The 46,353-nt window shown below is 37.0% G+C and carries 32 protein-coding genes and 2 rRNA genes (1 of these 34 running past the window's edge); 20 read left to right on the top strand and 14 right to left on the bottom strand.

The genetic code is table 11. The features are described 5' to 3' along the window. Nucleotides 1–1,601, top strand: a 1,601-nt coding sequence (locus tag EHQ47_RS19420) for an energy transducer TonB family protein (protein ID WP_135777918.1), incomplete at its 5' end; no start/stop codon positions are given. Beyond that, the gene (locus EHQ47_RS19415) at nucleotides 1,598–2,338 is read left to right on the top strand and encodes a PrsW family glutamic-type intramembrane protease (protein WP_135777916.1); all 741 of its coding nucleotides are present in this window, start codon (nucleotides 1,598–1,600) and stop codon (nucleotides 2,336–2,338) included. The genes EHQ47_RS19420 and EHQ47_RS19415, both read left to right, overlap by 4 nt. A gap of 118 nt (nucleotides 2,339–2,456) precedes the next feature. Here the strand turns inward: EHQ47_RS19415 and EHQ47_RS19410 are convergent, their stop codons facing one another. After that, nucleotides 2,457–2,921, bottom strand: a complete 465-nt coding sequence (locus EHQ47_RS19410; RefSeq protein ID WP_135749177.1) for a GyrI-like domain-containing protein — start codon at nucleotides 2,919–2,921, stop codon at nucleotides 2,457–2,459. A gap of 91 nt (nucleotides 2,922–3,012) precedes the next feature. On the opposite strand from EHQ47_RS19410, the gene rrf (EHQ47_RS19405) reads away from it, so the two are divergent. Next, a 5S ribosomal RNA gene (gene rrf, locus EHQ47_RS19405) occupies nucleotides 3,013–3,129 on the top strand. A 778-nt stretch (nucleotides 3,130–3,907) separates the two neighbouring features. On the opposite strand, the gene EHQ47_RS19400 is transcribed toward rrf (EHQ47_RS19405), so the two are convergent. The 3 genes from EHQ47_RS19400 to EHQ47_RS19390 are packed head-to-tail and all read right to left on the bottom strand — an operon-like array spanning nucleotide 3,908 to nucleotide 5,652. After that, complete coding sequence (locus EHQ47_RS19400) at nucleotides 3,908–4,537, bottom strand: hypothetical protein (RefSeq protein ID WP_135749954.1); 630 nt, start codon at nucleotides 4,535–4,537, stop codon at nucleotides 3,908–3,910. Next, a complete protein-coding gene (locus tag EHQ47_RS19395) occupies nucleotides 4,538–5,014 on the bottom strand; it encodes a VOC family protein (RefSeq protein ID WP_135777914.1) in 477 nt (158 codons plus the stop codon). 8 nt (nucleotides 5,015–5,022) lie between these two features. After that, entirely contained in the window at nucleotides 5,023–5,652 is a 630-nt protein-coding gene (locus EHQ47_RS19390) for a TetR/AcrR family transcriptional regulator (RefSeq protein WP_135777911.1), read from the bottom strand. Nucleotides 5,653–5,838: 186 nt separating this feature from the next. Between EHQ47_RS19390 and EHQ47_RS19385 the strand changes: the two genes are divergently transcribed. From EHQ47_RS19385 to EHQ47_RS19320, 13 genes are all read left to right on the top strand, one after another. Further along, the gene (locus EHQ47_RS19385; protein ID WP_135777909.1) at nucleotides 5,839–7,371 is read left to right on the top strand and encodes a phytoene desaturase family protein; all 1,533 of its coding nucleotides are present in this window, start codon (nucleotides 5,839–5,841) and stop codon (nucleotides 7,369–7,371) included. Nucleotides 7,372–7,428: 57 nt separating this feature from the next. Further along, complete coding sequence (locus tag EHQ47_RS19380) at nucleotides 7,429–8,613, top strand: FAD-binding oxidoreductase (RefSeq protein ID WP_135777907.1); 1,185 nt, start codon at nucleotides 7,429–7,431, stop codon at nucleotides 8,611–8,613. A 139-nt stretch (nucleotides 8,614–8,752) separates the two neighbouring features. Then, nucleotides 8,753–10,288, top strand: a complete 1,536-nt coding sequence (locus EHQ47_RS19375; protein ID WP_135777906.1) for a hypothetical protein — start codon at nucleotides 8,753–8,755, stop codon at nucleotides 10,286–10,288. Nucleotides 10,289–10,560: 272 nt separating this feature from the next. Continuing rightward, the gene (locus tag EHQ47_RS19365; protein WP_135747797.1) at nucleotides 10,561–11,508 is read left to right on the top strand and encodes a hypothetical protein; all 948 of its coding nucleotides are present in this window, start codon (nucleotides 10,561–10,563) and stop codon (nucleotides 11,506–11,508) included. A gap of 56 nt (nucleotides 11,509–11,564) precedes the next feature. Further along, nucleotides 11,565–11,681 (top strand): 5S ribosomal RNA (gene rrf, locus EHQ47_RS19360). 856 nt (nucleotides 11,682–12,537) lie between these two features. Next, nucleotides 12,538–14,496, top strand: a complete 1,959-nt coding sequence (locus tag EHQ47_RS19355; RefSeq protein ID WP_135749470.1) for a PAS domain-containing hybrid sensor histidine kinase/response regulator — start codon at nucleotides 12,538–12,540, stop codon at nucleotides 14,494–14,496. A gap of 50 nt (nucleotides 14,497–14,546) precedes the next feature. Next, nucleotides 14,547–15,794, top strand: coding sequence for an Nramp family divalent metal transporter (locus tag EHQ47_RS19350; protein WP_135777904.1), 1,248 nt, complete (start codon nucleotides 14,547–14,549; stop codon nucleotides 15,792–15,794). A gap of 27 nt (nucleotides 15,795–15,821) precedes the next feature. After that, nucleotides 15,822–17,174, top strand: a complete 1,353-nt coding sequence (locus tag EHQ47_RS19345) for a Na+/H+ antiporter NhaC family protein (protein ID WP_135777902.1) — start codon at nucleotides 15,822–15,824, stop codon at nucleotides 17,172–17,174. Nucleotides 17,175–17,268: 94 nt separating this feature from the next. Further along, the gene (locus tag EHQ47_RS19340) at nucleotides 17,269–18,087 is read left to right on the top strand and encodes an RNA polymerase subunit sigma-70 (RefSeq protein WP_135749473.1); all 819 of its coding nucleotides are present in this window, start codon (nucleotides 17,269–17,271) and stop codon (nucleotides 18,085–18,087) included. A gap of 63 nt (nucleotides 18,088–18,150) precedes the next feature. Next, a complete protein-coding gene (locus EHQ47_RS19335) occupies nucleotides 18,151–18,492 on the top strand; it encodes an STAS domain-containing protein (RefSeq protein ID WP_002989181.1) in 342 nt (113 codons plus the stop codon). 21 nt (nucleotides 18,493–18,513) lie between these two features. After that, nucleotides 18,514–21,546, top strand: coding sequence for an LIC_11026 family protein (locus EHQ47_RS19330; RefSeq protein WP_135777900.1), 3,033 nt, complete (start codon nucleotides 18,514–18,516; stop codon nucleotides 21,544–21,546). A gap of 7 nt (nucleotides 21,547–21,553) precedes the next feature. After that, nucleotides 21,554–22,141, top strand: a complete 588-nt coding sequence (locus tag EHQ47_RS19325) for a DUF1318 domain-containing protein (RefSeq protein ID WP_135749475.1) — start codon at nucleotides 21,554–21,556, stop codon at nucleotides 22,139–22,141. Nucleotides 22,142–22,227: 86 nt separating this feature from the next. Then, nucleotides 22,228–30,081 (top strand): PD40 domain-containing protein, encoded by a 7,854-nt coding sequence (locus EHQ47_RS19320; RefSeq protein WP_135777898.1) that lies wholly within the window; start codon nucleotides 22,228–22,230, stop codon nucleotides 30,079–30,081. Here the strand turns inward: EHQ47_RS19320 and EHQ47_RS19315 are convergent. Continuing rightward, on the bottom strand, nucleotides 30,078–31,163 hold the full coding sequence (locus EHQ47_RS19315; protein WP_135748404.1) for an aminopeptidase: 1,086 nt from the start codon (nucleotides 31,161–31,163) through the stop codon (nucleotides 30,078–30,080). The two genes, EHQ47_RS19320 and EHQ47_RS19315, sit on opposite strands and share 4 nt — an antisense overlap. A 3-nt stretch (nucleotides 31,164–31,166) precedes the next feature. Here EHQ47_RS19315 and EHQ47_RS19310 point away from each other — a divergent pair, with 3 nt between their 5' ends. From EHQ47_RS19310 to purM, 4 genes are read left to right on the top strand one after another with little or no spacing between them, the layout of a single operon-like run. After that, complete coding sequence (locus EHQ47_RS19310) at nucleotides 31,167–32,294, top strand: S1C family serine protease (protein WP_135748403.1); 1,128 nt, start codon at nucleotides 31,167–31,169, stop codon at nucleotides 32,292–32,294. 5 nt (nucleotides 32,295–32,299) lie between these two features. Continuing rightward, entirely contained in the window at nucleotides 32,300–33,601 is a 1,302-nt protein-coding gene (locus tag EHQ47_RS19305; RefSeq protein ID WP_135748402.1) for a pyridoxal phosphate-dependent aminotransferase, read from the top strand. After that, a complete protein-coding gene (gene murI / locus EHQ47_RS19300) occupies nucleotides 33,602–34,411 on the top strand; it encodes a glutamate racemase (RefSeq protein WP_135692446.1) in 810 nt (269 codons plus the stop codon). Next, the gene (gene purM / locus EHQ47_RS19295; RefSeq protein ID WP_135750014.1) at nucleotides 34,404–35,429 is read left to right on the top strand and encodes a phosphoribosylformylglycinamidine cyclo-ligase; all 1,026 of its coding nucleotides are present in this window, start codon (nucleotides 34,404–34,406) and stop codon (nucleotides 35,427–35,429) included. The genes murI and purM overlap by 8 nt, the downstream gene beginning before the upstream one ends. Here purM and EHQ47_RS19290 read toward each other — a convergent pair. From EHQ47_RS19290 to EHQ47_RS19250, 9 genes are all read right to left on the bottom strand, one after another. Further along, a complete protein-coding gene (locus EHQ47_RS19290) occupies nucleotides 35,422–37,908 on the bottom strand; it encodes a PAS domain-containing sensor histidine kinase (protein WP_167483318.1) in 2,487 nt (828 codons plus the stop codon). The two genes, purM and EHQ47_RS19290, sit on opposite strands and share 8 nt — an antisense overlap. A 2-nt stretch (nucleotides 37,909–37,910) precedes the next feature. Continuing rightward, entirely contained in the window at nucleotides 37,911–38,273 is a 363-nt protein-coding gene (locus EHQ47_RS19285) for a response regulator (RefSeq protein ID WP_135777896.1), read from the bottom strand. Nucleotides 38,274–38,280: 7 nt separating this feature from the next. Continuing rightward, on the bottom strand, nucleotides 38,281–38,640 hold the full coding sequence (locus tag EHQ47_RS19280) for a response regulator (protein ID WP_135749036.1): 360 nt from the start codon (nucleotides 38,638–38,640) through the stop codon (nucleotides 38,281–38,283). Nucleotide 38,641: 1 nt separating this feature from the next. Next, nucleotides 38,642–39,898: a sensor histidine kinase gene (locus tag EHQ47_RS19275; protein WP_135750013.1), complete on the bottom strand. Its 1,257-nt coding sequence runs from the start codon at nucleotides 39,896–39,898 to the stop codon at nucleotides 38,642–38,644. After that, complete coding sequence (locus tag EHQ47_RS19270; protein ID WP_135748655.1) at nucleotides 39,895–40,938, bottom strand: protein-glutamate methylesterase/protein-glutamine glutaminase; 1,044 nt, start codon at nucleotides 40,936–40,938, stop codon at nucleotides 39,895–39,897. The genes EHQ47_RS19275 and EHQ47_RS19270 overlap by 4 nt, the downstream gene beginning before the upstream one ends. Beyond that, the gene (locus EHQ47_RS19265) at nucleotides 40,935–42,815 is read right to left on the bottom strand and encodes a chemotaxis protein CheA (RefSeq protein ID WP_135777894.1); all 1,881 of its coding nucleotides are present in this window, start codon (nucleotides 42,813–42,815) and stop codon (nucleotides 40,935–40,937) included. Before EHQ47_RS19265 ends, EHQ47_RS19270 begins: the two co-directional genes overlap by 4 nt. A gap of 3 nt (nucleotides 42,816–42,818) precedes the next feature. Further along, complete coding sequence (locus EHQ47_RS19260; RefSeq protein WP_135777892.1) at nucleotides 42,819–43,322, bottom strand: chemotaxis protein CheW; 504 nt, start codon at nucleotides 43,320–43,322, stop codon at nucleotides 42,819–42,821. Between the two features lie 7 nt (nucleotides 43,323–43,329). Next, on the bottom strand, nucleotides 43,330–45,078 hold the full coding sequence (locus EHQ47_RS19255; RefSeq protein ID WP_135748658.1) for a methyl-accepting chemotaxis protein: 1,749 nt from the start codon (nucleotides 45,076–45,078) through the stop codon (nucleotides 43,330–43,332). Between the two features lie 100 nt (nucleotides 45,079–45,178). Then, on the bottom strand, nucleotides 45,179–46,353 hold the 3' portion of the coding sequence (locus tag EHQ47_RS19250; RefSeq protein ID WP_135748659.1) for a hypothetical protein. The gene runs 154 nt beyond the window's last position; 1,175 of the gene's 1,329 nt are visible here — the last part of the coding sequence; its start codon lies beyond the right edge, outside the window; the stop codon is at nucleotides 45,179–45,181.

Raw genomic sequence — 46,353 nt, 5'->3', positions numbered from 1 at the left:
TTGTGCACAGGTCGGGACTCGAATGGGAGGCAGTCATCAATGAATTTTTGGCAAAGGATTCTCGGGGCCTCCAGCTAAAGTTTGGATTTGTGGTCATCTGTTTTCTTTTGCTGCTAACAAACTACTTTCATAGCCACAAAAGAAACAAAAAAAGAGAATCCATCCGAACGGCAAGGTTACAAACGGAACATCCTTATGGAAGAATCCGCACTGAGATGCGAATTCGCGATTCCAAGTTTGATACTTTGTTGTTAGTATTGTTTCTTGCCCTTCTTCTCAATTTTGCATTCCAATACCTTTCTGAAAAATTACATCCCAACAAATCACTTTCTCCGTTGGCACCGCTTGTGGATGTATACCAGTTTGTTTTTAATTATTCGATTTCACTTTGTATCCTTTTGTTTAGTTTCAATCGAAACAAAATTCCTTCGTTGATTGCAAAACCTTATCTACGTTATATGGAAGGAATCCGTATCCGCGAAAGGTGGAAAGCAGCCGTTGTCTCACAAGGAAAATTCCCATTCCGATTAGAACTTATCGTCAAAGAAAAAGCAAAATTCCGAGATCATATCCTTCCTGGATTCGGGCATATTTATGTTTATGAGTATTGGCGTGGGTTTCCTATTTTATTTTTAACTTTGTTACTTTTTTTATTTTCTGCCGTTTGGGTGTTTTCCTATTTAAGTCCCATTTTTGGGATTCAGTTTTTGGCAGGGTTTGGATTAAAACCAGGAGTTCCTGATAAAGATTTTTTTATTTCGTCACAAAACATTGCCTATGCGGGGTTTTCTGTATTAGCACTTGTGGGAATTTACTTTTACTCCTCATACTTACTCGAAAAATCGTTTAGTTTAGAAAACTTAGGAGTTAAAGAAGATAAAGTAGGTGAGTCAGAACCCTTTTTCAAACCTGGGCTACGAAAAGGTTTCCGAAATGTTTTGCCACTTTCTTTACTCTTTCATTTGATTTTGATCTCTCTTGTTTTTCTGATCCCGATCACTTTGCAACGTGGTAAAAAGAAAGAACAGTCCTCACAAAAGAATGATCACTTTCGTCCAGAAAAAATGGAGTTCTATTTCATCGATCCCAATGTCCCTGATGATACGAGAGGATTAAATGGGGGAATTGTTACCGGGAATGAAACGGAAAACAAAGAGAAGGGCGAAAAGATTTCCAACGAAAAAGTAGCGGACAATGGCCCGGTCAAAGGTTATATCAAAAAAATTAAAGGTAAAAAAGTTCCGCCAACTTACTCCAATTATATTTCTGCAAAAATGAGAATCCCAGAAAGTTATATGGACTACTGGGCCAAAGCTCCTCATCCATATTCTTCTGTGGTTGCTTATACCATTACCCAAGATGGGGATGTGATTGATGTGGAACTTGTGGAAGCATCTGATTATCCAGATCAGGACTTACGCACTTTACAACTTGTAGAAAGTTTGGGTCCACTAATGCCACCACCAGGAACCAAAAACGACATTCGTGTGACGGAACTTTTTTGGAATGGACCGATTGATCCTGAGTTTGTTCCCACACAATTACAAAAAGAAATGATCAATTTATTTGACGGGCGTTATATGGAAGAGTTACCAGAATGAAAGAAATTGGACCCATTGATTATTTGATTGGATCATTCACGATTCTTCCTTGGGCAATCGTCATTTGGAAGGCATACAAACCTAAAAAAGGTTGGCAGGAAGTATTGGGTATCTTTTTGGCTTTGTTCTTTGGTTGGTTGTCCACAGATTTAATTCTTAGACTACATCCCATCCTTTGGCCAGAAACAGATTTTATGCCAAAGAAAAAAGTAAGTATGTTAACTCAAACTGCTCATTTGGCATTTATCCAAGCAGGGATCACTGAAGAGACATTTAAGATTTTTTTTATTATGGTTTTGTCTTTTGTTTTAGGTTATGATAAAAAAACAAAAACCTTTTCTCCTAATGTGGTTTTGTTTGGATCTTTTGTGGCAATGGGATTTTCTTTTATTGAAAACACTCATTACATTGCAAGAGAGCCGGACGAAAAAAAATTCGACCTCTTCGTTGCACGAACCGTTCATTCTTCCAATATCCATTTGCTGATCAATCTCTGTTTTTCTTTGTTTTTATTGAAGAGCAATTTGAAAATTGATAATGCCAACAAACGTTTGTACATTGCATTGGGATTTGCTTTGGCCGTTATGCAACATGGGGTTGTCGACTTTTTATTAATCCCAGGTTCTATCATTGGCCTTTGGATTGCTACTTCCCTTTTCGTTGGGATTTGGGTTTGGACCGTAAACGATTGGCGGGAACTAGTGGTGGATAGAAAACACCAATCAACTGAAATCTAAACAAATGTTTTTCAGAGCGTAATTCTAATTTCAAAAGACTTGCTATCGAACCACCTAAGCAAATGCGAGTGACGAATATTATTTTTGTGAATTAAAAAAAGTGAGACATCCCTTTTTACTACTTTGTAGATAAAAAAACTCTGATCCCTGCTTCCGAATATTCTTCCCAATCTGTTTGGTAGGTTCTGATTTTGGGAATTTCTGGATGGTTCCAAATCTCTGCCCAAAATTTAGGGACAACTTCTTCTGGTGCTCCCGGTTGGATTTGAAAATAACGACCGTTTTGTGGTCCGACGTGCACTATCTCCATTCCTGGTAATAACTTTGTGTTTGTTTCGACAGCATAACCTAACAAAAAATCATAAGCCCCATTTTCATCTGATGCATAGTTGAAATAAACTGCAAAAAGTGGATCATACTTTCGAAACATCTCCATTTGTTTTGGAATGTCTTCTTTGTAAAACCGAGAGTAGATTGATGGTATTTTGATATCAGCATCACCAGGGGCATTTGAAGTCCGGATTTTGAGGCCCATCACCGTGAAATTTTCAGTTTTTACCAATGGTTCCGTCAATTCAGGCATAAAGAAAAAGTTTCAGTTTCCTAAAAAAACGCAACCTTTTCTTAATGAAAGGTTTGACTAACCGAACCTCTCTGTACACATGGTAATTACTCCTGGTGATTATGGAGAGAAGGCCATACCCGTTCCCATTCCGAACACGGAAGTCAAGCTTCTCATCGCCGATGGTACTATTGGGTTCGCTCAATGGGAGAGTAGGACATTGCCGGGTTAGCAATTATAGTTTATTAAGGCGTTCATGAAAGTGAGCGCCTTTTTTGTTTGTGGGTGTTCTGTTTTTGCCGGCTGCCGTCCGCGACTATTCGCTAGGCAAGCAGAGCTTGCTCCGCGAATGTCGCCTGCTCGTTCCCTACGGGTCACTGCGCAGCATTGCGGGTTAAAATTTTTTTCTGTCTATAAGTATAAATCCTTTTTTATCAATCTACCGCTAGTTACCAATTGTTCGCGAAATGACAGGCTTGCGACCCATAGGGAGCAAGACTCGGACACTCGCCCGCGGAGCGGAACAGCGAGTGGGGCGGGAAGTAGGATATTGCCGGGTTAGCACTCATATACGATAACGAAGCGTGGACTTAGGTTCACGCTTTTTTTATTTGTGGGTGCTCTGTGTGGTCCGGCTAATGTCCGCGACTCGCAGTAGCGGTCGCTGCCTCAAAAATAGAGCAAGGTGTCTTGCTCTATTTTTTCCGGCATGATTGCCGGGTGGATTTATCACAAAACCTTCATGGCTTTCAACGATTAGCTGCTCGTTTCCTACGGGTCACTGCGCAGCATTGCCGGGTAGATTTTTTTTCTATCTATAAATATAAATCCTTTTTTATCAATCTACCATTAGTTACCAATTGTTCGCGAAATGGGTGAGGCTTCGTTAGGAAGCCGAAGCCTGCCAGGATTTTTCGGAAAGAAAAATAGGGGGGCGATAGCATTAGATTGAGCAAGGCGGAATGGACAGTCGTATGGTTTTTTGATATAATAAGAGTTAGATGGTTTTATGCGGCTTCTGACAATTCGATTGTATAATTAATATTTATTTGTGATTTAATTTTGAAATTTATTTTTCTTGAATGGGCAGGATTACATGATTGATCGAAATAAATTAGAATGCGTTTTCTTGGGAGCTCTGTGATTTCGACGTTAGCCATCTTCGGTTGAAATTCAAATTGGTATTTTTCTTCTGGAAATTTTGGATAAATATTTTCTCTCTTCCCGCGAACAAGGACGAATTTGATATAATCATAACGATAAATTATGTATTTGGTAGCTTTACAATCTGGATTATCAATTTCGATTTCGTTTATTTGGTTTAAATCTTCTAATCCATTTTCTGCGAATACTTCGATGATAAATGCGAAGTTGGTTATTTTAATATCTTTGTAAATTTCTTCCAAATTTTTATTAAAGTTTGGGTTTAGTGAAGAGAAGTTATTTATATCAAATAAAGCTAATTCTAAATTTTGGTCGCTAAGTTTAAAAACAGACAATTTGTATTTACTATCGTCAGTTGGATTTTTAGACTCATGGATCCTGACCGATAGATCTGAATTGATGCCAGGTGAAAGTATAAACCGAGTGCAGTTTGAGATGAAAACAAAAAACAAAACAGGATAAATTAGTTTCATTCAGTTCTCTAAAATATCCGTTGCTGTTTGGGTTCCGATTTGTTCGGCAAGCCCAATGAGGATTCCCTCAACTCCACGAATATAACAGAGTTTATATATATTTTCAAATATAACCACATCGCCAACGAGCGTGGCTCCATGTTTTTCTAAGCGAGATAACAATTCGTCTAGGTTGTCCACTCTAAACATAATACGAAGATAACCAAGAGAATTGACTGGAGCTGTTCTGTGGTCAGCGATTGTTTTTGGTGATATAAATTGAGATAGTTCTATGCGAGTGTGTCCGTCTGGGGTCACCATCATTGCAATCTCTACTTCCTGATTCTTAAGTCCTGTGACTTGCCCTGCCCATTCACCTGCAACGACCATTCTTCCTTCCAGTGTTAGTCCAATTTCTTGAAAAAAAGAAATAGCGTTGTCGATTGATTCCACAACGATTCCGACGTTATGCATTTCTAATAATTTACTTTTTGTCATAGTTTTTTTTATCCTAGATCCACTGAGGAACTAACGGTTGCTTTGAATAATTGGATCACATCCATTCCTTCCGGAAGGACTAAGTGTCCATCGATGGCAAGAGAAGCAATTCCATGTACAGTAGCCCAAGCTCCAAGTGCTCTGGCATGAGCTAATTTTTTACTAACTTTTTCATTTGCAAAGGCAGCAAACAACAAACGAAAGGGACGTTGTGAACTCACCCAAATCTCTCTTTCGTGTGGATCTGAACCCATTTTTTTTTCCAAATCAATTTGGCTCATCATCAATCGGTAAAGGTTGGGACTTGCGATTGCAAAATGGATGTATTCCACACCGTAATGATAGGCCATCATTCGACCTTGGACTTTCGGATGTTTTTTTTGGGCCGCAAGCATATTCGCAGCCAGTTCATTATACCCGGATGCGGCTACCGACTGTAGTAATTCTTGTTTCCCTTTAAAGTGAGCATAGGGGGCCATATGTGTGACACCAATGGCAGAAGCGATAGATCGTAAAGAAAGGGCATCGGCCCCTTGGTTTTGCAACAAGCTTCGCGCAGCAGATATAAGGGCAGGGCGAAGGTCACCGTGATGGTAGGAACTGGTAGGTTTGTCTATTTTCACTTTTTTCCCGGCCATTACAACCTAGTAGGGCCCAATGCTTCCGTTGTAAATTCTTTTCAGTAAAGGTTTCAAAAGAGACGTAACGTGAATTTTGATGCGAAGGGGTGGAGATTTAAAAAATCGGGACAAGAAAAAAGGTTGCAATCTTTACAGTGTAAAGATTGGGTGTTCTTCATAAGGATTACCCTGTGGAGAATAAAAATGTCTCATTATGACACTGTTGTAATTGGTGCCGGTAACGCCGGTTTAATGGCCGCTACTCGATTGCAGCGAGAAGGTTCAAAAACTTTGTTACTCGAGAGGCATAACGTCCCTGGTGGTTGTGCAACCTCCTTTGTGAGAGGAGATTTTGAATTTGAAGTGGCCCTCCATCAACTCAGCGGGGTGGGAACAGAATCAAATCCATTTATCATGCGCCGTGTCTTTGAAGAACTTGGTGTTCTGGATAAAATAGTTTTAGTTCAAGAAGAAGAACTCTATCGTATTGTGATACCTGGAAAATTAGATGTTACATTGCCTGCCGATTGGGAAGAATTAAAAAACCATTTAAAGAGTCTTTTTCCAGAAGAAGGGAATTCGATTGATCGTTTTTTTACTCTTAGTGAAGCCGTTGTGAATGAGTATTATTTTATTTTGCCGAGAGTTAGGTTATCCAACGATCAGGAAAAAATTCGAACAAAATGTCCAAATTTCTCATCTTACGGCCTTCGTTCCACAACCGATGTATTAAATGAATTTTTTAAGAATGAAGATCTCATTAGTGTCATCACACCTTATTGGAGTTATGTTGGTATACCTACAACGGACTTGGTTTTTGCTGAATTCATAGGTATGGTATTTTTTTATTGTGTTTATAAACCTTGGCATATCAAAGGCGGTTCCCAAATGCTTTCGAGTGCGCTACTTAATTCTTTTGAAGAAGCAGGTGGGGAAGTTCGTTTTCATTGCGCAGCAGAAAAAATTCTCACAGAGAACGGAGCTGTGCGAGCTGTTCTTCTCGAAACAGGAGAGACTGTCACTTGCGATGCTGTTGTATCGAACGCAAGTCCTCTTATCACTTACCATGAAATGTTAGATTTAGAAACGCCTCCTTCTGTTTTAAAAGATTTCCAATCAAGAAGGATGGGCGTTTCAGCCGTTTGCCTTTATTTGGGTTTGGATTGTCCTCCTGAAGAATTAGGCTTCACAACTGCTTCCACTTTTGTAATGACAACTTCTAATGCAGAGGTCAATGAAGATCGTATGTATACTTTGGATGCTCCTGATTGGGGAATGGTAACTTGTTATAATTTTATTGATTTGGAACTTGCTCCAAAAGGAAAATCGGTAGTCACTCTTGTTGCCTTACAATATGGAGAAGCGTGGAAGGATATACTTCCTGAACAATATATTTCCACAAAATATGAGTTTGGTGATAAACTAATTGATCTTGTTGAAAAGGCATATCCTAAAATTAGAGCACATATTGAAAAGGCAGAAGTTGCCACACCAATGACGATGATGCGTTATCTGAATACACCGGGTGGGGCCATATATGGTTTCAAACAAATGTTACAAGATGGACATTTGTTTCGTGAATCTTTGGATGCAATTGATGGACTTTATTCTGCCAGCAGTTGGACCAGTATGGGTGGGTTCCAACCAACCTATTTGAATGGTTATTATACTGCACGGAAAATTTTAAAACGTTCGAACATCCATCGTAAATCAAAAACAAATGTTACGGCTCCATGAAAAGTAAAGGATTCAACCAAATCGAACAACTCAACTTTAACTGATAGGAAATAAGATATGTTAGATAACAATAAAAAACTAGAAACAAACATTTTGAACTCTGTTGTTGGGTTCCAGGAAGCAGCTTTAAAAAAAGAGGAATTGGAAAATAAGGGTTCTAACTTTAAAGAAGAGAAGGGTCTTGTTCGACAAAAAATAAACAGTCTTCATCCAAAGCGGCTGAAACTTCGTGTAGAAGAAATTCGTGTGGATACAGTTTCAACAAAAACCTTAAAAATGGTTTCTGTTGATGGCAAAAAATTACCTCCCTTCCAGGCGGGACAGTACATCAATTTATTTGTTTCTCTTTCGGGTGTTCAAACAGCGAGACCTTATTCGATTTCTTCCTCACCAAAAGATTTAAATTCGTATGAATTGACCATCAAACGAGCAGAAGGTGGATTTGTGAGTCCATATTTGTTGGATGATGTAAAGGTTGGACAAGAATTTGAATCTAGCGGACCAATGGGTTCGTTCCATCACAATCCCCTTTTTCATGGTTTCGATTTGGTATTCCTTGCTGGTGGATCAGGGATTGCTCCTGCAATGAGTATGTTGAAATCGTTTTTGGCATCGGACAAAGACTTTCGATTCCATATCATTTATTCTAATAGTTATGAAGATGATGTAATTTTTATTGATGAACTTCGGGCATTAGCTTCTGTTCACCAAAACTTTATTTTGACCGAGTTCCTTTCTCGTCAAGTGAGTCCAAATTTTAAGGGATATCGTGGTCGATTGGATTTTAAAACATTACAAACTTTACTTCAAAATGCTCCATCAAAAATGTATTATGTATGTGGCCCCACTCCTTTTAATGAACATGTAGGAAAACTTCTTTCTGAGCTTGGAGTTAAATCGGGACGGATCTTAATCGAAAGTAATGGCCCACCTCCAAGACCCGACACAATGGAAGGTTGGCCTAATTCGCTTCTTCCTACAAAGGAAGTAAAAGTCAAAGTAGGAGATCACCAAACTTTTTTAGCGAAAGTTGGAGAACCTCTTCTGAATAGTTTAGAAAGAAATGGATATTTTACTGAGAATGCTTGTCGATCGGGTGAATGTAGTCTGTGTCGAGTGAAACTAAAATCAGGAAAAGTATTCAGCCCTCCAGAGGCTAAAATTCGAAAGTCTGATAAAAAGTTCGGATGGATTCACTCTTGTGTTGCCTTTCCTGTTACCGATATAGAGATACAACTATAAAAGACTTTTTCAAGAATTGGTGTTCTTTGTTTCATGAAACATCTTGCTTCGTGAAAGATGTTTCATTATTTTCGTAGAATAATGGACTTTTCTTTGTTTCTGGATAGATAGTTCATCTGTTTAGGAAGAAACTGATTCGATGAAGCTAAAATTTTACAAACTCTATTCTCTTCTTGTTTTGTTGTTTCTTCTTTCGAATTCTCTTTTCATCAAACCCGATCGAGATATTTTATTTTATGATGAAACAAATTACCTAGAAGGAGGAAATCAGAAATTTGCTTTTGTTGATTCCGCAGTGTATCGACTTCATTATAAAATTTTATCTAAATTTATAAAAGATCCTATCGATCGTTATTTTATTAATTTCCAACTTTTAGTATTTCTTTTTGGCGTTTGTTTCCTTTTTGTCGCACGATCAAAAAAAGAACTAATTCTGATTGTATCTTTTCTGATTCTTCTCTTTTCCAGTCGATTTTTATCAGACCTTTGGCCCTTTATTACTTTATTATCGAGTATATGGTTGGTGTTGTTATATATATCGTTTCGTGCAAATCATGATTTCCTATCCATTATCTTTTGTTTTCTTCTTGTGTTCACAAGAGTTGAGTTTTTGTGCCTATACTACTTATTGTTTTTTCTAATTTTATATAAGTCATGGGGAGTTAAAAGAAAAAAAGGATCTTTGTTTCTAAAGTTCTTTTTGTATTTATTCGGATTCATAATCATTCTCACTCATAATCCGAGCGATGGTGAAAGATCCTATATTGCATTTTGCCAACATTATGCTTTCTCAAAATTTGTAAGAAATGTATATATGGAAGATCCTTGGACTACCTGTGGTTTGCTCTTAACAAAAGATTTTGGGGATGCAAAAAATCTTTTGGATCTTTGGATGTTGAATCCTAAACATTTTGGCTTTCATCTTTTTTACAATCTGGATTTGTTTCTTAAAAAAATTCAGGAATTGTTTTTAATCCCACCTGTTGTGGGTATTGTGTTCATTTTCTCGTTTTTATTCTTTGAGATAAAAGGGTTCATTCAAATTTGTTTCCTAAGAAAAAAAAGAAAAATTGCAAACCATTTGCTTCTTTATGTTTTACTTGGAATTAGTTTTGTTACGATTTTAGTCATTTTTCCAAGGGAACATTATATCTTACACTTTTTAGTCTCGATCGTTTTGTTATCGATTCAGCAAAAAAACTTTCATAAGATTTTTCGAACTTTGAAATCCAATCCAATTTGGTTGTATTTTGTAGTTCCCATTGTTGTAGTGATTCTTCTAACTTTTTATTTCCAAAAGGCGAAAACTATTCGTTCAGTGGCACTCCGTAATCCATGTAGCAATATATTTACTCTCCAGGTGCTACGAAATTTAGAATTAAAAACTTACAATATTTTGGCATTTGATGGAAGTGTCTGCGCCTATCTTCCCAATGCCAACTGCAAACAATTTCAGATCTCTGATAAGAATGTCAGTTTCGATCAATTTTTAGAACAGAATAGAATCAACGTATTGATCCTATCTGATCACTGGGATCGAGATCAGAAATACATTAAGGATTCCGAATATCACTTTTTTATTTCCCATTCCTATAAAACAAAAACAACTGGCGACCTATTTGAACTGAACCAATTTTCCTTATGCCCCAATCGAAAAATTCTATTAAAAAAATAAACAAAAGTTTGGTTTGGGACTCGGAAAAAGCCCTTCAGAATCCAGGATTAAGTTTAGCACAGGTAATTCCAGATAGAGAGGTTTACCTCGAATCTCAAAATATTACAGAGCATAACAAGATCTTCAAAGAAAACCGCTATACATATGAAATAAGAACCTTTCATTTCGCAATGTATATGCCTTTGGAGTTTTAAGTTTTAGTTTATATTCAGTAAATTTTTCTTGAGTCAACCCTCTGCCAGTTGTTATTGGATCTAGAGGTAATTCAAATAATGAAACGTAGTCTCGTTTTTTTTCTAATGATCATATCCGCATTTACTAGTTCCGTATTTGCTCAAGGAAAAGTAGATGGAAATACATTACGATTAAAAGGTGCTTTATTTCTCGGTAGCCTTCGTCCTGACTTCGAAAAAAGGAATTTTTATAGCGACATTGTTGGTTTGGAATACAACCAAGATTGGCAAAACAATCGCGGGATGACCCTCATCAATGATTTAGGTTTTGATTATTTTCATTCTTTAAATGCAGGGATCTTAAGTAATGTTTTTTTAGGCTTACACCTAAACCGGTTTGGCCGTGGTTATGAATGGAATTCGTATTACGCAACCGGCTTGGGTATCAAAGATGCCGACTATCGTTTGCTCTATTCTGACATTAACATTGGATTTACACTTTCTCCGGTTTCCAATTTTCGAATCCTTCCCAAATATGTATTACGAAGTGTTGGTCAATCATTAGAAGGAAATTACCTCGGTGTAGGAGCTCCCGTTTACTTTGGTCAAGATACAAAAACTGCTACGGGAACCTCTGGACTTCTCGGAGTTGGTTTTGAATTCGATTTAAATGAACGTGCTACTCTCTTTGCTGATTTTCTAATTTATGGACCTTTCCTCTTAAATTCAACCGGTACTTATAATTCTGAACATTTCCGAATTTATAATAATGGCATTGTATATAACTATGCTAGCGGTGGTTACACGTTCTATTCCGAAAAGATCAGTGTTGGTGGAAGTATTGTCGTTGTACCTAAACTTCGTTTGTTTGCAAGCTTTGAAAGTGAAAGGATGACCGCTAAGTCTCAAAGTCCGATTGCCTTCAGTGTCTCTGAAAATGGACTCAGTAGCCTCGGCACTTTAATGGAATTTGTATCGGCAACGGCTGAACACAATATCCTCGTCTCCGGCTTAAAATTTGGTGTGACTTACGATTTAAATTTGTAAATTTTCTTTTAAATAGACTTGCAAATCCAGCACACTTAGAAGTAATGGTAATTACTCCTGGTGATTATGGAGAGAAGGCCATACCCGTTCCCATTCCGAACACGGAAGTCAAGCTTCTCATCGCCGATGGTACTATTGGGTTCGTTCAATGGGAGAGTAGGACATTGCCGGGTTAGCACTCATAACTCAATAAAAAAAGGCCAACCGCAAGGTTGGCTTTTTTTATGTACAAAATAAAATCCATTGAACGAACCCAATAGTACCGCTAGTCACAAATTGTTCGCGAAATGACAGGCTTGCGACCCATAGGGAGCAAGACTCGGACACTCGCCCGCGGAGCGGAACAGCGAGTGGGGGTGGAAGTAGGACATTGCCGGGTTAGCACTCATATACGATAACGAAGCGTGGACTTAGGTTCACGCTTTTTTTATTTCTGGACGCGCTGTTTTTGCCGGCTGCCGTCCGCGACTATTCGCTAGGCAAGCAGAGCTTGCTCCGCGAATGTCGCCTGCTCGTTCCCTATGGGTCACTGCGCAGCATTGCGGGTTAAAATTTTTTTCTGTCTATAAGTATAAATCCTTTTTTATCAATCTACCGCTAGTTACCAATTGTTTGCGAAATGGGTGAGGCTTCGTTAGGAAGCCGAAGCCTGCCAGGATTTTTCGGAAAGAAAAATAGGGGGCGATAGCATTAGATTGGGCAAGGTGCAGAGCTCGCCCGCGGAGCGGAATAGCGAGTGGGGGCGGGAAGTAGGATATTGCCTTAGTTCGTCATTATCGTTTATTGAAGGCGTTCAATTAGTTGAACGCCTTTTTTTATGTACAAAATAAAATCCATCGAGATGGAGGAGAGAATGGAAAGGTCCCTATTGCGCTCATTCAAATAACTTAATTTTCTAAAAAACCAATCAACTAAGGATCTCAACGCAGGGTTGAGATCTCTTTTCAGAAATAGGTAGATATACTCATGTCTACGAATTGTCGGTTATCGCTTGCACTTTTTTCGCAGGCGGTTTTTGTGATTGGAGTAATGGAAAATTTAATTCCGAGCGAGGTGTATTCTTCGCTAATCTTACAATATCTTTATGATGCGGTGATTGTTACGGATATGGAATTCCGAATCATCAATTGGAATTTAGCCGCTGAACGTATTTACGGATTCACTGCAAAAGAAGTGATCGGCCAATACACAGGTTCCATTTTAAAAACAGAACAGAATGAAACCACGAGAGAGGGTCGGATTTTGGAACTCCAAACCAATGGAATTTGGCAGGGAGAGGTATACCAATACAATAAAAATTCACAAAAATTAAAAATTCGATCTGCTGCCAGTTTTTTAAAAGATAAATCAGGACATACAATTGGGCTCATTGCGATCAACCGTGACATTACGGAAGAAAGTAAGTTCCAAGAAGAACTTGCAGATCGCGAAGAACGATTCCGCATGAGTTTTGATAATGCAGGCGTTGGAGTTTGTCTTTTGGATCTAGATGGTCGTTTTATTAGAGTGAATAAAAAACTAGAATCGATGTTAGGTTATGAATCAGACGAACTCATCGGACGAAGGTCTAATGAGTTTGCTTATGAAGAAGACAAACAGGTTTTTGATACATTTCGAGAATTGGCCCTTAGTGGTTCGAAAGAGAATATGATTTATGAAAAACGTTTTTTTTCGAAAGATCAAAATATACTTTGGGTAGAGATTTCAAATACCTTAGTGAAGGATAGGAACGGAATACCTTCCTATTTTGTGGTTCACTTAAACGATATTACAGATCGAAAAAATGCTGAGTTACATCTTCTCAATGCCAAAAAAGAAGCAGAAAGGGCAAACCAAGCAAAATCAGAATTTGTTGCCAATATGAGCCACGAGATTCGGACTCCCTTAAACGGAGTGATTGGATTTAATGAATTATTATTAACGACTCATTTAAATTCGGACCAAAGAGAGTATGTACAAAATGCAATCAGCAGTGCACACGGACTTTTGGGTATCATCAATGATGTTTTGGACTTTTCAAAGATTGAAGCTGGAAAATTGGTTCTGAATGAAGTTACATCCAATTTGGAACAAATCATCAACGATTCGTTAGGTGTTCTCAAATGGAAAGCCAATGAAAAGGGGATTGATCTCAAACTTGAAGTTGGACTCGAATTACCAAAAATTATTTTGGTGGATGCAACTAGACTACGCCAGATACTCATTAATTTGTTAGGGAATGCTGTGAAATTCACAGAAGTTGGTGGAGTGGTATTAAAAGTAAGTGCGACCCAGGCATCACCACAAAAAACAAAATTGGAATTTATCATTACCGATACAGGCATAGGAATTTCGGAAGAACAAAAAACTCATCTATTTCAATCCTTTTGGCAAGGAGAATCCAATTCAACGAGAAGGTATGGCGGGACTGGACTTGGACTACGAATCACAAAATCTTTGTTAGATTTGATGGGCGGAGAAATTGAAGTTCAATCCAAGTTGGGAATTGGAACGGAATTTCGATTTGTAATCGAATGTAGTGCAGGGGGCCAAACTTCAAACCAATCGGTCTCATCAGAAAATGAACTACAAAATGAATTATTTGCGAATATCCATCACCCCGTACTGAATGAAATTTCGCCAAAAATTTTGGTGGTGGAAGACAATGATATGAATCGTGACCTTCTCAAACGTATGATTCTGAAATACATTCCCAAGGCGCAAATTGTAGAAGCCGTAGACGGACTCGAGGGAGTTCGTTTCTTTCGAGAATCAATTCCTGATTTGGTTTTTATGGATGTCCAAATGCCTAATATGGATGGATTAGAAGCCGTCACAGAAATTCGCAAACAACCATCGGGTCAAATTGTTCCCATCATAGCACTCACCGCAGGTGCCTTGTATGAAGAACGAAAAAAATGTTTTGATGTGGGAATGGACCAATTTCTGACCAAACCGATCGATATTTTAGCCCTCAATCAAATTCTATTTCGTTATTTGAATCGATAGACCTTCGATTAGAGTAGCAAAAACTGATCCAACCGGCCAATTTGTCCAAAATGAGACGATTTCCTTTTTTAGCTTATCTTGGTCCTGGCCTTCTGTATGCCGGAGCCGCCGTTGGTGTTTCCCATCTTGTGCAATCGACTCGGGCTGGTGCCGTATATGGATACGGATTACTTTTCGTTGTTCTTTTTGCTAATTTGATCAAATATCCATTTTTTGTCGTCGGGACCAGATATACAATTATCACCGGTAAATCATTGTTAGATGGATACGAATCATTGGGCCGATTACCAGTGTGGATCTTTTTTCTAATTTCGGTTGGAACAATGTGTATCATTGTCGCTACTGTAACACTTGTCACTTCAGGTTTATTTTCCAATCTTCTTGGAATTTCTATGGAACCTTGGTTGCTTTGTTCTATAATTCTAATATTCTGTTTTCTTTTGCTTGCGATTGGTAAATTTGCAGCTCTCGACGGCCTAATGAAATGGATAGTGGTTTTGTTAACCATTTCAACTATTGTTGCCATGATCCTTTCGTTTTACGCACCTATACCCAAATTAGAAACAGCAGGAAAAACTTTTTCAATTTCGGAACTTGGAGATGTTGCCTTCCTAATTGCCCTTATGGGTTGGATGCCGATTCCCATTGAAGCAGCGGTTTGGCAGTCAGATTGGACCCTTGCCAAAAAAACGCCCGATGGCAAACTTCCTCCAATGAAATATGCGATGATCGACTTTAATATCGGTTATATTGGGACTACCTTACTTGCCGTTTGTTTTTTGGCACTGGGTGCAAACATGATGTACAATACAGGAGCAGAATTTTCTTCTCAGGCAGTCAGTTTTGCTTCTGAACTTGTTAAATTGTATACTACCGCCATTGGCTCTTGGTCTTATCCCATTATCTTAATTGCTGCATTTTTTACAATGTTCTCTACAACTCTGACTTGTTTTGATGCTTACCCTAGAGTGGTTTCAAACGCAAGTCGCAGATTGTTCAAATCATTGGAAAAAATTCCTACGGAAAAATTATATTGGTATTGGATCCTTCTTGTGGGTGTGGGTTCCATTTTGATTTTACTTTTTTTTAGAACCAATATGAAGAGTTTGGTGGATTTTGCGACGACAGTATCTTTTTTGAATGCCCCAGTGCTTGCCCTCATTCATCACTTGATTTTATTTGGAAAAGAGATTCCAAAAGACCAAAGACCTAAACCTTGGATGAATTTACTTTCTTGGTTTGGTATTTTGTTTTTATTTGGATTCTCCATCTATTATATCAACATTACTTTTCTTTAGAGTATGAAGAGCGAAAAAACACACTCTATGTTTTTTTCGCTATCACCACTTCTTTATTTAATTCTTTCGATTCTTTTTTTTCGATTTGTATGGATTGTTCCATATCCCCATCCTTTGGCTCTATTGGTTTCTGGCTTTATTGCTTTTTTGCAACGAAGGCATCGGAAGTCCGTATTTTTAAAATCATCCTTTCGTAAAAACTTTTTCTCTGTTTTGCCTGCGATGGAGATTCTTTTTTTTGTTGGGATGCTCATTGCTTCTTGGGCATATTCGGGAGTACTTTTAACAATGATTCAGGCAGGAATTTTGTTTTTGCAGCCTGATTATTTTTTACCATCTTTGGCAGTTGTTGCCGCCATTGCCGCAATGGTTTCTGGTTCTTCTTGGACCACCGCTGGTACGTTAGGTGTTGCGCTTATGGGAGTTGCTGAAGTCATTTCCTTTCCTGAGACAATGGCTGCTGGTGCTATTGTTTCTGGGTGTTATTTTGGAGATAAATTGTCCCCGCTTTCCGATACAACCAATTTGGCATCTAGTTTAACTCATGTTCCTATCTGGAAACATATCCAACATATGCTAAAGACAACTTGCATTAGTTTTGGGATTGCCATCTTAGGTTTTTATATTTTGAACCTTTATGTTTTGAACTCTCATCAGAATGCGGACTTATCTTTAAGACCTGGAGTTATTTTTCCCCTACCTTCCTCAAGTATTTCATGGAGCAAGTTAATCCCTGTGGTTCTTGTTTTTGGATCTTCATTTTTTAAATTGCATATTCGAATATCATTAATACTCGGAATTGTATCAGCCCTTGGATTTAGTGTCAATGAATTGGGTTTCCAGTGGCAGACTTGGAAAACATTGCTATTTGGATTTGAATCACATACCGGAAACGTAGTTTTGGATCGTTTTTTAAGTGGAGGGGGAGTGGTTGCGATTCTTCCTACGGAAATACTGATTCTTTCTGCTGTTTGGTTTGGTGCTGTTGTGGAAGGATATGGTTATTTAAATGAAATATTAATCCAAATCAAAATTTGGGCCAAAGACAAATGGGACATACTTCTTTCGACTATGGGAACATCGTTCCTTTTGAATCTGGTAACTGCAGACCAATACTTATCTCTTGTCATCCCTGCTCGAGCCTTTCGAAGTTTAGCTGAAGAAAACTCCATTCCAGAAAAAGACATCTCACGTTCATTAGAAGATTCTGGAACCATCACATCTCCACTCATTCCTTGGAACAGTTGTGGTGCCTTTATGTCTACTTCTCTTGGAGTTTCTGTGATGTCGTTTTTCCCTTTTGCTTTTTTTAATTTATTTCATGTAATCCTTTCAGTCTCACTTCTGTTAATCGCAAAAAATAAATTTAAAAGTTCGTAGTTGAACAAATCAAGTTCATAAAACGGAATATATACTCAGTTTATATAATATAATAATGTTTCTTTCTTCTCTGGGTGATTTATAAATTCCATCCATGTTACCAAGAATACTAGATGAAAAGATTTTACCTTTGATCGAAGAAGCAAGAGCCAAACATGATCTAAATATTGTAAAAGAACAATTACCTATCTGGATGGTAGACCGACTTGCCAAAAAAAGGAAAATAACGGAAGACGAAAGTTGTGAGATGGTTGTGACGATTTTGGAAGTATTTTCCAAAATGTGGACTTTAAGTCTAAACTACCATATAACTAATGTTCTTGGCTTTTTTGTTACTTATGCCTTCAATCAGTATCGGAACAGGTTCCGCCGGACCGAAATTTCTGAGTCAGGGGAATTATATTTACAATTATGGAACTATGATCTCCCGGCAAATGAGGAGAACCCCATCGACTTTTTGGACATTGAAAACCCTTTAAAAGCGGAATTGGAAAAGTTACCGGCAATAACGGCTCTCGTTTTGTCCTTACAGTTTGATTTGCCAATGAAACAGAATCTAAAACAACTTCTACTTTGGAAGTTACGTGAAACGAATCATGACATTGATACTTTTTATCGGAATCTAGATGAGAAACGGTTTCGACAACGCCAAATTTTATCCCGACTTTCTGGGATGATTACGAGGTACACACGCAAACTCTATGAAGCAACGGATCAGAATCGACGAAAATGGTATCTGAAACAAAAGAAACTCTGGATTTTACGAAGATCAAAAACCATTGATCGCAGTTTTCATTCGGAACGAGAGATTGCAAAGCTCTTAGGAATTTCCAGGAAGGCAGTTCGCAACCATTTGTCACAGGGAAAACATCAACTCCGAAGGGCTGGCAAAGATTTATTGTACTATGCATAAAAATTTGCTTTACATTCAGCAAATTCAAAGGAACTTAATGGCAACACCACCTTCCGAAGGGTTATGAAAATCAAAGTTACTAGTAAAAACGACGTGCACATCATTAAAATTGAAGGTGCCATCAAAGCCGGAAATGAGTTCGAGCTATCTGAAAAGATTGAACAGTACATCAAAAAAGGCCAAGTCCCTAAGTTTATTATAGATTTGAAAAAGGTTCCTTTCATCAACTCAGCTGGTTTAGGAACATTTCTAAATATTTATAAACATATCGACGGCCTGAATGGTAGACTTGTATTTGCGAACTTAAATTCCGATATCGAGAACCTAATGGAAATTACAAAACTTTCTAGCGTTTTCGAGATTTATAAAACTCTGGAAGAGGCTGAAGACTCCTTCGAATATTAATCGCGCGAGGCGATTCTACTAATGAATCCAATCCTGAAGGTAAGTTTAGGAATCGCCAAAACCAAAACCTTTCGTGGACTTTTTGTCCTTTTTCTACTTTATAAATCTCTATTCAATGCCTTTACTGCGGACCTAATCGTTCCCGAACTTGTTTCTCGATTTACCTTGGGAAGGATGGAGGGGAACTTTCGCAGTTTTTCCCTTTTTTTTGGAATTGAGATCGAAGACTTTCGGCTCTATCCAGGCACCCCCTTTGAAAACCTTCCCATGGTGGAGGCAAAACGACTTAGCCTTCGTTACAACCTTCCACTTTTGGTCTTTGGAAAATTGAGGATCTCTGAAATTGGACTCACTGGTGGTAAAATCCAAATAGAAGAAAGTTTGGGACGTTGGAATTTTGTTTCTTTCCTAAAACAAAACAAAGCAGAAACGAAAGAACCAGTTCCGGAACCAAAACCTCCACTCACAGAAATCAAAACCTATCTTCCGTTACAGGCTAGTGTTTACATCAATTTAGATGCAGTCGAATTCCAACTAAAACGAGATACAGGTTCTCTCCATTTTTTTTCTGTCCAAGATCTTTCTTTACAAACGGAATTGGAAACCAATCGATTCACAACCATTCCATTAGATCTTTCCGTCCTCAATCAAATCGATCATATTCTCCTCTCTTTGAATGCTTCCAAACCAATTCCCTTAGATTTGGATTCAACAGAATTACGCTGGAAACAAACCATTCCTCTTTCTTTACGATTTGAATGGGATAGAACTGTATCTCCCGAAATGTTTTTGTTCACCACAGACATTGGTAAGGATGATATTTTACTGGAAGTTCGGAAAAAACCAGTTCAGTTAGGCTTACGTTTGTTATCTGATATCCACTATGATAATCAATTAGATCAAGTTAAATTGAATCAGTTGGATCTAAGAGTCCTTGGTCAATCTTGGCTTAGTTTTTCTGGTTCCATTCTGGATGTTTCGAAGGAAAAACCGAAAGTAAACATCTCGGTTGAAAAATCCAATATGCAACTCACCGTTTTGCAAAGATCGCTGGATCAATTATCTGGGATCATCCCTGAAATGAAATTGTCTGGAGATCTTTCTCTTGAAGGTACGGGCATTCGTGGAGATTGGCAGAACGCAGAAGCAAATTTAAAACTAAAAGCAAATCAGTTATTCTTAAAAATAGGAAAATCAAAAGCACATTCGATTCCTTCTGCATTAATCGACATTGTTTCCCAATTGAACTTCGCTGATACCAAACCTCAAACTGCTGAAAAACCTTTCCCTTATATAAACTCAATCGTTATGGCACCTTCTCATATCAATTATAACGGTGCCTCATTATCTTTCTTTGGCGATTATTCCGAACCAAAAGGGTTAAATTTTCATTTAAGTGTAGATAAACTTCAGTTAGGTGATTATGTTTCTTACTTAGGTGGAAAATTAAAAATGGATGCTGATATTTTAGCAGAATCATTTGTTTCGCTTTCCGTTCAGACAAATGCAAAAATTGATGGTTTTCGTTACCAGTTGGATCGTTCTCGTTCTCCTTCCTCTTTATTGGGCCTTAGTCTAAATGCAGCTTTACTTTTTGATCGACCCTTTGGTTTATCTGAAATCAAAATTTCTGACTTAAAACTCGATCAAAAAACCATTACAGGAAACAAAGCTTTAGAGTTGGACTTAAGAGGAAATGTACAACTGGGTTCCCAACTCTCGGCAACCTTGACTCCGTTAGGTTTGGATGTGTATACATCTAATCTTTTGCTTGTTCTTCCTTTGGTATTAAAAGAAAAAGTTTCTCCACTCCAAAACCTATTAGGAAATCATCCAAAATTAAAACTGAATGCACGTTATTCTGGATCAGGGAACTCAAAACAAATCAAAGCCGACTTAGGTGCGGAGTTACCTGGATTGGAATTGAAAGATTTGAAATTGGTAACTGATCTTTCTCTTTCTGGAAATGATACAAACGAAATTCTTATCAAAACTTTAAAAATTAATGCCTTTGGTGGTATTTTTAATTTAGGTGTTAGTGGAAATTTAAAAAAAACAGGGAAACTAAAACCGCCGTTAGGTCCTTATTTTGGAAACTTAGATTTATCTTTCGGTTTAGTGTCTGCTACCAAAGAATATTTAGCAAAAGGAATTAGTTTCCAAGGAGATTTGGGGCTAAACTTAAAAATTCGTGATTATGATATCACTGGTGAATTTTTTTCTAAAGTCCCTGTGATTGCTTACAATAATCAAAAATGCCCTGGGGAACAATGCCAAGCATACCTTTTGGAAGATATAATCGCAAAAATTCCAATCCAACATAACCTCGCACGTAATGTTGAGGATAGTTTGATCGTTGGTGATAAGTCTATATTCATAAAAAACTATGGAAGAAATCAACCTGCCAACCTAACAATCGGTCATGTTCTCGGAACTCATCCAAGTATACCAAATTTACCATTTGAGTATGTGAAACGCCAAAAAGAAGGTCCCGGTCTTACTGCATCCATTGAATATAAAGAAAATTATGCGAATATTGAATCCTTACGATCCTATTCTTTGGATGGGTTGGTACTTGGAAAAAATATGGTCTTTAACTTGGGAAATCTGGATCCTAAATCAATGGAATTTCGTGGGAATTTTCTAATTAGAGACATTGACTTAAAACAATTGATGGCTCCCAAAGTACGAGATAAAATTGATGATGGAAAATTAAAAGCAGACCTTAACATATCAGTAAGAGATTTGAGTGAACCTGTTGCCAATCTGGATTTGTTTTTTTCCATTTTTCAAATCGGACGTGATTTTGGTAAAAGTGCTTTAAATGTTATTTCTCCGCAAAATTTCATTATTGATCGTATAACTGATAGCTATACGATCAATAAAATTGACGTATCTTTGTCCAAAGGGTTGGTCTACGCGGATGTATATTTTAATCGATCTTTGTTATCTTTATTGGTGAATTTAGAAGATGGCAAAATTTCTCAACAGAGGATGCCTCTAGCAAATTTTTTGAAACGAGCACAAAGCGAAATCCAAACATACCAAGAGTGAGGTATTTATGAAACGTCTTATGATTCTATCCCTTTTGTTGGGATGTAAATCCATTTTAAATCTAAAGGTTCCACCGATCACCATCACCAATGCGCAAACCGCAGCAGAAAAACAAATGGTGGGGGAAGATCGAGAATTAGAAAAAGAAGGTTGGATGATCGCCTCCATTCAATCTTCCTCAAACGGTAGATCGAATCGTGAAAAAATGGCTACCGAAGATTCTGATCCTGAAATCAAAGCTCATCGCATTCGTTTAAATTATTTAATGCCAGAGTTAAAAAGGTACAAAATGCACGGTATGGTTGGAGAAACTCCGGCTGGTCTGGTTAAACTAAATCCATTGGCGAATGGGTTATCGAGTTATGCTCAATATGAGATCCCAGCCAAAAAAAAACGAGTAGAGGACGTGGTTTTATTCTTAAATGAATCTAGAAAAATCATTTGGGAAAAAGAAATTCTTACACAAAAGAAAAAAGGAAAAAAAGAAGAAGAGTTAGTTCAATTCAAACAAACATTGTTAGATGAGTATTATAAATCTGTTTCGGCAGGAGAATACTATGAAACAACAAATGGTAGATGGGAGAAATTCCAATGAAACCAGTTCCAGGGTTTCCTTTTTTTCCCATTTTCCTTTTTTTCATTCTTTATTCAAATTGTATCTTGTTTCAGAAAAATGTTAAAATGACGAATGTCGATTTCGACTATTCTGCCATTTCGAAAAACTATTTTTCACCAACTCAATCAAAACCTTTCCCTCTTACTGTTCAAAGAGGAAACAATCTTTATAGTTCCACAACAAATGATGGAAGATACTTATTTTATGCAACGGACCAAAAAGGAAATTTTGACATTTGGTTTCGCGATTTAAAAAGTTCGGTTGTTGTTCCGGTGACAAATCACCCTTTTTCTGAATCGAAACCTTCCATATCACCTAACGGAAAGTATCTTGTGTTCGTGTCCGAGGAATTTGACTCAGAAGGCGACTTAATTTTATTGCCTATGGACATTGAAGAATGGACCCATGAATTATTAAAAGGTAATCGATTCATTAGTGATGAATTCATTCAACTTACTAATAAACCAAACAAAAATGGCGAATACACCAAAGGAGTCGTTGATACGGATCCTGTTTGGTCCCCCGATGGAAAAACTATCTATTTTATTTCAGATCGTTTTACTCCTGGTTTACCAAATATTTGTGCGATCAAGTTGGAGAATCAGAACCAAATAACGCAGGTTACAACTAAGGGGGCTACTTCTCCTTATGTTTCTGCAGATGGAAATTATATTTATTTTATATCGTATTTTGAAGAACCAAAAGGCGAGGTTTATCGTATCGGTTTGGGAAATTTTGAAATTCAGAGAATCACAAATAACTTGTTTTTAGATTTTTCTCCTACCGTTGATCCTAAATCCAAAAATTTATACTATGCTTCCATTCGAAAGGATACGAATCAAAATGGGAAATTGGATGAACGTGATAATAGTATTCTTGTTATGAAAAATTTGGAAACGGGAGAGGAACGAGTTCTTTCTTCTGGTGAAACATCTAATTTTGATGTTCGTTACTCTAATTTTAATGGAGGTTCTATTCTTTTTTCTGCATCTTATTTCAATGCGATCAATATTTATTTTATTCCAGAAAATGGTGCCATTCCCAAACAAGCGAACATCCGTGAGCAGTATCAATATGCAAAAACCTTTTCTGCGGGACAAAGTTTAGATTCATATTTTTTAGCTTTAGATTCGGTTGAGTTGTTTTACTCTGATGATCCTTTGTTTTCGGTTTATTCTGCAAGAGTAGCAGTCTTAAAATATATTTCTTTGGTACGAGTTGGGAAAAAAGAAGAAGCTCGAATCTTCTTTGAAGCCTATCGTCAAAAATCAGCACTCAGTCAAAATCAATTTGCTCTTTTTTTGTTACATTGGGAGGAATCCAAACAAAATAACAAAAAGTTCGACTTTCTTTACGAAATACAATCGGTTCCAACATCAAAATGGACAAAAGATGCTTTAGCAATGTTATATCATCTATATGTGGATGAATTAGAGAAAGATAAAAAAAACATCCTCGCTTTTGAAAGTTTAAGATTTATTTACGAACGATTTCCTGATTACCACCAAATAGATGAGATCAAGCGAAGGTTAGGTGGATATGAATTCCAGCCTAATTCATTAAAGTTGTCACAGCTATATAAGGATATGATTCAGGGATGGGAACAGGAGAAGACTCGTTATTTATTGAATCCTGCTCTTCCTTTTTCAAACAATCATAAAAGAGATCTACGCTTTCTTTTGGAAGATGTGATACAAAAAATATCAGAAAACAGAAACAGCGAATCAATTCTTTCCTACGTTGATACATTGCTTGTCGATCCAGATACAAATCAAATTCAACAATATTCAATGGCATTAAAATATCTCAAAGCCAAAGCATTGTCGGACATTCGAAAGTTTAACGAGTCAAATGCGGTTTTGGATTCTATTATTCCCATTCCCATTCAAGTGGATTTGGAGCCTCCGGGAAAACCTTCTATTTTTGAAACCCCATCGTTTATTGCTGAATACAAAAGTCCTGTTTTGTTGCGAGCCAACTTATTAAAATACTATAACCAAAAATCAGCCGGAAATACTTCGGATGCATTACGAAACTTAAAAATATACTTAGAGTTTTACGATCCGATCCTTGGTGTAGATTTAGGTGAGGAAGATATTCAAAGTGCCTTTTTCTATTTTGAAAACAAGGCTGTTGAGTTTGAGAGAATTGGTGACTTACTTCAATCTTCTTTTCATTACTTCTTTAATAATCAAAATATGTTTCTTGTAAAAACAAGAAATTTGTATTTGGACTCTTTATACAAAGAGTATGCTATTTATTATCAACGAAAGATGGTGGATACTATCTTCCTATATGGGAAAAAAATACGTGAAGAAGAGGAACGCGCTTTATTAAACCAACTTAATATTTTGAGTAAAGATAAGCTTAATGTAGTCGGTAATATTTCTGGAATTACATCTTTACTTACTGATAATGAATTGCTTCGCGGTGTCGTTGATGTAAAGGATTTTGAGAAAATAGAAGTCCTTTCTGAAAAGGCTCTCAGTTGGACCGAACTATATTACAAACAAGCTGTGCCTCGGGCCAGGCCATATTTAGATCTTGCTACTCTTTATGGATATTCGTATTACCTGATTAATAAATATGTAACTTTTGAGTCTTATTATTATTCTACGGGTACAATGACCGATGCTCGCAAAACAGAAATCTTAGAAAACTTCAAAAGAGCAGAATTAGAACTTCGTTGGATCATTTATGCAGACCCTACGCATTATGATGCTTATCAATTACTCGGTTGGTTATATCAGTATGTTGATTTGATTAAAATGCAAAAGAACCCAAAGTCTGGTGAGGTTGATTCTGATGTTTATGAAACTCTTTATAAAAAATATTTCCCCGATAAAAATTTAGAAGCAAATATTGAACTTTATAATCAAATTTTAGTGTTTTTGGGTGATGAATATGGGGACCGCAAGGTTCTCTCTGATCTTAATTTAAACCTAGGAAACAATTATTTCCTTTTGAGTAATTTTCCAAAAGCAAACGAAAGTTATCGTAAAGTAGAAGATGTATCTGTTTATTTATCTGTTAAAAATCAATTTGAAGGATATAAACAAGAAGCAATCTATCGATTCAATTATGGAAAATCTTTGATTTACCAAGGACAGTATAAAAAAGCTTCTGAACAGTTTTCTAAATCAATAGATATTTATTTTAAAAATGAATACTACCAGTCGGTAAACACATATGCTTCCGAACCGAATTCTTTTTCTTTAGGGAAATTAAATGAAATTCGATCAAAGTTAGCTCTCTTATTTTCATTAAAAGGCCTATCTGAGTTAGAATTTGGAAATTATGAAGAAGCTATCGCTTCCTTTCAAACTGCCATTGCCTACAACAAAGATGTGAAGTTTATTAGTCCAGTGAACTTGGCAAATTATTTGGCGATTGCATTTCAGAAGATCGGTCGTTTTCGTGATTCTTATCAAATGTTAAATTTAGCAGAAGCTGAATATAAAAAAAATCAAGAATCTATCATTACGCGGTTTCGAAAATGGAGTTTCCTAAATGTGATTTTTGGCGATAGTTTCCGGGTGATAGGTGATGGTCGATTTCCGGGTGAGTTCCCGAATGATTTTAAATACCTGTTAACACTGGGAATTCGAATCGAAAATCATATCGAACAAGAAGAATACACGGCGGCCCTTTCGGAAATCCAAACAAGAAACGAATTAATTACCTCTAAGGATTTAGATGAGACAATCATTGGTAAAAATATTCTCGCCAAATCTAGACAAGTAGAAGCACAAATTTACCAAAGAAGTCAGTTACAAGGGGAAGCAGTTGAACATTATAAAGAACTAACTGACATTCTTTTTGAAAACCAATCAAACAAGGGAATCGAAAATTTATTCCAAAATTATGCCCACTCGGTTTTTTCCCTACAGGAATCGTCAGACTTTTCGATAGAGACAAAACGTAACTTGTTAGATCAGTTTCTGAAACAATTAGAACTTTGGAAACAGAGAGAAGTTTCTAATTGTACAGATTCGATTGAGTTTTGCGAAAACCAATTTAGATCAAACAATCCAAAGTTTGACATTGTATACGGAACCAGTTTGTATTATCTTTCTCTTCATTTAGAGAAAGAGGGAAAAGATTTTAATCAAATTTTAGGAAAAGCCGTTGAGGTTTTAGAAAACCCTGGTTTAGTAGACCCTCGGATTATAGGTTTGTCAAACGATCCGATTTCTAGACGGACGAGAGTTCGTGCGCAATTAAATCTTTATTCCATTTATATGAAGCTAGGCGATGTTTTTTTGGCTGAGAAAAAATGGAAAGAAACCTCTGAACTAGCTTATGAATTTAGATTAGATGAAGAGATGTTCTGGGCGAATGCGCAACGATTTAAGTGGGAAAAATTTAATTTAGGATCGGATAAAAAAACTAATCATTTGGTTTATGGAAAGGATGCTTTCCAAACTTACCAGTCCAACTTAAATGTTCGTCTTTTTTCTCCTAAACATCGATTGGTTGATTTTTTAGAAACATATTCTGAAACAGGGCTGGCATCGAATGAAACAAAAGCATTTGTCAATCACTGGGAAAACTTTAGAAGCCTTGAGTTGTTTCGAGATTTAATTTCTGCGCAATTTGAATTTGAAGATTCAAAATTGAATTTATATTACCAAGATTTAGTAAAGTGGGTTAAAGGATATCGTAGACTCAGTAATTCAATATCTGAAAAGGCATTAAAACGCGAATCTGTGGTTGCTTCTTTGAAACAACAAACATCGGAAATTCAGAATTTAGATGTAATTCTTGATAAGATAAAACAAGTTTCACCGGAACGTGCACCTTTTTTAGAACCAAAACGTTCGGCGACGGATTTGTTCCAAAATGGTTGGATTGGATTTTATTCTACGAATGGAACGAATGTTTTTCTTTATTTGTTGGATGGGAAATTAAAAGCAGATATTTGCAATGTACAGGCAGATTTAAGTGTCTGTATTCCCAAAATACAAAACACATACCCAATCATCCAACTCATCGGAACGAAGGCAAACGGAAGTTTGGTGAAATCTGTTTTGAAAGAATACCATAAATCAAATATATACCCAACAATTTACTTCGATAGGAACCACCACGAATTGTTTTCTGAAAGAACTGAACGTCGACTGAAGTGGGTGACTATCTATGGCGAAAGTGAAAAGGGAAAACAGAACCAGAATGTACGGATCCTCCCTTCCGGTAATTTGGGTGTTTATTTGTATGACACCGATTATCTGGTAACAAATCGTCCTCTTAGTAATCAAACAAGTTTGTTTGGTGATGAAAAATCTCAAGTGTTCCCATTACGTGAAATATTCCAAGGAAGTGGATCCGAAATTTCCATGATTGGAATGAATGATACAAGTTTTGACACAGAGAAAGATTGGAATTTAATCAGTAAACTCTTTGAAGTACTACGATCAAAGCGAGTTCAAAATATAGTGTCTATTACGTCCAAAAACGGCGAAGATTTTTCTTCTATGAGGTTAGATGAGTTTGCAAAAGATCCTAATCGATTCTTGCTTGGAAATTGGAAAGAGTTTTCAATTTCTAAAGATGGTTTAGAAAAAAAAGCAAAACAACTGATTGAAGAAGGTTTTTTGAAAGAGAAATCGAAGGAATTTGTAGATGCTTATGAAAATTATTATACCGCATCTACATTATTAGATGATAATGATCCATTTTTACCAAGTTTAGAGTTAAAACTGGCAAAATTAAAAACGGAAATTTTCCCCAATATTTCTAAAAAAACAATCTTTAGGCCTCTTTGGATAAAATATTCTAAATCACCATTCCAAAATCAAATTCGATATGAGTATTTGGTTTCTTGTCTTTCTTCTAAGGATAAAGAGGATTGTAAATACAATTCATCTGATTTTATCGGTGAAGAAAAGGATCTATATTTGGGTGCTTTGGAGTTTTATTTTCAACTCCGTAGTGGGAATGTGAAAGAGATTTCGGTCAAAAATGAACTTCGATCGAAAGTAGAATCAAAAGAGGATCCTTTTTTGCAAGCCTATCGTTTGGGTACGTTATACATCCAAAATTACATGTTTTACGAGGCAGAATCAGAAACAAACAAACTAACTAAACTTGCAAGAACGCCGAAAGAGAAAACTGTCGTCAAAAATCGTATTTTGGAAATATACTTTCACAAAGGATTTTTGTTAGGTGATAAGGATATCTACCTTACGTCTCTTACCTCAACTTCCGCTTATAATTATGGATTTAAAAAGGACTGGAAAAATTTTGATGAAAAAGTTCTTTCACGAGATTTTACAAAATTTGGATATGCAGATTCCATTTATGATTCATATCGATTGAGATTATACACCGCTTGGAAAGAACAACTCCAGACGGGATATTTTGAACCTATGTCCTTAACACCTGAGTATCTGACTAATGGTGAATCGGTGTTAACGAAACTTTCGCATTTAAACCGAACTTTGTTTTATCATTTGCTTTTGACTTCCATTCCATTCCAGAAGAACCAAGAAGTGAATTCGTTGGTTGAGTTACTGCTTGCGGAAGAGGCAAGGGAAGGGCGAAGTTATAGAACACTTTTTTTTCGTTTAGAGTTGGCAAAAGCTTTATTGCTTCGTGGCGACTTTGAAATGGCTTCGTCTATGGTTTCAAAGATTCAGTCCATAGACAAAGAGTTAGGCGAAGGAAACAAGTTTTGGCAAGAAAAATGGAATGATTTGAAATGGAAACTTGATTATCTGAAAAACCAACCTTCGGCGATTCAGCATTCGAATCCATTTTTGAAGTTGTTTCAGTTGGCAAAAACTCAAAAACCTGAAGAATACATTGGTATCTTAAATGAATTTAATCGCAGGAATCGAGGAGAGTTTTTAAGCCCTGAATTGAAAGAGGAATATGAGTTTTTATTCCATTATCTTTTACAACAAAGTTTAGAAAAAAATAGTTCTGAAAGTTTTTTTGACCTAGCAATCGCTCGCGATATGTTTCGATTTACATCTAGTCGTTTTTCTGATGTTGGTTTATATGTAAAACACATCCCAAATTTTGAGATACATTCTGAAAAATTAAAGAAAAAGATGGTCGGCAAACAAGAATTTCACGGGATTTTTGATCATGGCAAAAAAACATATTTATTGAGCTTTGCATCGGGTAAGTCTTTGGGGAGAGAGATGTTTTCTGATAACAAATCAATCTACAGAGAGTCTGTCAGGTATTTCCGATCTGCTGAATCAGGAAACCAAGAAGTAATTTTGCGAGAGTCTTTGGTTGATAAATATAGAACTAGTTTGCGACTCAATAAAACAAGTCGTCACTATATCTACAGTTCAGGTATCCATGCAGTGGTCCCTATGGTTTTACCAGATTTGGAATATTATTCTGTTGCTTCTGTTCCAGATTTTATCGCAAACCAAACAATCAAAATTACTTCTATTTCTCCTAAAAAAACAGATGTATCCGTTGTGGGTTGGAAGTCTTCTTTAGAGAACGAAATTAGTGCTAATCTTTTGTTATGGGAAACCAATGGAAAAAAAGATTCCAATGCTGCATTTAGCGTTGATTTTGCGGAGATCGGTTGGTGTCAGAATAATTATTTGTGTATTGGTGGGACACCGTTGTTTGATACTTCCGGTCGAACTGGAAGTATTACTAAACTATATGCAAACCAAAGAATAGGAACTTCCGCCCAATATACAAATGATTTTAGTGGAGTCGCATACTATCTCGCTCGTGAAAATCCTGGGTTGTTTGTGTTGCACTCCGGAATTCAATCAGGTGTTCATAATTTATTTTTTCTAAAACAATTTTTGCAAGTGAGTGATTTGCCAAAACCATTACATATCCGATTGGTAGAAGGAAAGGAAGCGGCTCGTAATTCTACAATTGACGACCGCTTTTGGATTGGCTATAAGTTATATACTTCGGCCATGATTGAGGATTAAAGAGTTTGATTTAAAAACTTTTTGCGTTCTTCTTCTGATAGATCAAAAAGTTTTTTTACTTCTTCATGAAATTTTTGGAAGTTGTTGTCAGATTTTTGAAACAAAGACTCAAAACTAACCTCACCTGAATGGTAACGAAGTGCACCTAAAAAATCTTCGTTATTCCATTCCCTTGCCAAAAATTCTTTGGATTTTTCTTCGGGTACTAATTTTTTTTGAATCACTTCTTCTTTGAATTGAACCATAATCAAATTTTTTTGAATTCTTTTTTGTTCCGTCTCTATTGGAGAAGCATAAAGTGTTTTTAGTTCTTCAGCATATTTTTTTAAAAGATCTAAGGTGACTGCTCTTCTGGTTTTATCTTTTCGGAATTTTTCAAGATTTGCACTTTTTTCTCCTTCTTTCTTTGTATAATATAACTCGATTCCTTTTTCTTCCACATAACTTGCGTAAGACTCATTGAGTATGGAATCTCCTGGAAGATAGGCCGTTGCATGTGCCATTTCATGAAAGACAAGTCCCACTAATCGATAATCTGGCCATTTGAGTTGGGGAGACAAAACAGGATCTGAAAACCAACCAAGTGTCGAGTATCCTCCGATGGGTCGGATGCGTGTGTCGAAACCCTCGGCTTTTAATTCCTTTTCGAGAGAAACAGCCATTTCTTTTTCAAAGAAACCTTTGTAGGGAACAGTTCCAGCAATGGGAAACCACCACGTATAGGACTTTAATTCTAAGGCTTCTGAAGCACTCACATTCCAGCCAATTTCTTCTCTCTCTAATTTTGTATAATATTCAAATCCACCTTTTTCGTTTAGCGCAAGTTCCCCGATGGCAAAAATTCTTGCTTCTCGGATTAAGTTTAATTTTTGTTTTGTTTGTGAATCCAATCCTTTGTGTTTTAGAATTTCTTCTATTTTTTCACGACCCAAGATGATCGACGATTGTTCCTTGCCCAGATGAAATAAATATGGCAAACACCCGGAAAGAAAAAGAGGAATCAGTAAAAACGAGAAATTTCTAGGAATCTTTTTGATTCGACAAGGAAGGGGAATCGGCAAAAGTGGAAGGGGTTTTGGCATTCTATGGAAAGAAAAACTTCGATTCCGCCAGTCGTCTACATTAACTTTGCCTTAGTTTTTGTACTTTTGTTCGCCATCTTCTTTCCCGAGATTCGAATGGCTGTCACAAAACTATTTGCATCTCCTAAACCAATTTCTTCTAGCAAACAAAGCCAGGCCATTCAGATCCAAACTAGTTTTCGCAATGTGTACCGCGAAGCCCAACAATTTGTGGTTTCGATTCGGACAAAAAAAACAGAGATGATTTTCCATCCTTATGCTTTTGGCGAAAGTAGAGAAGATCGAATTTCTTCCATTGGCAGTGGATTTATCATCGATGAGAGAGGGTTTGTTGTTACAAACTACCATGTCATCAAAAATGCAGAGATCATCGAAATCATCATGTCGGATGGTCGCATTTTCCCGGCACGTTATGTGGGAAGCCACGAAAGGGCGGACATTGCTTTGTTGAAAATCCCAAGTAACGACCGTTTTACTCCTGCTTTTCTTGGCAATTCTGATGAAATCGAAGTAGGGGATTGGGCCATAGCGGTTGGCTCACCATACGGACTCGAAAAAACATTTACTGTGGGTGTGGTATCTGCCAAATCTCGAGAAGATTTGGACGAAACGGGGCAAACCCATATCCAAACGGACACAGCCATTAATCCTGGTTCCAGTGGTGGCCCACTTTTGAACATTTATGGAGAAGTGGTCGGGATCAATCGTATGATTCGTTCGTCCTCTGGAGCGAGTGCAGGTATTGGATTTGCCATCCCCATTAGTTATGCCAAACGGGTTCTCCGCCAAATCGAACAAAATGTCGGACAAAATATCAGGCCGGCGACTCTGGGGGTAATGGCCACAGCCCCGCTTCCCGATCACCGGAAATCACTAGGAATTCCTGGGGAAACTGTGGGTGTTTTGGTCTATGATATCGAACCAAATTCTTCCGCAGAGAAAGGGGGGCTTCGGCGTTACGACTTTATTGAAGGTGCCAATGGCCTCCAAATCCGTCATATCAACGATTTAAGAGAACAAGTGGGACTTGTTGGTCTCGGGGGCGTCTTACGGTTGAAGATATTACGGGATACCCAAGAGATGGAATTATCGATCCCTTTGGTCGAGGCCGCCTATAAAAAGGGCCAGTAAATTTTATGAGAAGAAATATAGTCCACTCGGGTGCTGATGCACTCATTTATGAAATCCGCCAGATTGTAGCCCTTGCCAAACAAATTGAGGCAATGGGTGTTAGTATCACCTGGGAAAATATTGGTGATCCCATCCAAAAGGGAGAATCTGTTCCCACTTGGATGAAGGATATTGTCAGTGGACTGGTGGCCCAAAATAAATCTTGGGCCTATACGGCAACACAAGGGGATGAAACCACTCGGAAGTTTTTAGCATCCAAAGTCAACGAACGTGGTGGAGCGCAAATCACTTCCGATGACATTCTTTTCTTTAACGGTCTTGGAGATGCTGTTGCAAAAATTTTTGGATTTATGAGACGAGAAGCAAGGATTCTTGGTCCTTCTCCCGCCTATTCCACGTTATCTTCCGCAGAAGCGGCACATTCAGGATATGAACATCTTACTTATGAATTAAATCCAGATAATGATTGGATGCCTGACTTAGAAGACATTGAGAATAAAGTAAAATACAATGATTCAATTGCGGGGATTTTACTCATCAATCCAGATAATCCTACAGGAGCAGTTTACCCCAAAGAAGTGATGCGGGAGATTGTTAAAATCTGCGAAAAGTATGATATCATTTTAATCTGCGATGAAACTTATGCTCATGTCAATTATTCAGAATGGGGAAGTATCCACTTATCTGAAGTGATTGGTGATAAAGTTTGTGGGTTTGCACTCAGATCCATTTCGAAAGAATTTCCTTGGCCAGGTGCACGTTGTGGTTGGTTAGAAGTTTTTAATCGCAAAAATGACCCAACATTTGAAAGATACATTAAGTCATTGTTAGATGCAAAGATGTTGGAAGTTTGTTCGACAACTCTTCCTCAACTTTCCATTCCACTTGTTTATTCCCATCCAGAATTTTTAAATCATCTAAAATTTAGAAACCAGAAGTTTAAAAAGAAAGCAGAAAAGGCAACAAAGATTCTAACCGGAATTCCTGGTGTTAAAGTGATTCAACCCAAAGGTGCTTTTTATTTAACTGTTCTCTTTGAGGACGGGGCTTTAAAACCTCACATGACCCTTCCCATATCAAATACAAAAGTCCGTGATTTTGTGGCTCCTTTAATGGAAAAAGCAGCCCTAGATCGAAGATTCGTATTGCATTTGTTAGCTTCTGCTGGAATTTGTGTGGTTCCGCTCAGTTCCTTTTGTTGTAATCGAAATGGATTTAGAGTCACACTTTTAGAAGAAGATGAAACTAAGTTCGAGTGGATTTATGAAACTCTCGCTGACAATATCAGGAAGTATTTAGCATCTTAGATGAATTCACGGGGCCGATATAAAATTGGAATTTTTGATTCAGGTCTTGGTGGCCTTTCTGTTTTAAGGACACTCTGGAAAGAAACTTCAAACATTGATTATATTTATTTTGGTGACTTAATCAATTCACCTTATGGTCAAAAATCCAAATCGGAAGTATTGGAACTTTCGAAAAATGCATTTGAATATTTGTTAGAGAAAGATTGTGAAGCAGTTCTGTTTGCTTGTAATACGGCAACATCGGCAGCTGCAGATTTTTTACGGACAAAACATTCGGTCCCAATTTTTGGAATGGAACCTGCTTTGAAACCAGCAGTGGCAGAGAACCCTGGAGTAAAAATTGCTGTTTTTGCAACAGACTTAACATTAAAGGAAGAAAAGTTTAAAAACTTGGTTTCAGGTTTCCCTGTGGGAACAGAGATCCTTCCTGTTCCATGTGAAGGACTTGCCAAACTAATCGACAAAGACCGCTGGGAAGATGCATGGGATTTTTTTGATTCAAAAATAAAAACCGTAGTGAAGGACTGTGATGTTTTTGTTTTGGGTTGCACTCACTATGTTTTTCTAAAAGAACGAATTCTTTATAATTATCCAAAAGTGAAAGTCTATGATGGCAATTTAGGCACTACACTACATATGAAACGAGTTTTGAATCTTCCTGACTTCCATGAAAATAAAAACCAGTTGGATATTCTTTTGAATACTTCTGATTCGGACTATGTTCATTTAGCAGGAAGGATTGCAAAAACAATTACTCCTAACCACACTCTATCCCTCATTAATACTACTACAGGAAAACTCCATGTCTAATTCAAACAAAGTTACGTATAAAGAAGCTGGCGTTGATACCGAAAAAGGGCAAGAGTTTGTGAAACGTATCAAAGCAAATGTTGCTTCTACGCATAACAAAAACGTTTTAGGTGGGTTAGGTGGGTTTGCAGCTTGTTATGATGTTAGTTTTTTAAAATCTTACCAGGAGCCAATTTTACTTTCTGGAACAGATGGTGTTGGAACCAAATTACAAATTGCAAGGTTACTTGATATTCATGACTCTGTTGGCATTGATTTGGTTGCAATGTGTGTTAACGACATTCTTGTGAATGGTGGAAAACCGTTGTTTTTCCAAGATTATATAGCCTGTGGTAAACTCTTTTTACCAAGAATGGAGGCCATAGTATCCGGTATCGTTAAGGGTTGTCAGTTGGCAGATTGTGCTCTTGTTGGTGGGGAAACGGCTGAACATCCAGGAGTCATGCCTGATGATGAATATGATTTAGCAGGATTTGTTGTTGGCGTAGTAGAAAAACAAAAGATGATTGATGGTCGTACAATCAAAGCTGGAGACTCTATCATTGGGCTTGGTTCTTCTGGACCACATAGCAATGGTTTTTCGCTTATCAGAAGGTTGTTATTAAAAGACGGAAAATTACCTTCTTCTGCTGCGGAATTGGATTTTTTAAAAAATTATGTTTTCCAACCTACCAAAATTTATGTAAAAACTATTATGAGTTTAATCGAAAAGTTTTCCATTAAAGGAATGGTTCACATTACTGGTGGTGGGTTTTATGAAAATATCCCACGAGTATTACCTAAAGGGATTGGGGCAGAAATTAATCACCTACCTGAAAGTTATGTTTTTTCTAAATTAGAAAAAGACTATGCATTGGATCGTCATGACATGTATGGAACTTTTAATATGGGAATTGGATACATTCTTGTAGTTGATTCATCTCAAACTGAAGACGTGATGTCTGAATTAAAATCTCTTGGTGAAGATGTTTATTTGATTGGTAAAACTGATTCTACAGAAAAAATTACAATTAAATAGTTAAAGGAAAACTCACTTTAAAAACGGTTCTTCCGGGGATAGATTCAAATTCTACATTTGCATTGTGTCGATTGGCGATCTCTTTTACTAAATACAACCCAAGCCCGAGGCCATCACCGGTTGTCTTCGTTGAGAAAAATGGCATAAACACTTTTGTTTGGTTTTCAGGTGAAATTCCAACTCCAGAATCTTGAATTTCTACAACAACTCTTTCTGATTTTTTAAAACTTCGAATCTGGATTGTACCTTTGGAGGCAACCGCTTGGATGGAGTTCCAAATGATTTGGCTCCAAAGCTGAACTAAATCTCCTTGGATGCAACGAACGTTCCCACTGTATTCTAAATTCAATACAAGATTGATATCTCGTAAAAAATGTTCTTTATAAAGAGAAACTGCTGAATGAATTGTATCGGTTAAAGAATAGTCGGAAAGTTCTAAGTTGGATTGTAATCCTGCAAAGTTTTTCAGTGTGTATGTAATTTTTGAAAGTCGTTTTATTGAATATAATATATGTTCTGAAGATTGTTTTACTAGTAAAATTCTTCTTAAAATTTGGAAGTCTTCTTTGTTTCGAATGATTGGTTTGATTTTAGAGATAATTGAGTGAGATAAATTGCGTATCCCCGAATCAACAAAAAGTTCGGCAAGATCTTCATCAAAAGGTAACTCATGTTGTCTGAAACTTTCTGTCAGTGACATACGGGCTTGCCTATTTGATAGTCCTGTGATGATGCGAAGTCCACTGGCATCAGTCTCAAGAATCAACTGAATCAATTCACTTATGCGTAATGTTTTTTCTTGGATCCTTTCTTCTTCCCATTCGGATATTAAAGTCTCTACTGATGATTTGATCATCCCAATCGGATTGTTAATTTCATGCGCAAGCCCAGAAACTAACTGTCCAAGAGAAACCATCTTCTCGCTCTGGATTAATTTTTGTTGAGCCTCTCTCAGGGCAAAAAGGGCAGAGTTTAATTCAAAATTACTGGATTGTAACTCTTTGGTTCTTGCTTTCACTTTTTCTTCGAGAGATTTATTTAATTCTTTGAGTTCAATTTCTGCAGCACGTTTGGATGTTTGATCAATCCCAATCCAAATGATTTTCGAAGGTTCGCTGCGGTTATCACGAATGATTCCGAGTCGCCATTCTAAAAATAGAATTTGGTTTGTTGTGGTCACACAACGTAAAATTAAACTCTCAGCAATGTTTTGAATTTCGTTGACGTCATCTAACACATCTTTGAGATATTCTCTGTCCTCTGGTAATAAAATTACGTCTTGGATGTATTTTCCTAAAACATCTATCTTTCGTATTCCTAAAATGGTTTCAGCAGCAGAATTGATACTTTCAATCAATCCCTCCGCATCTGTTAACAAAATTAGATTTGCCGCATTATCGAAGACAGTGTTGTTTAAATTTTTTTCCTGTAACAAAGAGATTTCTGTCTTTTTTGATTTTGTAATATCTAGTGCAACTACATCGATACGTTTTTCAATTCCGAGTATATCAAAGGAAACATTCACATAATGTTCTGTCCAAATGAGTGAACCATTGGCGTGAATCATCCGAAGGATCACAGGTGAATTGCCAGCAAACAATTCAGCGATTTTGTGTTGGTCTTCAGGGATGACAATCTCTCTAAAAAAATCTGGATTTTCGTAAAAGAAATTCAGGCCATACCCCGTGATTTCTTCCATTTTCGGACTAATATATGAGGTTTTCGGCTCAGGTAAAAATTCAATATTATATATGATGGCAGGAAGTTGATTGTACATAATGAGAAGGCGTACATTTACATCTTTGATAGTTTTTTGCAAATGTTCTAATTCTTCTAATGATAAGTTTAGTTTCTTTGTTTGAACGTTGAAATTAAAAAGAATACAGCCTACTCCAAATAAAAACATAAACAAGGTATTGATGATATAACCAATTGGTCTATACCATTCTAAAGTGAAAAGGTAAGGAAAGGAAAGTCTTTGGAGGGCAATGGTTAGACAAATGGTTAAAAAGAAAATTCGAAATGCTTGTGGGTAGGTGTTTAGTTTGTAAACAATGACTCCAAATAAAACAAGTGCGGTTGCATTAAAAAGGGAAGATGGGAATGCAATCCAAAAAAAACTTATCTCTGTTAGGAGAAGAGTTACGAAGAGTACATAGGTAAATATGGAAATGGAGTATAAATAAGTTTGTTTGATTTTTTTAGTGGCGATGGGGGAAACAGCAACAATCAGAAGGTAAGAACCAAAAATGGAACAACTTTCTGAAAAGAAAAAAAAGATCTTTTGGTTTTCTTCCCCAAAGAGGTAAAGTGCAAAGTTTCTAAATACGAGAACAGCTAAAAAAATCGCAGTATAGACTAGTTTTACTTCAGATTTGGAGTGTTTTGATAAAAAGTAAATTATAAATGCTAATGAAGTATTAAATATTACAGAAATAATGGTAACTGCAAAGATTACGTTTACTTCAAACGACAACATTATTATAGAAGCTCCATTACTTGTTTGATAAGCTGTTCGTTGTTGAATGGTTTTAACATCCAGGCATCTGCACCTTGGAATAAGGCGTTAGAAATAATCTCTGGTTTGTTTTCTACAGATAAAACTAATAATTTAAAATTGCTGGTAATTACGTTATTTTTAGTTTCACGAATTAAATCTACCCCACTTAGTCCCGGCATATTGAAGTCAAAAATTCCAAGACTAATGGATGGGTCTGCCTTTAGAATTTCTAAAGCCTTTTCTCCTGAATCGCAGGTAATGACTGTATGGCCCTGGCTACTCAGGGCCAATCGTACAATCTTTAAAACTGCAGAAGAGTCATCGACTACGAGGATAGATGCCATCGTTTGGTTATGTTAGCTGAGAAATGAGCTTCACTAAAGATTCGTTTGCAAAAGGTTTGACAAGCCAACCCACGGCACCTGCTGCCTTTCCTTTATTTTTCATTTCATCACTGGATTCAGTTGTGAGCATTACGATTTTCATAGATTTACCATTGTCTGTTTTGAGAGCTTTTTCCGTTAACTCAATCCCAGTCATTCCTGGCATATTCACATCAAAAATACCTATGTCAAAACTAGATGATTCAATTTTTTGGAGTGCATCTGTTCCGTTTGTAGCTGAGGTAACTTCATGTCCTTCTGTTGTTAAGACCAGGTTTAGTATTTTTAAAACCGCTGGTGCGTCGTCGACTGTTAGAATTTTTGCCATTTTATTTCTCCTCTTCAAATAATGGAAATCGAATCGTTAAACATATATCTTTTGTACTTTCATTTCTAAAGTTATTTTCTATATTATAAATTTGAACATTGGATTGATGTTGGTCTAAAATTTTTTTTACCAATGGCAACCCAAGCCCAAATCTGAATTGTTCGAATTTTGCATAACTATCATCAACTACAGATGAAATTCTGAAAAAAGGTTCAAAAACGAAGGATTCAAATTTTTCCGGGATTCCGTTTGTTCCATCGTTATTTTGATAGGCAGGATTAATTACTTTTAATTCTAAAAAGTTTTCTTTATGAAAAAAGATTAGATAAATTATATCTTTCTCTTTCGAATATTTGATAGCATTTAGTAAAATTTCTCTGATCACATAAGAGAGTTTTGTTTCATCAAAACGAATTTTTTTGTCTACAGCGGAAGTTGGGATTTGGCTTAAATTGAATTTTTGTGATTTGATTTCGAGAGCTTCATTTAAAATTTCCATTTCTCTGTTGATAATGGATAGAAGTTTTTGTGGGGGTTCTTTGTTTTCAACTATGGTTTCGTCATCGATGACCGATTGCGAAATGGACATACTATCAAACATACTTTTTGCAGCGTCATAGTTTTCAGATAATAAATCCATAATGGCTTTGGGTATGAAATAATTTTTCCCTTCTTCATCCAGTTTCCCTTTGGAAATTAGAATGCTGACAACACTCATTAAGGTTCCAATGCCACTTCCTTGGAATAGGTTGATATTCATTTGGTGAATGATGTCCGAGGCAATGTTTTCGTTTTCTTTGTGAGAAAGGGATTTTTTCCAATCAAAGATTTCAACCATACGTTTGTAGAGATGATTCTCTGCTTCATTGATGAATTGAGACTTTAGTTTTGTTAAAAGGTATTGAAGAGATCTATCTAAGGTAAATTGGAAATGGTTTGTCTCTATCGGTGTTTGGATAAAATCATAAACCATATGTTGTTTTAACAAGGAAGCTGTGATATCCCATTTGGTTTTGTCAGTGATGATAAGAATCAGTGTTTGTGGGAAATGTTTGGTGAGTTCTGTAAGTTTCTTTTGATCGTCGTCGTTTGTAATGTCTGCAACGTGAAATATAAGAAAGTGAAATTTTCCATCTTCCAAAGTTTTTGCAATTTCTTCAAATTGATTGACTCTCTCAAAAGTGTAATTGATTTCTTCTAATAATTCTGTGACTTGTTTTGTGTTTTCGCTTTCAAATAACAAACTATGCGGAATCATAATGAAGCAATTTCCTTAATTTTTTCTACTATTGTATTTAAGGGAACTTGGTATGTGACGGCTCCTAATTCGTAGGCAACTTTTGGCATTCCGTAAACCACGCAGGTTTCTTTGTTTTGTCCAATGGTGAGACAGCCTTGGTTTTTTAATGCCAATAGACCAGATGCTCCATCGCTACCCATTCCGGTGAGTATAATGCCGATACTATTCTCTGCGATTCCTAATTCGTTTGCAGATTCGAATAAAACATCCACAGAAGGTCTATGCCCATTTTTTTTATCTGTTTGGAATATTTTTGTATAATACTCTGCACCAATTTTTTGAATCCCAAGATGATAATTCCCTGGAGCAATGTACACATGACCAGTTTGTAAAACTTCTTTGTCTTTTGCTTCTTTCACCTGCACCTTTAAATCAGAATTGAGTCGTTGCGCAAACAATGAAGTAAAGTTTTCAGGCATATGTTGTGCAATTAGGATAGGTGGAAATGTTTCATCCACGTCGTTTAATAAATTTCGTAACGCAGTTGTTCCTCCTGTGGAAGATCCAATGAAAATAAATTTTCTTTTGAAGGTAGTTCTTTGGTGTTCTTTTTTTGTTTTTGGGAGTTCTGTTTGATGGTAAATATTAACTCTCGTTATGTTGTAGTTTAGACTTTCGTTTAATTTTGAGAGTAAATCTTCTTTGGTTTCGGCTAAACTTTCAGGAGTGCCTATTGGTTTGGTAACATAATCAAAGGCTCCTGCTTCCAATGCTTCCAATGTTATACTAGCACCTTCTGTGGTGGAGGAACTAAACATAATGACTGGCATTGGGTATTGTGGGAGAAGTTTTTTTAGAAAAACAATTCCATCCATTCCTGGCATATGAACATCTAAGGTCATAACCTCTGGTTGTTTTTCTACGATGAGATCCCTGGCTTCAAAAGGGTTTGCTGCTTCTCCTATCACTTCCCAATTTGGATCGGATTCAATCCAACGTTTGATCATACTGCGTACGGATTTTTGATCATCCACAACAATGACTGTGTGTTTTTTCATATAGTCACCGACGATAAATGATTGCTAATGAGTTTTCTTACATCGAGGATTAAACCTGCATGACCGTTGCCGAGTATGGTGCAGCCGGCAAGACCATTGATATTTTTAAATATTGGTGATATGGGTTTAATTACAATTGACTGGTTTCCTAAGATCTCATCAAAAACAATTCCCATTTGTTTTTCGTGTGATTCTGTAACGATTAAGTATTTTTCTTTCAGGGATCTTTGGTCGTTTAATTCAGAATCTTTTCCAAATAGTAAGTTTATATCGACAATGGAAATCTGGTTGGTTCTATATTGAATACTATGGTTGTTTTTATATAATTCGTTGATTGGTTCATTGGAAAGATACATGGATTCCTTTACATCAATGGAAGGTAAAATAAAATAAGTGTCCGATTTACGAACCACAAGTCCTTCAATGATGGCAAGAGTCAAAGGAACTCGAATGAGAAATGTTGTCCCGTATCCATAGTTCGAAAATACATCAACAAATCCTTTTAATGTGGTTACATTTTTCCTAACCACATCTAGACCAACACCTCTACCTGATAAATCTGTTACTTGGTTTGCAGTAGAAAATCCAGGATGAAATAAAAATTCCCAAACATCTTTGTCTTCCAAGTTTTCTGTTTCCGATTGGTGGATGAGTCCAAGTGATACGGCTTTATTTAAAATTTTTTCCCGACTGAGACCTTTTCCATCATCGCGGACTTCAATCCAAACTTCTTTTCCAGATTGGTTTGCTGTTAGTTGGATCGTTCCTTGCGGTTGTTTGCCAGCTTCTTTTCTTTCTTGCGGTGTCTCTAATCCGTGATCAATGGCATTTCGAATGATATGAACTAAGGGGTCATACATTTCTTCTATGATGGATTTATCTATTTCAGTATCTTCTCCGGAGATACTCAGTAACACTTGTTTGCCTGTTTTTTTGGCGGTGTCTCTCACGAGACGTTCCATTCGAGTGAAAATTCCGGCAATCGGAACCATCCGTAAACTAAGAGTGATTTCCTGAAGGTTTCTTATTAATTTTTTTAACTGTAGGGCTGTTTTTTGAAAGTTTTCAAGTTTGAGTTTTGTGATATCGGGATGATCCGTTACCATGGGCTCTGTGATGACAATTTCCCCAACAATGTCGAGAAGAGAATCCAGTTTATCGGTATCAATTCGAATGTCTTTTTTGATTACAGGTTTTTTTTCCGTTTTTAAAATCTCTTCTGTTTTTTGAAGAGATTCTTTCCCCAGTGTTTCTTCTTTTTTTGCGAACAGTCCAAACTCTTCTTTCGGTGCTTGTTCAGAATCATTTGTAAATAGACCAAACTCTTCTTTTGGATTTGGATCCGAACTTTCTAAAAACAATCCAAATTCTTCGTTTGAATTTTCGCTCAACTTTGTTTCTGAAAACAATCCAAACTCAGATTCTTCTTGTTTGGGTTCAGCGAATTCTTCTGTTTGAATTTGTTTCAGTCGGATTAAATCATTTTTTTCGTTTAGTTTTTTTAAAAATTGAGTTTGTTCCTCTTTATAAAAATCACCACCAGAAGGAGATGATTCTTCGTGTTCCACTAGTTCGTTTAAGTGGTCAAGGGCCGTGATGAGTAGTTCTAAAGTATCTTCATCTTGCGCTTCTGGATGGTTACGCAAATAATCGAGAAGATTTTCGGCAGCATGTGCCATTTTTACGATAGCGGATAATCCAAAAAAACCAGAACTTCCTTTAATAGTATGGAAATGTCGAAATAATGTATCAAGTAGATCTCTTTCTACGAGACTTCCATCTAACGTTGATTTCTCGAATTGGAGTAGATCCTTTTCGATGTTTTCAAGTGTTTCCCGTGCTTCTAGAAGATATTCTAATACATCGTCTCTTTCCATGGATTAATTTCCCGGAATGTCCTTAATCAAAACAGTTTCTTCTTCCGTTAGTAATCTTTGTAGATTGATTAGAATTTTTACCGAATCTCCCACTCTTCCTGTTGCATAAATGAAACGAGAGGATTTGGATTCTCCAATTTTTGGAGCTAAATCTATATTTTCTGAAGGAATCCGCAAAACATCGTTTACAGTATCGACGATCAAACCAAGAGGCAAACCATCCAACTCAACAAGAAGTACACAAGTTCTTTCGTGATAGGGTTTAAATGGAATATCAAATCGCATTCGAACATCCATCACTGGTATGATTTTTCCCCGTATATTGATTACACCTTTTAGGAAAGGTGCCGTTCCAGGGATTGTAGTAATGGCTGGTAGAGCCAAAATCTCTGTTAGGTGGCGAACTTCAAAAGCATAATCCCTATTTTCCAAACTGAAACAAAGATACAAATCTTTCATGGTATCTTCATCTGCGTCCATGTCCCATGATTTTAATTGCTGACTCATCACTGGCCTACAGTACGATTCTTGGTCTTTCGACCCGAGTGAGGGCTGTTGATTTGGCCCCATCATCTTTCAATTTGAAACTCATGATCACAGAACGCATAATTTCAACTTGTCGTTTTAGGGTTTCACTGGAGGCGGCCACTTCTTCCGCAGATGCAGCAGTCGTTGATGTGACGGTTGTTACCTGGTCAATTCCTTGGGTGATTTGTAAAACGGCAGATTTTTGTTCATGAATGGATAATGCTAAATCTTTTGTGAGATTACTTACATTTTCAGCACTATCTGAAATTTGGCCAAGAACTTCGGCTGTTTTTTCAGTAGCATCATTTCCTAGTTTTACTTTTTTCATCGAAGACTCAATGAGTAGGGTGGTTTCGTCAGCAGCATTTGCACTTTTTTGAGCAAGATTTCGAACTTCTTCTGCGACGACAGCAAATCCTTTCCCATGTTGTCCTGCTCTTGCCGCTTCTACCGCTGCATTGAGTGCTAAGATATTGGTTTGAAATGCAATATCATTGATGACTTTGTTGATTTTTGAAATTTGATCAAAAGAATTACTAATCTCTCCCATTGCAGAGACGAGATCTTTCATTTTTGAATTTCCTTCTAATGCTTGTTTTGCGGTTGATTCTGAAAATTCCGTCATCCTTTCTGCATTTTCTGCATTTGCAAGGAAACTGTTACTGATTTCCGTGAGGGTTGCTGAAATTTCTTCTACAGCACTTGCTTGTTCGCTGGCTGCTTCTGAAAGAGAAGTGCTGGCATCCGCTAATTGTTGTGCTCCCAAATCCACTTCTTGTGAGGAAAAATATAGTTTTTCCACTACATCAGACAAATTAATGAGCATACGACGTAAACTTAAACCCAATTGGTCTCGTTCAGATTTGAGTGTGACATCTGCACTGAGATCAGAATTAGCAATCCGTTCTAAGTGTTCGGCTCGTTCTTTGATAAAAGAAACAAGTTCCATAAAGGCTTGTGAAAGTTGTTGGATTTCGTTTCCTTCTAAGTGTTTTGCATTGCCATGAGTTTTATGTTTTGTTTCTAAATCAACATCCAAATCTCCGATGGAAACGGTTTGTGCAACTTCTACAATTTTTTTCATAGGAGCGGCAATGGAATCGGAGAAAAAGATCGCAATGACAAACACCAAAACAAAAGCAATGGCAACTACTGCAGTGACAATGGCTAAAGAACTTTTGAATTGTGCTTCTGATTTATGATATTCTTCTTTGGCCACTTTCAATTGAACACGAATCAAATCATCTAGGTGGTGTGTGAGTGGTTCAAAGATGGGATACATATCCACAGTGACAAATTTTTCAAGTTCGACTTCGTTTCTTGTTTCTAGGAGGATGCGGAGTTGTTTGACCCCGGCTTTGAGTGGGGGAAATTCTTTTTCCATCTGATCAATGATCGCTTTTTCTTCGGGAACAAGATAGGTTCCGAGATATACTTTCCAAACTGCATCTGCTTTGGCTTCTGATTCTCTAATTGATTCCAGTGCTTCTTCCACTGTAATTTTTTTGGATCGGACCTTATTGGCGGAATCTACAATTCCAATCAAATAGGCATCAGAAACTTCTTTGATTTGGCTAATTGGCACCACTCGATCTTCAAACACAGTATGAAGTGATGCTAAAATTTGACGTGCCGAATAGAAACTAGCTCCTGCGACAACAATCATCAATAGAATGGTTACCATAAAAGCCAAAAGTAATTTGACTCGAATTTTAAGATCGTGAATCCATTTCATAGTTTTTCCCTAGAGGTGGACGGAATTTTAATTTATGAATTGGGTTAGTCAAGCCTTTCCTAATATTAAATTAGGAAAAAACAAACCGGACAAAGTGGAACTAAAATGTTTTTGAATATCCTAAGCTAACATAGAATAAATGAGATGGGATTTTTTGTAGGGTATATGATTCTCTGAGCCAAGTTTTTGCAAATGCATCCACAAGGGAATTCCCGGTATTGATCTGTTCGATTGAGTTAAGAATTGAGGTATTGTCCGCACCATAAATCCGAGAAGGATTGGTTACTTTTCCATCTTCTGAACTTCGGTTCCAGTGTGCTTTGTTGGGATCACCTCCCGCATATCCATAATAATTATTTGTGTCCCAAAGGTAGAGGTCCGGACGAAAGATATGTGCTAGTTTGATAAAAAAATCACCAAAGAAAAAGGAAGTGGATGTGGTGATGTCTTGGATTCCGTTGCGATTATCAACCGCATTATTACTCATGGCATAACCTAAATTGAAATGAGGCATAATCCGAAAAAATTCTTCTTCTCGAAATGTATAGGAAGCACTTAAGGAAAGATAATTTTTTCCGGACATAAGTCCGCCATTCTCAGTAGAATACTGCGTGTAGTAGGAAAGGGTAGGTTTCACTATTTTTAGAAAGGGAAGTTTCCATTGTACAAAGTATTCGTGCCAAACAAGCCGTGTGATGGCGTCAGGATTATTCGCATTTTGTATGTTAGATGGTCCTCCTGAAACATAAGGATTTTGTTTCTGAGTGTTCGGAGCAAGAATTGAATTGGGTGTTTTTTGGAATGTATTATAAAACCAAATCCCAACCACAAAATCTCCATAACGACTGGGATCAAAATGATAACTCATGGAAAAAAACATTCCGTCCGATCGTTTGTTACCGTTTGGTTCTTTTTTCGGACCATAACCACCATTTGGACTGTATCCCAAACAAGGATCGTTTCCTTCTCCGCCGTTTGAGATTCTTTCTTGGATGGAACGAACACAAGGGTCCTGGTCGTACGGATCATAAAATTTTGCCTCTTCTCCCAAATAAGAAGGCCCAACACCACCAGGTTTTGATTGGAATATACGCCTATCCGAATCTCTATCGTCTCTGTTTGTTAGTTGGAAATTTCCAAAAAGGGACCATTGGAATTTTTTTTCCGGTGACCAAACATTGATACTGGGTTGGAGAGCTGGGGCATAAGTAAAACTTTGGTAGGTGGCACCATTCCTACGGTTTTCGGCTTCCCCTGCGAAGGAATTTCCTCTCC

The sequence above is a fragment of the Leptospira bourretii genome, assembly GCF_004770145.1.
In the GTDB taxonomy this organism is placed as follows: Bacteria; Spirochaetota; Leptospiria; order Leptospirales; family Leptospiraceae; genus Leptospira_A; species Leptospira_A bourretii.
Note: the sequence above shows the minus strand (reverse complement) of the source record. Positions and strands in the feature narration are given on the sequence as shown.

Coding starts and splice junctions, on each gene's coding strand:
- EHQ47_RS19395 (WP_135777914.1), bottom strand. CDS start 5,014: ATGACAAAAAGTAAATTATTAGAAATGCATAACGTCGGAATCGTTGTG.
- EHQ47_RS19345 (WP_135777902.1), top strand. CDS start 15,822: ATGTTTTTTTCGCTATCACCACTTCTTTATTTAATTCTTTCGATTCTT.
- EHQ47_RS19305 (WP_135748402.1), top strand. CDS start 32,300: ATGAGAAGAAATATAGTCCACTCGGGTGCTGATGCACTCATTTATGAA.
- EHQ47_RS19365 (WP_135747797.1), top strand. CDS start 10,561: ATGAAACGTAGTCTCGTTTTTTTTCTAATGATCATATCCGCATTTACT.
- EHQ47_RS19400 (WP_135749954.1), bottom strand. CDS start 4,537: ATGAAACTAATTTATCCTGTTTTGTTTTTTGTTTTCATCTCAAACTGC.
- EHQ47_RS19290 (WP_167483318.1), bottom strand. CDS start 37,908: ATGTTGTCGTTTGAAGTAAACGTAATCTTTGCAGTTACCATTATTTCT.
- EHQ47_RS19350 (WP_135777904.1), top strand. CDS start 14,547: ATGAGACGATTTCCTTTTTTAGCTTATCTTGGTCCTGGCCTTCTGTAT.
- EHQ47_RS19410 (WP_135749177.1), bottom strand. CDS start 2,921: ATGCCTGAATTGACGGAACCATTGGTAAAAACTGAAAATTTCACGGTG.
- EHQ47_RS19285 (WP_135777896.1), bottom strand. CDS start 38,273: ATGGCATCTATCCTCGTAGTCGATGACTCTTCTGCAGTTTTAAAGATT.
- EHQ47_RS19375 (WP_135777906.1), top strand. CDS start 8,753: ATGAAGCTAAAATTTTACAAACTCTATTCTCTTCTTGTTTTGTTGTTT.
- EHQ47_RS19330 (WP_135777900.1), top strand. CDS start 18,514: ATGAATCCAATCCTGAAGGTAAGTTTAGGAATCGCCAAAACCAAAACC.
- EHQ47_RS19310 (WP_135748403.1), top strand. CDS start 31,167: ATGGAAAGAAAAACTTCGATTCCGCCAGTCGTCTACATTAACTTTGCC.
- EHQ47_RS19380 (WP_135777907.1), top strand. CDS start 7,429: ATGTTAGATAACAATAAAAAACTAGAAACAAACATTTTGAACTCTGTT.
- EHQ47_RS19265 (WP_135777894.1), bottom strand. CDS start 42,815: ATGGAAAGAGACGATGTATTAGAATATCTTCTAGAAGCACGGGAAACA.
- EHQ47_RS19280 (WP_135749036.1), bottom strand. CDS start 38,640: ATGGCAAAAATTCTAACAGTCGACGACGCACCAGCGGTTTTAAAAATA.
- purM (WP_135750014.1), top strand. CDS start 34,404: ATGTCTAATTCAAACAAAGTTACGTATAAAGAAGCTGGCGTTGATACC.
- EHQ47_RS19255 (WP_135748658.1), bottom strand. CDS start 45,078: ATGAAATGGATTCACGATCTTAAAATTCGAGTCAAATTACTTTTGGCT.
- EHQ47_RS19270 (WP_135748655.1), bottom strand. CDS start 40,938: ATGAAAAAACACACAGTCATTGTTGTGGATGATCAAAAATCCGTACGC.
- EHQ47_RS19390 (WP_135777911.1), bottom strand. CDS start 5,652: ATGGCCGGGAAAAAAGTGAAAATAGACAAACCTACCAGTTCCTACCAT.
- EHQ47_RS19275 (WP_135750013.1), bottom strand. CDS start 39,898: ATGATTCCGCATAGTTTGTTATTTGAAAGCGAAAACACAAAACAAGTC.
- EHQ47_RS19340 (WP_135749473.1), top strand. CDS start 17,269: ATGTTACCAAGAATACTAGATGAAAAGATTTTACCTTTGATCGAAGAA.
- EHQ47_RS19315 (WP_135748404.1), bottom strand. CDS start 31,163: ATGCCAAAACCCCTTCCACTTTTGCCGATTCCCCTTCCTTGTCGAATC.
- murI (WP_135692446.1), top strand. CDS start 33,602: ATGAATTCACGGGGCCGATATAAAATTGGAATTTTTGATTCAGGTCTT.
- EHQ47_RS19260 (WP_135777892.1), bottom strand. CDS start 43,322: ATGAGTCAGCAATTAAAATCATGGGACATGGACGCAGATGAAGATACC.
- EHQ47_RS19385 (WP_135777909.1), top strand. CDS start 5,839: ATGTCTCATTATGACACTGTTGTAATTGGTGCCGGTAACGCCGGTTTA.
- EHQ47_RS19320 (WP_135777898.1), top strand. CDS start 22,228: ATGACGAATGTCGATTTCGACTATTCTGCCATTTCGAAAAACTATTTT.
- EHQ47_RS19335 (WP_002989181.1), top strand. CDS start 18,151: ATGAAAATCAAAGTTACTAGTAAAAACGACGTGCACATCATTAAAATT.
- EHQ47_RS19355 (WP_135749470.1), top strand. CDS start 12,538: ATGGAAAATTTAATTCCGAGCGAGGTGTATTCTTCGCTAATCTTACAA.
- EHQ47_RS19325 (WP_135749475.1), top strand. CDS start 21,554: ATGAAACGTCTTATGATTCTATCCCTTTTGTTGGGATGTAAATCCATT.
- EHQ47_RS19415 (WP_135777916.1), top strand. CDS start 1,598: ATGAAAGAAATTGGACCCATTGATTATTTGATTGGATCATTCACGATT.